The following is a 50220-nucleotide window of genomic DNA, read 5'->3' on the forward strand; positions in this document are numbered from 1 at the left end:
AGTCCATTTTTTGATTTATTAGTACAAATTGATCGATTCATATAATTGTTTGACGTACCACAGGGCATGCGGTTCGGGTGGCAATGAGCACCCCAGAAGCCTCCATACCAGTTCGAAATATTCTCACATTTATATTTATTACAATATCTTACTTTACACCCACACTAGTGCGCCAGGCAAATCCAAGGCCCGACGCCGGGCCACCCCTGTAGCCATTCAATCATTTATAACGATTGAAACAATCGCCCTAATCCGTTGGATCGATCGGACCCGCGCGTTTACGCCTCGCAGACACGAGGACAACGCCATGACATCTTTCGCCGCTCAGCCCCCCGCCGCCGCCATCACCCGGATCATTCCCGGCCTGGCGCTGTGCGTCGCCGTGACTGCCGCCGCCTTTGTGCTGCAACAGGGCGAACAGGCGCTGTTTGGCCGCGCCTGGCTCGAAGCGCTGGTGCTGGCAATCATGATCGGCACAACCGTGCGCACGCTGTGGACACCGTCCGCACGTTGGTTTCCCGGCATCGGCTTCAGCGCCAAGATCCTGCTCGAACTTGCAGTCGTCTTGCTGGGCGCCTCGATCAGCGCGGCCACGATCATGGCGGCGGGCCCGTGGTTGCTGATCGGCATTGCCGCAACCGTTGCGGCGGCGATCATCTGCAGCTTTGCCATCGGCAAGCTGTTGCGGCTGCCCACGCGCATGGCGCTGCTGATCGCCTGCGGCAATTCGATCTGCGGCAATTCGGCGATCGCGGCGGTCGCTCCGGTGATCGGTGCCGATGGCGACGATGTTGCCGCTTCGATCGGGTTTACCGCCGTGCTGGGCGTGGCGGTCGTGCTGGGCCTGCCGGTGCTGGGCGTCGCCCTGCACATGAGCGGCCTGCAATATGGCGCGTTGGCGGGATTGACCGTCTATGCCGTGCCGCAAGTGATCGCCGCCGCCGCCCCGCTTGGCGCGACGGCGGTGCAGATGGGCACGCTGGTCAAGCTGGTGCGCGTGCTGATGCTCGGCCCAGTCTGCGTGATCCTGTCGCTGACCACCGCCGGTCTGCGCGACGAAACTGGCGACACCACGACTGACCAACGCCCGGCGCGTGGCCATCCGCCGCTGCACCACCTGGTGCCGTGGTTCATCCTGGGATTTCTGGCCCTCGTCGCGCTGCGTTCATGCAACCTGATCCCCCATGCCGCGCTGGCGCCGATGGGCACGGCGGCCACGCTGCTGACCGTGGTGTCGATGGCCGCACTGGGGCTGGGTGTCGATGTGCGCACCGTCGCACAGGCCGGTGGCCGGGTAACCACGGCGGTGGTGCTGTCGCTGGCCGTGCTCGGCACGATCAGCCTGACGCTGATCCACATGCTGCACCTGGCCTGACCTCAGAGTCTGACCCGAAACGCGCGTTTCCGGTCAGACACTCAGCCAAACACCGCCTCGCGCACCCAATCGAGCGTCGATACGCCCGAACCCAGCCGCGCGGCGCCCAGCACGCCTGACCAATAGCCTTCGGACCCGTCGGCCAGCCGCCATTCGTGCAGGCGCCGGGTCAGCAATTGCACATCGCCCGCCGCGCTGATCCCGATTGCGCCGTGGACCGCGTGCGCGCTGTTGGCGACTCGCGCGGCGGCGATCGAGGTGGTTATTTTGGCGCTGGCGGCAGGCAACACCGGCACCGGCAATCCGTGTGAGGCGCCCAGCCGCGCCGCGATACGGCAGGCCACCATGTCTTCGGCCATCACCGCCAGCATCTGTTGCAGCGCCTGCTGGCGGCCGATCGGTTTGCCGAACTGGACGCGGGTCTGCGCATAATCCGTGCTGATGTGCGTCAACCGCGCCACCGCACCTGCGATCTGGCACGCGCGCAGCAGGGCCGCCGTGGCGCGCAATCCGCCCGCCGGTCGATCGAGCGCGGGCCCCTGCGCGGTGCCGGTCAGCCGCGCCGCCAGCGATCCATGCACCCCGGTCGGTTCCGCCCCCAGCGCGGCCAGCGGCGACAGCACCAGGTGATCGCCGGTATCGACCAGTGCATGATCGGCCAGCAAGGCGCCCTGTACCGGTTGGGCCAGCGACGATGCCAGCACGATCGGCCCGTCGGGCGGCACGATCCCGGCGCCGGCCAGCAAGGCGCGCGCGACCATCGTATCGGCCACCGGCAGCGGCAGCGCATGCGCGCCCAACGCCTCGATCAACTGCGCGACCTGGCCCAGCGTCAGCCCTGCCCCGCCCGCACTTTCGGCCACCAGCGCATCGAGATAGCCGGTTTCGACCAGGCTTTGCCACAGCGGATGGACCGGCCCACCCGCTTCGAGCGCGCGCACCGCGTCGAACGGCGCCACGGCATCGAGCGCGCGCACGAACGGATCGATCAGATCGCTGTCCATCCCGCTCACCGCAAACCCATCCCGCGTGCGATAATCCCGCGCAGGATCTCGCGCGTCCCGCCACGCAGCGAAAAGCTGGGCGCGACATGGGTGACATAGAGCAAGGTACGATAGAGTTCGGCACCGACCGGTTCATCGGGATGCGCAGCCAGATCATCGCCGATCGCCAGCGGCAGCTCCTGTTCGAACCCGGTGCCGCGGTCCTTGATAATGCTCGCCTCGACCACCGGGCTTTCCCCGACGGCCAGTCGCGCGGTGCAGGCGATCGACATCGCGCGCAAAGTGGCGAGTTCGGCCGTCAGCCGCCCGACCAGTGCGGCGCAATCGGTGCGTCCCGCCGCTTGCAGATGCGCGATCCACGCATCGAGCAGCACCACGCTCGAATAGATGCGTTCGGGCCCCGACCGCTCGAACGCCAGTTCGGCGCCAACTTGTTTCCACCCTTCGCCTTCCGCGCCGATCAGCGCGTCTTCGCCCAGCGCGACATTGTCGAAGAACACTTCGGCAAAATGTGCATCACCGGTCAGATCGACGATCGGGCGGATCGTCACCCCCGGCGCCTTGAGATCGATGATCAGTTGCGACAGCCCGGCCTGGCGATCGGCGGCGGTGCCCGATGTGCGCACCAGCGCGATCATGTAATCCGAATGCATCGCGTTGCTGGTCCACAGCTTCTGCCCGTTGACCAGCCATCCCGTGGCGGTCCGCTCTGCCCGCGTGCGCACGCTGGCCAGGTCCGATCCCGATCCGGGCTCGCTCATGCCGATGCAGAACAGCGATTCGCCCCGGCAGATGCGCGGGACATGCAACTGGCGCTGCGCTTCGGTGCCATAGGCGCAGATCAGCGGCGCCGATTGCCGATCGGCAATCCAGTGCGCCGCAACCGGGGCCCCGGCGGTCAGCAATTCCTCAACCACCACAAAGCGCGCGAACGGGCCGCGATCCTGCCCGCCATAGGCCCTGGGCAGGGTCAACCCGAGCAGCCCCGCCTGGCCCAGCGCGCGGCTGAAGGCGGGATCGAACCCCTGCCAGGACCGCGCGCGCCGGTCGGCCGGAATGCCCGCAACATGGCGCGCCACCAGATCACGCACCGTGGCGCGCAAGGCTTCGTCGGCATCGGGCAATCGTGCCAGCGTCAGTCCATCGAACACGCCCGTTCGCTCCCTCTCGTGCCCCGTTGCGAGCTTCACCTTTAACCGAACACTTAAATGACGCAAGCAGGTCCGATGGGGCAGTCGGCAAACAGGCCGCCATATCGCAGTGCCGCCCGCCCGCGTTGTCCACGCAAAAATCGCGCTGTGCCCAAATTTGCATTGCATCCCTGCGCGGCACCTGTGGCATGCAGACACAATGCGTGCGGCAATCAAAATTCCCGTGGGTGCGCTGATCACCGCCGGTGTGGCCCTGGCGGTGCCTGCGCGCGCAGACGTGATGGTGATCAACGATGGCGATGCGCATTGGGTCACTGGCGGCCCTGCCGCCCCGCGCGCGGTGCATCGCGCCATGCCGCGCCCGGCCACGATGCCGACCGCCTGGCACGATACGATCGCACAATTGGCCGAACGCTATGACTTGTCGCCTGCCGTGATCGAGGCGTTGATCTGGCAGGAAAGCCGCTGGCAGACGGGCGCGGTGTCGCCAAAAGGCGCGCGCGGACTGGCGCAACTGATGCCGCAGACCGCACGCGCGCTGGGCGCCGATGCCGACAACCCGGTGGAAAACGTCGCCGCCGGGGCGCGCTATCTGCACGCGCTGATGATCAGTTTTCACGGCAATCTGGAACAGGCGCTGGCCGCCTATAACGCCGGGCCGGCGCGGGTGGTGCGTGCCGGTGGTGTGCCGCATATCGCCGAAACGCGTGGCTATGTGACGGCGATCATCAACCGGCTGGCCGCGCAAACCCACGACAGGAGATGACCTGCATGCCCCGTATTACCCCCGCCCTGATCGTGGCACTGGCCTTCGCGCCAGGCCATGCGCTGGCGCAGGCCGCCGCCGATCCGCAAGGGTCGGGCCCGATCCTGGCCGCGCTGTTGTGGTTGCAGGGCACTTTGCTGGGCAATGTCGCGACCGCCGTGGCGGTGATGGCGGTGGCGGCCTGCGGGTTGATGATGCTGACCGGGCGGCTGAACTGGCGCATGGGGATCACCGTCATCCTGGGCTGTTTCATCCTGTTCGGCGCGGCGGCGATCGTGTCGGGCATCCGCCAGGCTGCCGGTTGACGCCGCCGGTTGACATGGAACTGGTGCGCCCCCGCCTGTGCAAGCCGCTGACCCGGCCACAGATGTTTGCCGGGGTCACCTACAGTTTCTTCATCATCAACCTGATGATCACCACCGAAGTGTTTCTGATCACGCGCACATTCTGGGCGTTGGGGGTGGCGCTGCTGGTGCATGGCGCGGGCTATCTGGCGTGTTTGCGCGAACCGCGCGTGTTCGATCTGTGGCTGACGAAAGTGCGCCATTGTCCGCGCGTACCCAACTGGCGCCGCTGGGGTTGCAATTCCTATGCCCCGTGAAGATGGCCCCATGGCGCGCTGGCGCAGGCGCGAGGCGCGCGCGGGCGACCGGCTGCCTTATGCCCGGCTGGAGGGCAGCCATGTCCTCGCCTTGCGCGACGGGTCGCTGCTGGTGGCCTTGCACGTGCCCGGCTGGCCCTCGGAAACGGCGCAGGCGAGCGAAATCAACGCCCATGCGGCGCAGCGCGATCTGTGGCTGCGCGCCGGGCTCGATGCGCGGTTCGTGCTGTATCACCATGTCGTGCGGCGACGCGTGGCGGTCGATTTTACCGGCACGTTCGACGATCCGCTGTCGGCGCATATCGACGCGCGCTGGCGCGAACGGCTGGCGGGCGGATCGATCTATGTCAACGACCAGTTCATTACGCTGGTGCGCCGCCCGGCGCGCGGCAAGACCGGCTGGATCGAACATCTGCGCCGTCGCCTGCGCGACCGCGAGGCGGGCATCGATGCGGGCGAGGTGCGCGCGCTGATGGCCGCCGCCGCCGGGCTGGCCACCACGCTGGCCCCGGCGGGCGCGCGCATCCTGGGCGATTACGCGGGCGCGGGCGGCACGTGCAACGAAGTGCTGGAACTGCTGTCGTGCCTCTACAATGGCGAAATGCGCCCCGTGCGGCGCCCCGCCGAAGGCACCGATGTGGGGCACATGCTGGCCTATGTGCGCGCCAGTTTCGGGCTCGATGCGATCGAATTGCGCGGGGCCACGGGCGCGCAGTTTGCCGCACTGGTCAGCCTGAAGGACTATCCCGAGGCGACCGCGCCGGGTCTGCTCGATCCGCTGCTGGCGGTCGATGCCGAAATGGTACTGACCGAAACCTGGGCGCCCGGCGATCGCCAGATCGCGCGCGAACGCATCGATCTGGCGCTGCGCCGGTTACGCGCCGCCGACGAAGACGCGCTGGCCGAACGCGCCGAATTGCACGCCGCACGCGATGCGCTGGGGATGGGCGCGGCGACCTATGGCGATCACCATCTGTCGGTCTTGGTGCGCGGCGCCACATTGCCCGCGCTCGATGCCGGGGTTACCGCTGTGGCGGGCGCGCTGGCCGATGCAGGCGCGATCGCGGTGCGCGAGGATGTCAATCTGGAGCCCGGTTTCTGGGCCCAGTTCCCCGGCAACGAGGATTGCATCGTGCGCCGCGCGCTGATTTCCAGCGCCAACATGGCCTGTTTCGCCGCGTGCCACGGCCCCGCGATGGGACGCGCCACCGGGCACCACTGGGGCGATGCGGTGACCGTGCTGGCAACCACGGCGGCGACGCCGTTTTTCCTCAGCCTGCACCAGGGCGATCTGGGCAATTTCACGCTTATCGGCCCGTCGGGCAGCGGCAAGACCGTGGTGCTGAACTTTCTCGCCGCGCAGGCGCAGCGATTTGCCCCGCGCACCGTGCTGTTCGACAAGGATCGCGGCGCGGAAATGTTCATCCGCGCGATCGGCGGCCGCTATGAACAGATCGTGCCCGGCGCGCCGACCGGGTTCAATCCGCTGGCCCTGCCCGACAGCGCCGACACGCGCGCATTCCTGCGCGACTGGCTGGCAGTGCTGCTCGATGCGCATGGGCCCGATGAAGCAGCGATCATCGCGGGCGCGATCGAGGCCGCCTATGCGCACGATCCCGGCCTGCGGCGGCTGACCCATTTTCGCGAATTGCTGGCGGGCACGCGGCGACCAGTGCCCGGCGATCTGGCCAGTCGGCTCGATCCGTGGATCGTGGGCGGCCCGCATGGCTGGCTGTTCGACAATCCCGCCGACCGGCTGGACCTGTCGCAGCGTGTGCTGGGGTTCGATATGACCGCGTTGCTCGATGCGCCGCGCCTGCGCACGGCGGCGATGATGTATCTGTTCCACCGCATCGAGGAACGGCTCGATGGGGCGCCGACGATGATCCTGATCGACGAGGGATGGAAGGCGCTGGATGATCCGGTGTTTGCCATGCGCATCCGCGACTGGTTGAAAACGCTGCGCAAACGCAATGCGCTGGTCGGTTTTGCCACCCAGTCGGCGCGCGATGCGCTCGACAGTTCGATCGCCGCCGCGCTGGTCGAACAGACCGCCACGATGATCTTTACCCCCAACCCGCGCGCCCGTGCCGAAGACTATTGCGGCGGGTTCGGCCTGTCCGAACACGAACTCGACGTGATCCGCACCCTGCCGCAGGCGGGGCGCTGTTTCCTGCTGCGCCAGGGCGAACAGTCGAGCGTGCTGCGGCTCGATCTGGGCGGGATGGACGATCTGATCACCGTGCTGTCGGGGCGCGAAAGCACGGTGCGGCGGCTCGATGGCCTGCGCGCCGATCTGGGCGACGATCCGGCGGCGTGGTATCCCGCGCTGACCGGCGAACCCTGGCCCGATCAGGCGACCGGCCTGACCGAGGCGGCGGAATGAGCGACTGCGCCGCCACCCTTGCCGAGGCGGGCAACGGGGTTGCAACGACCCTGCGCGCGGTCGATTGCATGACCGCGAGCGCCGGGGCGGGCAGTTTTGCGCATATGTTCGGCCCGCAAGGTGCGTTGGCCCCGGCACTGACCGCGGCGCTGACGATCTATGTCGCGCTCTATGGCCTGGCGCTGATCACCGGGCGCGCGCGGCTGGCGCTGGGCGGGCTGTCGGGGCGCATGCTGGCAGTGGGCGCGGTGCTGGCCTTTGCGACCAGTTGGCTAGTCTATGGCCCATTGGTCTATGGGCTGGCGACGCGTGGCCCCGATGCCGTTGCCGGGGCGATCCTGGGCGGTCAGGGTTCGGCCACCGCCACGTTTGCGCGGCGCATCGACACGGTGTTTTCCGCCGTGGGAGAGGCCACACACCAAGCCGCCGAACAGGATGCCGCGCGCGCCGCGCAGGCCGTTGCGCAACAACCGGGCCCCGGCGCCGCGCCCGCTGCGCAGCCGCATGCCAACACCAGCCAGACCGCGGGGTTTGCCCCCGCCACCGTGGCGCAGGCTGGCGCGATCGTGCTGTTGCTGTCGACCGTCGGCGTGCTGGTCACCGCGCGCATCGTGCTGGCCGCGCTGTTGCTGGTCGGGCCGCTGTTTGTGGTGATGGCGCTGTTCGGCCCGGCGCGTGGGCTGTTCGGCGGCTGGTTGCGCACGGTCGCGCTGGCCGCCTTTGCGCCACTGCTGGTGGTGCTGGGCGGGGCCTTTTCGCTTGAACTGGCCGTGCCCACAGTGGGCCGCCTGCTGGGCCCCGATGGCATCGACGAAAGCGCGGCGACCGGCTTTTTCCTGGTCGCGGTGGTCCATGCCGCGCTGATGACAATGGCCCTGCGCGCCGCATCGAGCATGGTGGCCGGCTGGCAACCCTGGACCCGCGAGCCTTTGCCCACACTTGCACCGGGGCAACGCGCCGATGTGGCCGCGATGGTGATCGCAGCGCCTGCAACCGCACGGCCACGCGCACTGGCGATGCTGACCGGCGAACGGGGCATGGACCGGTCGATCGGCATCGACCGCACCCAGACCAGCGCGACCTTTGCCACACGCGACATGCGCGCCACCGCCACCGGCTTCACCGCCGCCGCCGCCAGTCCCGGCCAGACCCCGCGCCGCGCCGCCGGGATCGGCAGCCGCTTTCGCCCCGCCCAGACCCGACCGGTGATGAAATGACAGTCGCGCTTGCCCTGATGCTGGCCCAGGCCACCCCCGGCGATCCGCGCCTGATCACGCTGCCCTGGCACGACAACGCGGTGGTGCGGCTGAACGGGCGCGCCGGGGTCGAAGCGACGGTGATGCTGGGCAGCGACGAACATATCGAAAATGTCGCGATCGGCGATGCCAATGCCTGGCAGGTCACCCCCAACCGCCGCGCCAACATGCTGTTTCTCAAACCGCTGAGCCCGCGCGCGCGCACCAATCTGACGGTGGTGACCGATCGGCACACCTATTTCTTCGATCTGGTCGCCGCGCCCGGCGCCCAGGCGGTCTATGGCCTGCGTCTGACGTATCCCGACACCCCCAAACCGGCCCCACCACCGCAACTTGCCCCGCCCCCAGCGCTGACCGGCGAAGAGGCTGCGCTGGCGCATGGCGCGGCGGTGGCGCCGGTCGATCCCGCCACGCTCGACACCGCCTTTGCGTTCGGCGGCGCAAAAGACCTGTTGCCCGCCAAAGTGTTTGCCGACGGGCAGGCGACCTATCTGGCCTGGCCCAAGGGCACACCGTTGCCCGCCATTCTGGGCCGCAACGATCGCGGGGTCGAAGGCCCGATCAACTATGCCATGCATGACGACATGATCGTCGTTGATGGGGTGCCCGATACGATCGTGTTGCGCATCGACAAACAGGTCGCCACCATCGAACATCAGCACCACCGCGCCCCGCAGGTCACCACGCCATGAATTCCAGCCCGCTGCGCCCGCCCCCGCGCCCCGATCCGGCCCGTGATGACGATCCGCGCCTGTCCGGCGCCGATCTCGATCTGGCGATGCGCCACGTACTGCCGGTGGTCGGGCGGCAACAGCGCGGGTCCGACACGCTGGCACTGCTGGTCGGCGTGGCGGTGATCGGCGGGCTCGGGCTGGTCACGTTCTGGTCGATGAGCCACACCCGCACCGACCATGTCGCGGCGCCCACCCCCACCCAGGCGCCGCCGCTGCGCCCGGCGCCCGCCGCCATGCCGGTGCTGCCCCCGGCGGCAATCACCCCGATTGGCGCCGGGTCGCCATTGCCCCCGCCCGTACTCGATACCGGACGCGCGACCGGTGGCGCCAATCCGCTGGCAACCCCGGCGCTGGTCTATAACGCCGCGCCGGTGATCGAGCCCGTCGCGCCGCCGGTCGCCGAGGTTCCGGCCGGTGCGAAATCGACCGGCCCGGCGCCTGCCGCCAATGGCGGCGATGATTTCGCATCGCGGCTGGGCGCCACCGGCAGCGGCGGCGCCAGCGCGACGCAGGCGTTGAACCCGCGCACCACCGTGGCCCAGGGCACGCTGATCCCGGCGGTGCTGGAAACCGCCATCGACACCGATGTGCCCGGCTATGCCCGCGCCATCGTCGCGGTCGATGTGCGCTCGTTCGATGGCACCCGCGTGCTCGTGCCGCGCAGTTCGCGGCTGGTGGGTCAGTACAAGAGCGGGCTGCAGGCGGGCCAGCGCCGTGTCTATGTGATCTGGACCCGGCTGATCAGGCCCGATGGCGTGGCGGTGGCGCTGGGATCGCCCGGCACCGACTATGCCGGGGAATCCGGGCTGGGCGGCAAAGTCGATACCCATTTCTTCGAACGCTTCGGTTCGGCCATGCTGTTGACGGTGTTGAGCGGGCTGAGCACGATCGGCAGCGGCACCACCAATGTGGTGATCGCCGGTGGCGGCCAGTCGGCCGCGGCGGCGGCGGTCGGCCAGACCGGGCAGATCGGTCCGACCATCCATGTCCATCCGGGCGAACCGATCCGCGTGTTCACCGCGCGCGATCTCGATTTCGCCAAAGTCGAAAGCCCCTGATCCTGGCCGGTCCCACGCCCTTTCCGGCCCCGGCGACGGCCGCCGGCAGCGTCTATCTCGATGCCTATCTGGCGCCGTTCCGCCCCTGGCTGGCGCGCGACGGGGTGACCGAAGTGCTGGTCAACCGCCCCGGCGAGATCTGGGTGGAAGACGCCGACTGGCCGACCATGCGGCGCTTTGCGGTGCCTGAAGTGACCGATGCGGCGATGGCCCGGCTGGCCGAACAGATCGCGCGGGTCACGCATCAGGCGATCAACCGCGAAAACCCGCTGCTGGCCGCCACGCTGCCCGCCGCGCTGGTGCCCGGCGGCGCGCGCATCCAGGTGTGCGGGCCGCCCGCCACTCGCGCGCACTGGGCCATCGCGATCCGGCGCCAGCGGCTGCTCGATCTGCCGCTCGATGCCTATGACCACGGGCCGCTGGTGCCGGTGCCCGCGCCCGATCTGCCCGATCCCGATGCCCGGCCGATTGCCGCGCTGCGCGCCGCCATCGCCGCGCGGCGCACGATCCTGATTTCAGGAGGCACGTCGACCGGCAAGACCACCTTTCTCAACGCCATGTTGCGCGAAATTCCCGAAACCCAGCGCATCGTGCTGGTCGAGGACACGCCCGAACTGACTTTGCCCGATCAGGCCGGACATCCGGGCAACGGGGTCGGGCTGATCGCGGTCAAAGGCGATCAGGGCGAGGCGCGCGTGACCACCGACGATCTGGTGCAGGCCGCGCTGCGGCTGCGCCCCGATCGCATCGTGGTGGGCGAATTGCGCGGGCGCGAGGCGGTCAGTTTCCTGCGCGCGATCAACACCGGGCATCCTGGTTCGTTTTCCACCGTGCACGCCAATTCGCCGATTGGCGCGCTCGAACAGATCGGCCTGATGGTGATGCAGGCGGGCCTTGGCCTGTCGCGGCGCGAAACGCTGGCCTATGCCGCCAGCGTGATCGATCTGGTGGTGCAATTGGACCGCAACGGTGGCCAGCGGCGGATTTCCGCAATTGCCGATACGCGCACGCTGGTGGCGCAGGCGCTGGCCTGACTCACAAAGTTACCCGCGCCCCTTGCGCCACGATCCGCGTGCGCCCGCCGATCCAGATCGCCTCGGCTTCGATGGTGACCGCAATCCGCCCGTCGGCGCCGATGCACTGGCCCTGCCCGGCGATATAGCCCGGTGCCCCGGCATGGCCCGCCGCCACCAGATATTGCGCGACCGAGGCGTTGAGGCTGCCGGTCACCGGATCTTCGACCAGCCGCCCGCCGGCATTGGTGAAAAAGGCGCGCAGTTCGAACTGGCGGTCGTGGTCGGCGCCCCATGCACCGACCAGCCCGATATCGCTTGGCACCGGCGCACTGGGCACGGGCCGCGCGTCGAGCACGGCCCGCGCACTGTCAAGGTGCAGAAGGCGCCAGCCGGGTCCGTTGTCGGCATGGACGGCGGCGATCACGCGCGCGGGATCGACCCCGGCGATGCGGATCGCCTCGGCCCGGTCGGCGGCATCGAGCGGGCCCGACCGGCGCAGTGACGGCGCGCGGAACGCCAGCACATCGCCATCGATCCGCACTTCGATCAGCCCCGCGCCGCATTGCTGCACCACCACGCCATCGCGTTGCGGCACACCGCCAGCGGCCAGCCAGGCCGCCGCGCTGCCGAGCGTGGGATGACCGGCAAACGGCAGTTCGCCCGCCGGATAAAAGATGCGCACGGCATAATCCGCCCCCGGTTCGTCGGGCGGTAACAAGAAGGTGGTTTCGGAAAAGCCCAGCCAGCGGGTCAGCGCCAGCATCTGCGCCGGATCGAGCGCGGCGCCCCCGCGCACCACCGCCAACGGGTTGCCTGACAGTGCACCAGTGGCAAACACGTCGATCAGATCCAGGTTCATCGCATAGTCATAGCAACGGGTGTCTCATCTTGCAAAGCTTCACCAAGTAACGCAACGTAATCGCTAGGATTCTACCACAAGGACCCGCCACAAAGATGTCGATGTTCCTGCTTGATACCGCGCTCAAACGTCTGATTCACCACGGCACGCTGACCTTGACCGAAGCCGGCGGGCGCCAGCGCATTTATGGCACGCCCACTCCCGGCTGGCCCGATCTGGGACTGGTGCTCCACGACAAGGGTGTGCCGGGCAAGATCGCGCGCAACCCCAGTCTGGGCTTTGCCGAGGCTTATATGGATTGCCGTCTGGATGTGACCGGCGGCGACATCATGGATTTCGTCAGCTTTGTGCGTCGCAACAACCCGTGGGACAGCGGGCGCGACCTCGACAATCCCGGTCTGTTCGGCAAATTGCGGCTGGCGGTGATCGGGCGGCTCAACCGCATCAACGCCCGCGCCGCCTCGTTGCGCAATGTGGCGCACCACTACGATATCGACGACCGGCTGTATGACTTGTTCCTCGATGCCAACCGGCAATATTCCTGCGCCTATTGGGCCGACGGGATCACCTCGCTCGAAGACGCGCAAATCGCCAAGATGAACCATATCGCCGCCAAGCTGGCGCTGCGGCCGGGTCAGAGCGTGCTCGATATCGGCTGCGGCTGGGGCGGCCTGGCGATACACCTGCACAAAGTGTCGGGCGCGCGGGTCCACGGCATTTCGCTCAGCAAGGAACAGATCGGCTATGCCAAAGCCTGGGCCGAACGCGAAGGCGTGGCCGACGCGGTAACCTTCAGCCTGACCGATTTTCGCGATGTTACGGGCAAATATAACCGGATCGTTTCGGTCGGCATGTTCGAACATGTCGGAACCCGCAATTTTCCGGCGTTTTTCCGTCAGGTGCACAACCGGCTCGAACCGCACGGGGTCATGCTGCTGCACACCATCGGTCGCGCTGCGCCGCCATCGGTGACCGACGATTTCACCCGTAAATATATCTTCCCCGGCGGCTATATCCCCTCGTTGTCGGAAACGGTGGCGGCGATCGAGCCGTGCAAGCTGATGCTGGCCGATTGCGAAGTGCTGCGCCGCCACTATGCGCCGACCTTGCGCGCCTGGTTCGATCGCTGCGTGGCCAACCATGAACGCATTGTCGAACTGTTCGACGAAAAGTTCTATCGCATGTGGCTGTTCTATCTGGCGGGCGCGGCAACCGGCTTCGAACATGCCAGCCTGGTCAATTTCCAGTTGCAACTGGTGCGCGATCGCGACGCCGTGCCGATCACCCGCGACTATATCCAGGCGACCGAAACCCGCCTCAACGCCGAACAGTTCAACGGCAATGTCGTGCCCCTGCACCGCGATTCGGCCCCCGGACACAGCTAGTCCCTGTTGCACCGCATCACAATTGCATCCGATTCCGAGGTGCGTTGGATGTAATGCAATAATCCATCGTTTTCAGGCCATTGCGATGTAACTTAGGCATTACACCTAGGCCCAATGTGAAAAGGTCAATCCGATCTCCAGCGTTCTGGAGATGCCCTTAGGCAAAGTCCCTGTTTCACTGTGTCCTGTCACCACGACGGGGCCGCACTTCACCATGGTTCCCGCCGGTGCACAGACAGGAATGCGACAGGCGGATTGGCCATAGCTCCGGAGGGTTGCACAGGGCTCGGGCGGTCCTGGCTTCTGCTATCCGTCGGGATGTACCCCGGTACGGTCCCGACCCGCCGACCCGAACAGGCAATGGCGCCACGCCGCAAGGAAGGTGGTTCCACTGTCGTCGCTGAGATTGCCGGTGCATCCATCGGGGGCGATGGAAGAGGAACGAAGATATCGACGCATACCCTCCCCGGGCCATTCGCGGTGGCCTGGGGAGTGCTACCGGTCCGGCAGAGCTATCTATCGAGCAGGATCGCGTGCAACCGGTCGGCGAGTGCCAGGTAATAGGCGGCGATCACCGCCAGCGTGCCATGGCCCAGCGTGAACGCCGCGCCTTCCGCCTGGTCCGCCGGATCGTGCCCCATTGTCGCCAGCGCCAGATCGGCCATCGGCCGACAGCCCGCCTCGGCAGGCGCATCGCCCAGCGACAACGCCCGGATGCGCCCGATCGCGCGCAGGCGCGGAATGTCGCGCGCAAAGGCATCGTGCAGCGCCCGGTTGCGGCGCAATCGCCCGGCCGCATCGCCCTCGCGCACATAGACCGCACGGCTGCCATGGGGGGCACTGTCTGCGGCGACACAGGCATCGATCATCACGATCAGGAACCGGTCGAGTTCCTTCAGGCAATTGCACGCCTGGCGGATGCCGATCACTGGCGGCGGCACAAAGGCGCGTCGGTCGGCCCCGCGCGCGATCAGAAACCGGCAACCGGCCTGCATCGCCGCACGGGCCTCGTCAAACGCCACCAGATCGGCCGCCGCAAAGGCATGCGCGCGGTCCCGGCGCTCAAGCGCCGCCAGCGCTGCGGCGCGATCAGGCAAGACGACCGTCCGCTGCACCGGGCAAATTCGTGGACTTCATGCAACATGCTCCGGCGTAACCAGGAGCATGCGATGTCTCCTGCCATGCGTGCCCGATCGGGCCGACCCATGGTTTGATCCCACTACACAGCCAATGCCGGGCCGTCCAACACCTTGTTGCGGTGCGGCATGGGGATCTGCCGCTTGCGTCGCAACCGGGGTTGCCTATCATGGACGGATGAACCGCACCTGCCTGTTGGCCCTTTCGCTGCTGGCGATCCCCGCACCCGCCCATGCGCGGCTGTCGCCGCCCGAACAGACCATCGCCGCCGTCGCCGATCGGGACATTCCCGCCGATATCGCGCTGCTGGAAAAGCTGGTTGCGCAAAACAGCGGCACCCGCAACGTCGAAGGCGTCAGGAAAGTGCGCGACATGGTCGCCCCCGAACTGGCCACGCTGGGTTTTGCGATCCGCTGGGTGCCGATGGATGCGGTGCATCGCGCCGGGCACCTGATCGCCACGCACACCGGGCGCCCGGGCACCACGCGCATGCTGCTGATCGGGCACCTCGACACGGTGTTCGAGCCGGAATCGCCGTTCCAGACCGCCACCCGCGAAGGCGACAAGCTGCACGGCCCCGGTGCGTCGGACGACAAGGGCGGGGTGGTGGTGATGATCGCCGCCCTGCGCGCGATGCAGGCCGCCGGAACGTTGAAGGACGCCAATGTCAGCGTGGTGCTGACCGGCGACGAGGAAGCGGCGGGCGAACCGGTGGAGATCGCGCGGGCCGATCTGGTCGAAGCGGCACGCCACGCCGATGTCGCGCTCGATTTCGAAAGCATGGTCGCGACCGGCGGGCAGGACTATGGATCGATCGCGCGGCGCTCGGCGGCCAGCTACACGATCACCGCGACGGGTGTATCGTCACATTCGGGGCAGATCTTTTCGCCCGAGGTGGGCGATGGCGCAGTGTTTGAACTGGCGCGGATCATCACCGCGTTTCGCGAACAGTTGCCCGAACCCGATCTGACCTTCAACATCGGGCTGATCGCGGGCGGCGCGACAGTCACGCTGTCGGCCGACGAGGCGCAGATGTCCGCCACCGGCAAGACCAATATCGTGCCCCCGCTGGCCATCGCGAATGGCGATTTCCGCGCGCTGACGCAGGGCCAGATCGACCGGGTAAAGGCCAGGATGACAGCGATCGTCGCGCGCCACCTGCCCCACACCGATGCGCAGATCGTGTTTCGCGAAGGCTATCCCCCGATGGCACCGACGCCGGGCAACCGCGCGCTGCTCGACCGGCTGAACGCTATCAACGCCGATCTTGGCCTGGCGCCGATGCCGGTGCTCGATCCGCTGAAACGCGGCGCGGGCGATATCAGCTTTGTCGCCAATCAGGTCGATGGACTGGTCGGCATGGGCCCCGCCAGCCGGGGCGAACACACCCCCGAAGAACGCGTCGATCTGTCCAGCTTTCCCCGCCAGATCAAGCGCGCGGCGATCCTGATGACACGGCTCTCCCGCGAAAAGGCGCGCGACTGACGATTTGGTCGCTTATCGACGATCTTCGTGCTAGGCGCCGCCCTGCGCCATCACCGGCCATACGGTGATCGATTGCAGAAGGGTATCAACGAACTAGCATGGCAGGATACAAGGAACCGGGTTTTCAGGATCGCGTCGCGGCGGCCGCCAAGGCGCGCGAGGCCGCGCTGGCCCGTCTGAAGGCAAAGCCGCCGATCGATCCCGAAGTGGTCGCGGCGCGCATCGAAAAGGAACGTGAACGCGAAGCGGCACTGGCCGAACGCGCTGCGCAACGCGCGGCAGAGCGCGCCGCGCGCGCCGAAGCGGCAGAGCAGGAAAAGGCCCGCAAACTGGCCGCGATCGTCGCCCCGCCGACCGAAGCCGAGAAAAAGGCCGCGCGTGACGCCCGCTATGCCGCACGCAAGGCGCGCAAGTCATCAAACTAGAAGCGGCACCCCCGCCCACCCCATCCGCCAGCACCGCGCCAGAACGCATCACGATCGACGGTCATGCCGAAATCGCCAGCGCGCGCGTGCCCGATGGGGCGCTGTTGCGGCTGGTCCAGCGGGGTGATGATTTCACCATCCTGCTCGACCGCACCGAACTGATGAGCACCCGCGCCAGCGCTTCGGAAGAGGCGCTGGCCACGCTGACCTATGAACGGCTGGTCGGGCGCGCCGCGCCCGATCTGCTGATCGGCGGTTATGGCATGGGCTATACCTTGCGCGCGGCGCTGGCCGTGCTGCCCGCCGATGCGCATGTCACGCTGGCCGAACTGGTGCCCGAAGTGATCGAGTGGGCACGCGGCCCGATGGGCAAGCTGACTGCCGGCTGCCTTGATGATCCGCGCGTGCTGCTGGTGGCCGACGATGTGGCGATGCTGATCGATGCGGCGCGTGATGGCTATGATGCGATCCTGCTCGATGTCGACAACGGGCCCGAAGGGATCACCCGGCGCATCAACGACCATCTCTATACCGATGACGGTGTGATGGCGGCCAAACTTGCGCTCAAACCCGGCGGCGTGCTGGCGGTGTGGTCGGCCTGGCCAGACCCCGACTTCACCACGCGGCTGGTCGAGGCGGGTTTCCACGTGACCGAAACGGTGGTGATGGAACAGGCCGATGGCGAGGGCGACAAGCATCTGATCTGGTTTGCCCAAAGGCCCTATCCCACCCGCACCTGATGGGGTCGGCACTAGGCGCCAGCCGCAGCACCGTGCTAGACGCGACGCGAACACCCTGATTGTGAAAGGATCTGCCATGCGCCTGTCTGGTCTTGCCTTGCTTGGCACGGTTGCCCTGTCGACCGCTGCTGTAGCAGCTCCCGCCGATCTGCCCGCAATCAGCGCAGCAGTCGCCGATGGACACCGCGCCAGCGCCGAGGTCCAGCGCGACAAATATCGTCACCCGGTTGAAACACTGGGATTTTTCGGGCTGCGCGGCGATCAGACGGTGGTCGAATACAACCCCGGCGGCGGCTGGTACACTGCAATCCTGGCCCCCATGCTGAGCGCCCATGGCCATTACATCGGGCTGGTCGTCCATGGCGAAAAGGCCGAGGCTTCGCTGGCCAAACTGATCGCATCGGGCGGCGATCGCTATCACGGGGCGACCGCGGCAACGCTCGATCTGGCCACCGCGACAGCCAGCGTGCCCGACAATTCGGTCGATGAAGTGCTGACATTTCGCAATGTGCACAATCTGATCATGGCCGGTGATGACAAGGCAAGCGGCGCGTTCAAGGCGTTTTATCGCATGCTCCGCCCCGGCGGCGTGCTCGGTGTGGTCGACCATCACTTGCCCGAAAGCTTTGACAGCGCGGCCGAACGCAAGAGCGGCTATCTGAAGCGTTCGACCGTGATCGCTCTGGCCGAAGCGGCGGGTTTCCGTCTGGCCGGGGAAAGCCCGGTCAACGCCAACCCCGCCGACACCCATGGCTGGCCCGAAGGGGTATGGACATTGCCGCCCACGCTGCAACTGGGCGACAAGGATCGCGACAAATATCTTGCCATCGGGGAAAGCGATCGCATGACACTGAAATTCATCAAACCGGACTAAGAAAGCACGTCTCCATGTTTACCAGCCAGCAAGTCCTGCGCGTCACCCACTGGACACCGGACCTGTTCAGCTTTGCGCTCGCCCGTCCCGACGGGTTCAAGTTCCATTCGGGCCAGTTCGTCATGCTCAACCTGCCCGAGCGTGACGGGTATCGGCCCAAACCGCGCGCCTATTCGATCACTTCGCCCGACTATGCCGAAGAGCTGGAATTCCTGTCGATCGTCGCGCCCGAGGGGCAGTTGACATCGCATTTGCAGCACATTCAGCCCGGCGACGACGTGCTGTTGGGCAGCAAGCCGACCGGCACGCTGGTGCACGCCGCGCTGACGCCGGGGCGCAACCTGTTCCTGTTCGGCACCGGCACGGGCATTGCGCCCTGGCTGAGCATTGCCCGCGACATCAACACTTATGGCGATGAAGAGCTTGGCATCGAACGCAAATTCGACCGCGTGTTCCTGTGCCACGGGGTGCGCCACGTGCGCGAACTGGTCTATCGCGACTATCTTGAACGCGGCATTTTCGAAGAGGAAATCCTGGGCGATTTCGTGCGCGACCGGTTCCACTATTACCCCTCGGTCACGCGCGAGCCATTCGTGCGCAACGGCCGCCTGACCGACCTGATCACCACCGGCCAGGTGTTCCGCGATCTGGGGTTCGACCGTGAACAGTTCGATCCGGAAGTCGACCGGGTGATGATCTGCGGCAATATCCCGGTCAACCACGCGCTGAAGGATATCTGCCTGGCGCAGGGCCTGATCGAAGGATCGACGCATCGGCCCGGCAGCTTTGTCGCCGAACGCGCCTTTGTCGAGGCCACAACCTGATTCAGGCCCCCTGATCAGGCCAGCGTCAGGTAGATTTCCCCCTCGATCACCCAGCGATCGCCGACCTGCCGCCATTTCGCCGAATAGAGGCCACTGGCCAGTAGCGCGCCGTCAGACGCGCGACTGCCCTGCCAGTGGCCCTGTTCCAGCGCGATCGGTTCGACTGGGGATAGCGTGATGCGGTCGGCGCTGCGCAGATAGACCGTGCGATCGGGCGCGGCGAATTCGCGCCGCCATGCCAGCAACTGCGCCTTGCGCCCGGCAATCACCGCGCTGTCGGTGCCGGTGATCAGCACCACGTCGGGTGCCAGCAACGGCCCGATCGCGGCGAGATCGGCCTGCGCCAGCGCGGTGTTGAAGGCGGCGCGGGCCAGCCGGATGGCCAGTTCCGCACTCATAACGGCGGGATATCGAACATGCCAAAGCCGCTGAGCCCCATCCACGCGATCATCACAGCCATGACGCCGATCGAAAGGATCAGCGACGCGAACACAATCGCAAACTGTTGTGGGCCCTTCAAAGCCGGTTCCGATCGCATAACCATGGACGCGTCGGCTTATGCGCAAAGGCCCCGCCATGCACAAGCAGGCGCGGCCTTGGCGGAACACCCCGACGGCGGGTCAGGGCTGCGGCGCCAGCACCAGCACGACAAAGCTGCCCGGAACCGGCTTGCCACGCCGTTGACCCGGTGCCGGTGCCTCGAATTTCGCGGCCGGCAGATAAATGCGCCCGTCACGCGGATCGAGGGCACCGGTGCGGGCGCCGACCTGGGTGGGAACGCGGCCCGTCACCCGGATCTGAGCGGGGTTGGCCGTGTCGATGGCCACCAGCGTACCCGACGCGCCGCAAGGGATGAACGCGGCGTGGCGTACGTCATCGGCCAACACCGCATCGGGCCCCTTGTCGATGGCCAGTGTCGCCACGACTTTGCCGCTGCGCGTGTCGGTGACGGGAGCCACGCCGTTGGCACAGGCGGAAATGACCCGCTGGCCGGCCGCCACAAGGGCCAGACCGGTCGGGCCTTCGCACCCGGGCAGCGCGATGGTGCGCAGCACTTTGCCAGCCACGGCATCGATTTCGGCAACCGCCCCGGCATCTTCCAGATTGACCCACACGTGGCCCTTGCCATCGGCATCCGCCGCTTCCAACCCACCTGCCAGCGTGAACTGGGCGACCACCTTGCGGGTGCGGGCGTCGATTTCGGTCACCGTGTTGCTGGCGGGGCTCATCACCACGACACGGCCCGAAACCGGCTCGAAAATCGCCGCGTCAGGCTTCTGCCCGGTGGCGATGGTGTCCTCGATGGCGCCGCTCGCCGCGTCGATAAATCGGGTCGTGCCGGAACGCCCGTCGGTTTCCACCACGGTGCGGCCGCCGTCGATGGCAAACGCGCTGTGCGCACCATTGGCCGGAGCCAGCGCATCGATCACTTTGTGCGAGGCAAGGTCAACCGCCATGATCGCGTTGGTGCGCGACACATAGAGCCGGTTGCCGGCGGTATCGAGCGAAGCATAGTCCCACCCCGCATCGGCACCCGCAATACGATCGACAACGGCATACGTGTGTACCGGCGCAGCGGTGTCGGCCAGCGCGACCGGGCAGGCTGCGACCACGGCCAGAACGGCGGTGGCGCAACGCAGAGATGTCAGCATGGAGGCTCTTTCTGTGAAGGATCGGCAATCGAACGTTGAAATCACGCAAGATCATATGACCGCAGGTATGTGACAATCGCGAGTATAGCGATCGCGCGGCGTTACCCAAGGGGCTTGCCTTGATGGCAACATGCCTTGATGGACAGGGACATGTCCAAGTCCCTCGCCGCTGCCGCCAGCCCGCTCACCCGCCGCGCGGTCATCGCCCAGGCCTGGCCGATCATGGTCGGGCAGGCGTCGGTGCCGCTGGTCGGCGTGGTCGATACCCTGGTGATCGGGCGCAGCGGCACGGCGTCGGCGCTGGCAGGCGTGGCGCTGGGCGCGGCGATCATCGATCTGGTGTTCTGGAGCTTCGGCTTTCTGCGCATGGGCATGTCGGGGCTGGTCGCGCAAGCGGCGGGCGCCGGGGATCGCGACGAAGTCGATGCGCTGTTGCTGCGCGGGATGGTGCTGGGGCTGGCGATCGGCGCGCTGTTGTGGGTGCTGACCGGGCCGATCATGGCGGCGGGCTTTTTCGCGCTGCCGCCCGGCGGCGCGGTGGCGGGGCCCGCGCGGGCGTTTGTCGCGGCGCGGTTCTATGGCGCTCCGGCGGCGCTCGGGGTGTTTGCGGTCAACGGCTGGCTGATCGGGCGGCGCCAGACGCGGCTGGCGCTGGTGCTGCAACTGATCATGAACGTTATCAACGTCGTGCTCGATGTCACGCTGGTGTGGCATTTCGGGCTGGGTGCGCGCGGCGTCGGGCTGGGCACGGCCATGGCCGAATGGGCCGCGCTGATCGTCGGCCTTGCGTTGGCGCTGGGGCCCGGCGGCGCGCAGCCGCTGGCGCTGATCCGGCGCGCGGGCTGGCACGTGCTGGTGGCGCGCGACAAACTGGCGCGGCTGGTGGCGGTCAACCGCGATGTGATGATCCGCACCGTCGCGCTGCTGATCCTGTTCACCTGGTTTGCCAATGCCGGGGCGCGGCTGGGCGCGGTGACGCTGGCGGCCAACCATGTGCTGATGCAATTTGTCGCGATTGCCGCGTTTGTGCTCGATGCCTTTGCGCTGACTGCCGAGGAACGCATCGGCCATGCCATTGGCGCGGGCGCGCGCGACCGGTTTGACCGGGCGCTGCGGCTGACCGGCGAATTTGCGCTGGGCGGCGGCGCGCTGCTGGCGGCGCTGTTCATCGCGGGCGGGGCCTGGGGCGTGGTGGCGATCACCACTGATCCGCATGTGCGCGCGACAGCGCTCGCCTATCTGCCGTTTGCCGCGGTGGTGCCGCTCGTCGGTGCGCCAAGCTGGCTGCTCGACGGGGTGTTCATCGGCGCCACCGATGGCCGCGCGTTGCGCAATGCGGCGGTCGTATCGACACTGGGCTATCTCGCCTGCGACTATGCGCTGCGTCCGCTGGGCGACACCGGTGTGTGGCTGGCGCTGCTGCTCAGCTATGGCTTTCGCGCGGGGACTTTGGCCTGGCGCCTGCCCGCATTGCGCGCTCGCCTTGCGTCGGCGGTCCACCCCTGATACCCGCGCGCCCTGAAATCCCTCGTTGCGCATAGCGGAGTCGTCCATGTCCGATATCAAGCGGGTCGTCCTTGCCTATTCCGGCGGGCTCGACACCTCTGTCATCCTCAAGTGGTTGCAGGTCACCTACAATTGCGAAGTGGTGACATTCACCGCCGATCTCGGCCAGGGCGAAGAGCTGGCACCTGCGCGCGCCAAGGCGGAACTGCTGGGGATCAAGCCCGAACACATCTATATCGACGACTTGCGCGAAGAATTCGTGCGCGATTTCGTGTTTCCGATGATGCGCGCCAATGCCCGTTATGAAGGCGATTACCTGCTCGGCACCTCGATCGCGCGGCCGCTGATTTCCAAGCGACTAATCGAGATCGCGCGCGAAACCGGCGCCGATGCGGTCGCCCACGGCGCCACCGGCAAGGGCAACGACCAGGTGCGGTTCGAACTGTCGGCCTATGCGCTCGATCCCGGCATCAAGGTGATCGCCCCCTGGCGCGAATGGGACCTGACCAGCCGCACCGCCCTCATCGCCTGGGCCGAGAAGCACCAGGTGCCGGTGCCCAAGGACAAGCGCGGCGAAAGCCCGTTTTCGACCGACGCCAACCTGCTGCACACCTCGTCCGAAGGCAAAGTGCTGGAAGACCCGTGGGCCGAAGTGCCCGACTATGTCTTTTCGCGCACGGTCAACCCCGAGGATGCGCCCGATCAGGCCGAATATATCACCATCGATTTCGCCCATGGCGACGGCGTGGCGATCAATGGCGAGCCGATGAGCCCGGCCACACTGCTGACCACGCTCAACGACTATGGCCGCAAGCACGGCATCGGGCGGCTCGATCTGGTGGAAAACCGCTTTGTCGGCATGAAGAGCCGGGGGATGTACGAAACGCCGGGCGGCACGATCTATGCGATCGCGCATCGCGGCATCGAATCGATCACGCTCGATCGCGGCGCAGCGCACCTCAAGGATGAGCTGATGCCCAAGTATGCCGAGCTGATCTACAACGGCTTCTGGTTTGCGCCCGAACGCGAAATGCTGCAGGCGGCGATCGACCACAGCCAGGCCAAAGTGAACGGCACGGTGCGGCTGAAGCTGTACAAGGGCCAGGCCTATGTGGTCGGCCGCAAGTCGCCCGACAGCCTGTATTCCGAACGCCACGTCACGTTTGAAGACGATGCCGGCGCCTATGACCAGAAGGACGCGGCCGGCTTCATCAAACTGAACGCGCTGCGCCTGCGCCTGCTCGCCCAACGCGACCGCTGAACCAAATCCTCCCCGGCACGGGGAGGATTTGCTGTCGTGGGAATTTCACACCACCGTCAAACACTTGCAAAGTTGTCCACTACCGAGATAACGGGCTGTGGATAACTTTGCAAAAATGGCCTTGAACGACTCGCCCATCGAGCGCAGTTTTTGTCCATCGAAGGGGCGAAATGACGCCGAGTAATCAGGCCAACTACCTGATTATAAAGCGAAAGATAAACCTTCGACCCGGTCATTCAACGCATGTTTGCAAACCAACCCGGCACGAGCGCTCGCGGCTGCTCGGGCATCAGGGAAGGCGCGCCTCTGCATCGAAAACCGGGAGGGTATCAACCGAATTGCAAAGGTCAGGGCTGCCTGCAGCATCTGTGCCGCGGGGGAGTGATTCCCGGCGAGTGGGATGATGCATCTTGATCGCGCCGTTCCGGGCGATGTCCGCCCCTTTACTCGCGTCGCGCGGGATTTCGTCTGGTCAGGCGTGCCTGAACAGGAGCGATGCCACGCGACAGTCCTGGCCCGGCACAACCGGGTCGGGGAAACGAGCAAAGGTTACATCTGTCGGCGCAGCGCCATGGCTCAACCTCTGTGCAAACAGACAAGACCCCGGCGAAACCCGGCGCCCGGTGTGGAAGGCCCGACCCTGCGGGGCGGATCGGCCAACCGGTTGCGCAACCCACCTGCCTTGCGCAGGCAGTTCGTTTCGGCGCGCTGAAACCGGCCGCAAGGCCGCGCCTGGGTGTCAACCGCAAGGGTGACGGACCGCAAAGATGGATGACAGTGGGGGTCGGCGGCAACGCCGACCCCCATTTTACGTTCACCCGAACTTGTTATCGCGCGGGAATCCGCTGGGCGGCAGGCGGCCTGCCGCGCCGCGCGCGACTTTCCATGGCAGCAGGTCCTTTTCGGTGCGCGTGCGGCCGCTGTCGCCGCCCATTGGCCAGGACATGCCGTCTTCGAGCCGCAGGGTTATCGCATCGGCCATGCCGCCGTCGCGATAGCGTTGCAGCGTGACGCCCTGCCCTTTGGCCAGCACCGGCACTTCGTTCAGCGCAAACACCACCAGCTTGCGGTTGTCGCCGATCACCGCGACATGATCGTGTTCGGGGGCGATTTCGCGCACGACGGTCAGTTTCACGCCGGGCTTGGTCGATACCACCGTGCGGCCTTTGCGCGTTTCGGCCAGCAATTCGTCCATCTCGGCGGCAAAGCCGCGCCCGGTGTTGGCCGCCAGCAGCAACTGGCCGCCTGCGCGGTGCGGCACCACCGCGATAATCTGCGCATCGGGATCGATATCGAGCATCGTGCGGATCGGTTCGCCAAACCCGCGCGCGCCCGGCAACTTGTCGGCGCCGATCGTGTAGAACCGGCCATTGTCGAGTGCGATCAACAGCTTGTCTGTGGTCTGCGCATGCAGGGCAAAGGCCGGGCCGTCGCCTTCCTTGAACTTGAAATCGCCATCGAGCGGCACGTGGCCCTTGGCAGCGCGAATCCAGCTGCGCTGCGACACGATCACCGTCACCGGCTCTTTCTCGATCATCGCATCCATGTTGAATTCGCGCGTCGGCGCGGCTTCGGCCAGGGTGGTGCGGCGGCGGCCGAGCGGCGTATCCGGGCCATAATCCTTGCGCAGCGCGACCAGATCGCGTTTCAGCCGGGTGCGCTGGCGCGCCGGGCTTTCCAGCAGCTTGTTCAGATCGTCCTGTTCGGCCAGCAACGCATCGCGTTCGCGCCGCAGTTCCATTTCCTCCAGCTTGCGCAACGAGCGCAGCCGCATGTTGAGGATCGCCTCGGCCTGGCGGTCGGTCAGCTCGAATTCGGCGATCATCACCGGCTTTGGCTCATCCTCGGTGCGGATGATCTCGATGATGCGGTCGAGATTGAGATAGGCGATGATATAGCCGCCCAGCAGTTCCAGCCGGTTGGCGATCTTGTCCAGCCGGTGCGTGGCGCGGCGCACCAGAATATCGATCTGCGCGATCACCCATTCCTGCAACAGCAGTTTCAGCCCCAGCACACCGGGGGTACGCCGCGCATCGAGCACGTTGAGATTGAGCGAAAAGCGCGATTCGAGCTCGGTCAGGCGATAGAGCGATTCTTTCAGCAAGTCGGGATCGACATTGCGGGACTTGGGCACCAGCACGATGCGGATCGCGGTGTCGGATTCATCGCGCACATCTTCGAGGATCGGCAGCTTCTTGTCCGCGATCAACGCGGCGATCTGTTCGATCAGCTTGCCCTTGGCCACCATGTAGGGGATTTCGGAAATGACCAGTTGCCATTGCCCGCCGCCCAGCCGTTCGATCCCGCTGTCTTCCCAGTTGCCCGCTTCGTCGCGCCCGGTGGAAAAGCGCCCGCGCACGCGGATCGCACCTTTTCCTGTTGCATAGGCCTGGCTGAGCGCGGCCGCGCTGTCGACCACCACGCCGCCGGTGGCGAAATCGGGGCCGTGGAACACCTCCATCAACTGGTGATGTTCGACATGCGGATTGTCGATCAGCATCAGCGTCGCATCGACGATTTCGGCGACATTGTGGCTGGGGATCGAGGTCGCCATGCCCACCGCAATGCCGGTGGAACCGTTGGCCAGCAGATTGGGGAACATGCCGGGGAAAATTTCCGGCTCTTCCTCTTCACCGTTGTACGTCGGGTGGAAATCGACCGTACCTTCTTCGAGCCCGGCCATCAGCCGTGCCGCCGTCGCGGTCAGTCGCGCCTCGGTATAGCGGTAGGCCGCCGCGTTATCGCCATCGATATTGCCGAAATTGCCCTGCCCCTCGACCAGCGGGTAACGCAGCGCGAAATCCTGCGCGAGCCGGACCATCGCGTCATAGACCGAGGCATCGCCGTGCGGGTGGTATTTGCCGATCACGTCGCCAACCACGCGCGCCGATTTCTTGAACGCGTCGGTAGGGTTCAGCTTCAACTGGCGCATCGCCCACAACAGGCGGCGATGCACCGGTTTCAGCCCGTCGCGCAGATCGGGCAGACTGCGCGCGGTGATTGTCGACAGCGCATAGACGAGATAGCGTTCCGACAGAGCCGCATCGAACGGCGCATCGACGATTGAATCGAAGGGATCGGGCTCATCCCGGGTCGGGGTATCATTGGCCATGGTGGCTGGACCCTATCACCCGCCCCGGCGATGACAACCGGCGCAACCGCGTAGAACGCGGCTTATCCTGCAAAAAAAGATCATCGTCCCTGCATGTCGCGCGCTTCTTCGGGGACACGCACTTCCAGACCGTCGAGTGCCTCGCTCAGCACGATCTGGCACGACAGGCGGCTGGTGCGGGTGACCCCGGCGGCCAGGTCGAGCATGTCTTCTTCATCGTCGCTTGCCGCAGCCAGGCGATCAAACCACTCGGCGGTCACGATCACATGGCAGGTGGAACAGGCCATCTGGCCCTCGCAGGTGCCTTCCAGCGGCAAGCCTGCCGCCTGCCCCACTTCGAGCAGACTCCGGCCGGGCTGCCCCTCGGCCTCGACCTTGCGGCCGTCAGATGTAACGAAGCTGACTTTGACCATCCGTCGCTGTTCTCCCCCGTGGACGCATGCCTGTCACACCGACAGACCTTGCGCCCGCGCAGCGGCTGAAATTGCCGCGATCGCCTCGTCCAGCTCCTCTTCCCCCGTATAGCGCCCGAACCCTATCCGCAGCGCGGTTTTTGCATCCCTGTCCGAAAGTCCCAGCGCACGCAAGACATGGCTGGGTCGGCCCGATCCACTGGCGCAGGCAGAACCGGCAGAAATGGCCACAGTGCGACATTCCGACAACACTCGCGCGGCATCGAGCCCATCGAGCCGCACATTGAGATTGCCGTGCCAGCGCGCCGAGGCACTGCCGTTCAGATGCCAGCGCGCCAATCCGGCACGCGCCTTTTTCCACAGCGTGTCCACATGCGCCGCATCGCTTTTCCACAAGGTTGTGCACAGGCGCGCCGCTTCGCCAAACCCGGCTATCAGCGCGGGGCTCAGCGTGCCCGGGCGCAAGCCGCCTTCCTGCCCGCCCCCGTGGAACAATGGATCGATCGCCACCCCGTCGCGCACCCACAGCGCGCCGATCCCCTTGGGCCCGTACAATTTGTGCGCCGACACTGCGATCAGGTCGGCGCCATCGGGTGCGGCCAGCTTGCCCGCGCCCTGCACCGCATCGCACAGCATCAGCGCGCCAATGGCATGCGCGCGTTCGGCGATCGTGGCCACCGGCTGCACCGTGCCGATCTCGTTGTTCACCTGCATCACCGCGACCAGCCCGGTGCCCGGCGGCAGTGGCACATCCGGATCGACCAGCCCCTCGCCATCGACCGGCAGGATGGTCAGCGCCGGATCGTGCGCCCGCGCGGTGTCAAGCACGGCCGCATGTTCGATCGCCGAAACCGCCAGCCGCGCCGCACCGGTGCCGCGCAAGGCCATGTTGAGCGCCTCGGTCGCGCCAGAGGTAAAGATCACCCGACCCCCCGGCGGCAACAGCGCGGCGACATGCCCGCGCGCCACCTCGATCGCCGCCGCCGCCGCGCGCCCGGCACGGTTCGGGCTGTGCGGATTGGCAAACCCCTCGCTATCCGGCCCGCCCAGCCAGGGCAGCATCGCCGCACGCGCCTCGGGCGCCAGCGGGGTGGTGGCCTGATAATCGAGGTAGATCACGCCCGCACCGCCATCGCCGACCAGGCGGCGGCAAAGCGGTCGATCTGGTCCACGCCGGTTTCGCGCCCGATCGACACGCGGATCACGTCCTGCGCCCCGTCCAGGCCCATCGCGGTCAGCACATGACTGGTGCGCAGCGATCCCGACGAGCAGGCACTGCCCGCCGAAACCGCGATGCCCTGCGCATCGAGCCGGATCAGTTGCGCATTGGCCGACAGGCCCGGCAGGCGATAGGCACCGATCGTCGCCAGCCGCGGTGCCGTTGCCGCCACCACTTCGCCGCCGCCCGCAACAATCGCCGCATCGAGCCGCGCGCGCAGCACGTGCGCCTGCGCCATCCAGTCGCGCCCCGCCTCCAGCGCGGCGGCCATCGCCAGCGCGCCGGGCAGGTTTTCGGTGCCCCCGCGATAGCCGCGTTCCTGCCCGCCGGTGGGCCGCAGCAAGCCCCAGTCGCGCACCAGCAAGGCGCCGATCCCGACCGGCCCGCCGAACTTGTGCGCCGAAATAGCGATCAGATCGGCCTCGGGCAGCGGCAACTTGCCCGCGCTTTGCGCGCAATCGGCCAGCAACATGCCGCCGCGATCGCGCACCTGCGCGGTCAGATCGGCAATCGGCTGGATCACCCCGGTCTCGTTGTTGACATGCTGGATGGCGACCAGACCGCCCGGCGGCACGTCATCGCCCGACACCAGCCCGGCACGATCGACCGGCAGGCGCAGCGCATCGCCCGCATGGCGCAAGACCGCCTCGTGCTCGACCGCCGACACTGCCACCAGCGGCGCATGGGCGCGCGTCAGCGCGATCGTCAGCGCCTCGCTTGCCCCGCTGGTCAGGATCACTTCGCCGGTCCACCCCAGCGCCGCCGCGATCCGCGCGCGCGCATCCTCCAGCGCGGCGCGCGCCGCACGGCCGGCGCGATGCGGGCTCGACGGGTTGGCCCAGATCGCAAAACCGTGCGCCATCGCCTCAGCAGCGACCGGCAGCAAGGGGGTCGTCGCGGCATGGTCGAGATAGATCCGGGGCTCGGGCAAGGCGTGTCCTGCTAGAAAGATTGCTTTCGCGTAAGTGCTTTCTATATAGCCTTGGCTCCAATTCCAGCGCGTTCAATTTTTTGGACCGCAACGGCCCCCCCGTTTCGCGGGTGCGGTGCCGCAACCCGCCGCGTCAGGAACAGCAATGCCCGCAGTCATTTTTCCCGGTCCCGAAGGTCGCCTCGAAGGCCGGTTTCAGCCCGCCACGCGCAGCCGCGCGCCGATCGCCATGATCCTGCATCCGCATCCCCAGGCGGGCGGCACGATGAACGACCGCATCACCCAGGCGCTCTATCGCGCGTTCGTGGCGCGCGGGTTTGCCACCTTGCGCTTCAACTTTCGCGGCGTGGGGCGCAGCCAGGGCAGCTTTGACAACGGCATCGGCGAACTGTCCGACGCGGCCGCCGCGCTCGACTGGGTGCAGCAGATCCATCCCGAAGCATCGAGCACGTGGATCGCGGGCTATTCGTTCGGCGCGCTGATCGGCATGCAATTGCTGATGCGCCGCCCCGAAGTGCGCGGGTTCATTTCGGTTTCGCCGCCCGCCAACATGTACGATTTCAGCTTTCTGGCGCCCTGCCCCGCGTCGGGCATCATCATCCAGGGTGTCGCCGACACCGTGGTCACGCCCAACGCCGTGCAAAAGCTGGTGGACAAGCTTCGCACGCAAAAGCACATCACCATCCACCACGATGAAATCCCGCGCGCCAACCATTTCTATGAAAACGAACTGGATGATCTGATGCGCGCGGTCGACACGTATCTCGACATGCGCCTCTCGCCCGACTGCCCGATCAAATAGGCACGGCCCAGATCGCCACATTGCCCGCGATCACCAGCGCGGCGATCGCCATCAGCACCGCCCGCTGACGATCGCCGCGCCGCCACACGACCCGCGCCCCCAGCAACAGCGCAAAGATCGCCAGCACCACCAGCGACATGACCACCGGGAGCACGCGCTCAGCCCTGGCGCAGCGCGCGCAACCGCGCCGCGCCGCGTTCGCCCAGCAACGCGGGGATATCCCGCCCGCTGTAGAACCCCTCGAACGTGGGGATGGCTGGATCGAGCACGACCCACGGCATCTTGCTGCGGGTCCAGATCTGCGCGGTCGGCGGGCACTGCGCAGGATCGTCGAGCGTGCCCGCGCGCACGAACGCCGCCTTGTCGCCCAGCGCGCCATAGTGGCTCCACAGCGCGGTCAGGCATTGCGGACAGCGGAACACGGCCTGCCCCGCCCCGCTCGCGCTGGCCAGATGGACGACTTGCGGCGTGGGGCCTTCGACATGCAGCAGGGTGGTTTCGATCGCCGCGTTGACGGCAAAGGCGCTGCCGACTTCGCGCTGGCAATCGGTGCAGTGGCAGCAATTCACCGCATAAGGCGAATCATCGAGCCGGTAACGGATCGCGCCGCAAGCGCAGCCACCCGTGGCGAAAGGTGTGGGGCCGGTATCCATGCGCAAAGCATGCGCGCGCCGCCCGGCAGCGTCAACCGCGCTGCGTCACTGCTGTTGCTGTCCGCCCTGGTCGCGGCGCGCGGGGGCGGCGGGGCGCCCCGGCATCTCTTCGCGTGGCGGCAGTTCGCGGCGTACGGGTCTGGGTTCGTCGGTCATCACCCGCCACAATGACCCTGCCGAACCCGCCCGACAAGCCCCCACTTGCCTATTTGGGCGGCGATTTGGCAACGAAGAGCATTGCAGCCGGGCGCGGGCGCGTATAGTCGAACTTGTGATGACTGACACGACCACTTCCGCCGGCACGGTGCTTGCCGCCCCCGACATCCAGATCGACGTGCGTACGACGTTCGGGATCGATATCGACCTGAAAGTCCCCGCGTTCAGCGCGGCCGACGAACGCGTGCCCGATCTCGACACCAACTATGTGTTCGATCCGGACACCACGCTGGCGATTCTGGCAGGCTTTGCCTACAATCGTCGGGTGATGGTGCAGGGCTATCACGGCACCGGCAAATCGACCCACATCGAACAAGTCGCCGCGCGGCTGAACTGGCCTTGCGTGCGAATCAACCTCGACGCGCATATCAGCCGGATCGACCTGATCGGGCGCGACGCGATCGTGCTGCGCGATGGGTTGCAGGTGACCGAATTTCGCGAAGGGCTGTTGCCCTGGGCCCTGCAGACGCCGACCGCGCTGGTGTTCGACGAATATGACGCGGGCCGCCCCGACGTGATGTTCGTGATCCAGCGCGTGCTGGAAACCGAGGGCAAGCTGACGCTGCTCGACCAGAACCGGGTGATCCGGCCCAACCCGTGGTTCCGCCTGTTCGCCACCGCCAACACGGTCGGCCTGGGCGACACTTCGGGGCTCTATCACGGCACGCAGGCGATCAACCAGGGCCAGATGGACCGCTGGAACATGGTCGTTGCGCTCAACTATCTGCCGCCCGCCACCGAAATCCAGATCGTCACCAGCAAAGTGCCCGGGCTCGACGAAAAGACCGCAGGGGACATGGTGCGGGTCGCCGATCTGACGCGCAAGGGCTTTATCGGTGGCGATATCTCCACCGTGATGAGCCCGCGCACGGTGATCGGCTGGGCACAGAACACAGCGATCTTCAAGGATGTCGGCTTTGCCTTCCGCCTGACGTTCCTCAACAAGTGCGACGAGACCGAGCGCGTGCTGGTGGCTGAATATTACCAGCGTGTGTTCGGCAAGGACTTGCCCGAAAGCATCGCCCACAAGGCATGACGGTCGGGCGCGGGGGACTTCCCCCCGCGCCCCGCCGCTCAGCCGTGCGGCACGATCAGGTATTTCTCGCCCGTCGCACGCGCGTTGTAGGCCAATGCCACGTCGCGGGTCAGCGCCTGTTCCAGCGAAATGCGCGCCTTGTAATGGCTGGCAAATGTGGTGGTCAGTTCGTCCCGCACCCGCTGACGCAGTTTTTCGGCGGCTTCGGCGCCAATCTGCACCAGAAACGGGGTGAGCAAAAAGCCCGAGACGCCCCACGAAAAGCCGAAACTGCGGTTGATCACGATCGGCCCCAGATCGAGCGCGCCGTAGACATAGACTTTCTTGAACGTGTCCGATCCATAGCGGCTGAACGCGGCGCCCTTGCTGGCGACCTGTTCCATCGCGCCCAGGATCTGCGAGGCCTGCTTGCCACCGCCGATCGCGTCAAAACCCAGCGTTGCGCCGGTCGCCTCGATCGCGGCGACCAGATCTTCGTGGTAGGTCGCGCTCGACGAATTGACCACATGTTCGGCGCCGATCCCCTTCAACAGCGCAACTTGCGCTTCGGAGCGGACAATGTTGACAAGCGGCACGCCGTCGGCCTGGCAGATCTTCACCAGCATCTGGCCCAGGTTCGACGCGGCGGCGGTGTGCACCAGCGCCTTGTGCCCTTCGCGCCGCATCGCCTCGACAAAGCTGAGCGCGGTCAGCGGGTTGACGAACGCGCTGGCGCCTTGCTCGGCAGTCGTGCCATCGGGCAGGACCAGCGCGCTGCGCGCATCGACCAGCCGGTATTGCGCGTACATCGCGCCGGGAATCACCGCGACCACTTTGCCCAGCAACGCCTGCGCCTCGGGCGCATCACCCGCCGCGATTACCGTGCCTGCGCCTTCGTTGCCGACCGGCAGCGCCTGCCCCAGCCGCGCCTGCATCGCGCGCACCGCGCCTTCCGGCATGGTCGCAACGATGCGTCCCGGGGCATATTCGGCATGATCGAGATCGGCCGGGCCGAACAGCAGGCCAAGGTCCGACGGGTTGATTGGCGAGGCCTCGATGCGCACCAGCACCTGATGCCCGGTGGGTTCGGGCAGGACTTCATCGCGCAACGCAACGATCAGCCGACCGTCTGCTTCAAGCGTCGATACGAGCTGCGTGTTCGAAACCATGATCGTGTTCTCCCGGATAAGTCGCACTTATGAAGTAGAGCCCTTCGGGTGGCGCATTAAGTCCCAGTTTGCAACGGTCTTTGGCATCGAGCGCGGCGACCAGATCGTCATGCGTCCATTGGCCGTGCCCGACCAGGCTCAGACAACCGACCATCGAGCGCACCTGATGGTGCAGGAAACTGCGCGCGGCGGCGGCAATCCGCACTTCATCGCCCACCCGCCACACATCGAGCCGGTCGAGCGTCTTGACCGGGCTGACCGACTGGCAATGCACCGACCGGAACGTGGTGAAATCGTGCAGGCCGACCAGACTCTGCGCCGCCACATGCATTGCCTCGGCATCGAGCGGCCGCACGATCCGCCAGGCGCGCCCAACTTCAAGCGTCAGCGGCGCGCGCCGGTTGATGATGCGATATTCATAAGCGCGACCAATACACGAAAAGCGCGCGTGCCAGTCATCCGCCACCACTCGCGCATCGAGCACCGCAATCGGCTGCGGCTTTAACCGGGCGTTGATCGCCTGCCCCAGCCGGAACGGATCGAACGGACGAACCAGATCGAAATGCGCGCGCATCGCGCGGGCATGAACCCCGGTGTCGGTGCGCCCGGCGGCATGCAGCGACACCGTCTCGCCGGTGATCGCAAAGATCGCCGCCTCGATCGCGGCCTGTACCGAGGGACCATGGGGCTGGCGCTGAAACCCCATATAGGGGGTGCCATCCCATTCGAGCGTAAGGGCAAAGCGCGCCATCAGCCGACCCGCGTGCCCACGGCGATCGCCCGCCCGCGCAACAGCGCCGCACTGTCCATCGCCGGACGCCCGGCGCGCTGCACCAGCGTGGGGCGCAAGGCCTGGCTGCCACAGGCGATCGTCAGCGCATCGTCGATCACCGTGCCGGGCAAGCCCGTGCCCGCCACCACGTGCGCCGCCAGCACGCGATACCGTTCGCCATCCAGTTCGAAAAACGCGCCCGGTGCCGGGGCAAACGCCCGCACGCAGCGTTCGCAGGCATCGGCGGACAAGGCAAAATCGAGCCGGCTTTCCGCCTTGTCGATCTTGGCCGCATACGTCACGCCCGCGTCCGGTTGCGCGACGGGCGGATGGCCGGGCAGATCGGCCAGCACCGCAACCATTGCCGCCGCGCCCAGTTCGGCCAGTTCGGCGGTCAGTACGCCCGCCGTCTTGCCCGCCACCGGGGTGCGCACCATGGCCAGCATCGGCCCGGTGTCGAGCCCGCGCTCCATCTGCATGATGGTCACCCCGGTTTCATCGTCGCCCGCCAGGATCGCACGCTGCACCGGCGCCGCACCGCGCCAGCGCGGCAGCAGCGAGCCATGGACATTGAGGCACCCGTGCACCGGCGCGGCCAGCACCGGCGGTGGCAGGATCAGGCCATAGGCGGCGACCACCGCGACATCGGCGCGATGCGCGGCAAATGCCGCCTGGTCTTCCGCACCTTTCAGACTGATGGGGGTATGAACCGCTATGCCCGCCGCCTGTGCGGCCAGATGCACCGGGGACGGCTGCAACCGCTTGCCTCGCCCTGCGGGACGCGGCGGCTGGCTGTAGACCGCCACGACCTCGTGCCCAGCCGCGATCAGCGCGCGCAGGCTTGGCACGGCGAAATCCGGTGTGCCCATGAAGACAATGCGCATTGGCGCCAGTGATCCCTTTTTACACTTTCGTTTTGAGCGTTCCGCCCTATCTGTGCGGCCATGGCATCGCAAGAGATCGAGGCATTGGCCAATGCGCTGGCCCGCCTGCCCGGACTGGGCCCGCGTTCGGCGCGGCGCGCGGTGCTGTGGCTGATCAAGCGGCGCGAAACCGCATTTGCCGGGCTGGTCGACGCGCTGGCCACGGTGCGCGAAAATCTGGTCGAATGTCCGATCTGCGGCAATGTCGATACCACCAGCCCCTGCGGCATCTGCGCCGACCCGCGCCGCGATGCGCGCGCGCTGTGCGTGGTCGAGGATGTGGCCGATTTGTGGGCGCTCGATCGCGCGCGGCTGTTCACCGGGCGCTATCACGTGCTGGGCGGGCGGCTGTCGGCGCTCGACGGTGTGCGGCCCGAAGATCTCAACATCGCCGGTCTGCTGACGCGGGTGGCGGCAGGCGGCATCGATGAAGTGGTGCTGGCAATGAACGCCACGCTCGAAGGCCAGACCACCGCGCACTATCTGGCCGAACGGCTGGAGGCCTATCCGCTGCGCCTGACCCAACTGGCGCATGGCCTGCCGGTGGGGGGCGAACTCGATTACCTGGACGAAGGCACTTTGGCACAGGCGCTGCGCGCCCGTCGCCCCGTAAGCTAATTCCTCCCCGGCACGGGGAGGATCGAAGGCATCCGCGAAACGGCGTTTGTCTCAAAGTACGGCACCGGCCCGCTCCCCGCCTCTTGCGAGTCGGGCCCGGGCTGACTATCTTACCGCGATGGCTATCCGCGAAATCATCGAAGTCCCCGATCCCCGGCTCAAGCAGGTATCGAAACCCGTCGAAGTGTTCGACGATGCGCTGCGTACGCTCGTCGCCGACATGTTCGACACCATGTACGATGCCCCCGGCATCGGCCTTGCGGCGATCCAGATCGGCGTGCCGCTGCGCGTGCTGGTGATCGATCTGCAACCCGATGACCCGGATGCCGAACCCGAAGTGTGCACATCGCACGGCGACCATCACCACACCCACCAGCCGACCAAAAAAGAACCGCGCGTGTTCATCAACCCGGTGCTCAGCCCGGTCACCGAAGAACTGGCAGTCTATAACGAAGGCTGCCTGTCGGTGCCCGACATCTATGCCGAAGTGACCCGCCCGGCCCGGATCCACGCCCGTTGGCAGGATCTGGACGGCACCGTGCACGAAGAGGACATCGACGATCTGCTGGCCACGTGCCTGCAGCACGAGATGGATCACCTCGAAGGCATCCTGTTCATCGACCACCTTTCGCGGCTGAAGCGGTCGATGGTGCTCAAGAAACTAGAAAAGATCCGCCGCGCGGCTTGATCGCGCGCGTCACGCCCTGTAAGTTCACGGTTCGTTCCGTACTGCAAGGGGTGCCCGCATGGATTCGCTGATCGTCGCCGGGGCGGCGTTGCTGGTTGGGCTTGGCCTGGGCTGGTTTTTCGGCTCGCGCCCGGTGGCCGACTGGCGCCGCCGCGCCGATGCCGGCGAGGCGGCGTTGAAGGCGATGACCGTCGATCTGGCAGGCCTGACCGAACGCGTGCGGCAGATCGATGCGCTGGCCGCCGAACTGGCCGATGTGCGGCGCGATCGCGATGCGCTGGCCCCGCGTCTGGCCAGTGCCGAAGCGCGCGCTGCGGAGGCCGAACGCCTGCGTGCCGAATTGGCCGACGCCCGCGCCAGGGGCGAGGCGCAGGCCGCCGACCTGGCGCGGATGAAGGCCGATGCGGTCCATTTCGACGAACAGAAACGCCTGCTGATCGCCGCGCAGGCCGAATTGCGCAAGGAATTCGAAAACGCCGGCAGCAAAGTCCTGGCGCAAGCGCAGGAAGCCTTTCTGACCCGCGCACATGCCCGGTTTGAAGAAAGCGAAAAGGCGCAATCCGAACGGCTGAAAACACTGCTCGCCCCGGTCGGTGAACGGCTCAAGGCCTATGAGGATCAGGTCGGCAAACTGGAAAAAGACCGCGTCGATGCCTTTGGCAATCTGACCGGGCTGATCCATGCCATGCGTGACGGGCAGGAAGCGGTGCGCGCCGCTGCGGCGCAATTGGGCAATTCGCTGCGCAACGGGCCCAAGACCCGCGGTCGGTGGGGCGAATTGCAATTGCGCAACGTGCTCGAACAATGCGGCCTATCCGAACACACCGATTTCGTCACCGAACACTCGATCGAAACCGACGAAGGCCGCCTGCGCCCCGATGCGATCGTCCGCATTCCCGGCAACAAACTGCTGGTGATCGACGCCAAAGTGTCGCTGAACGCCTATCAGGACGCATTCGAGGCCGACAATGACGAGGCGCGCGCGGCCTCGCTGTCGCTCCACGTGCAATCGATGCGCAACCATATCCAGACTTTGGGCAGCAAGGCCTATCAAAGCCAGTTTGAGGACGCGCCCGACTATGTGCTGATGTTCGTGCCGGGCGAACATTTCATTGCCGCCGCGCTGGAACACGATCCCAACTTGTGGGATTTCGCGTTCGAACGCCGCGTGCTGCTGGCCAGCCCGACCAATCTGGTGGCCATCGCGCGCACCATCGCGCAAGTCTGGCGCCAGGATGGCCTGGCCCGCGAAGCGCGCGAAATCGGCCGGATGGGCGGCGAACTCTACGACCGCCTGTCGGTCGCCGCCGACCACCTGAAACGCGTGGGCAGCGGGCTGGAAACCGCCGTCACCAACTACAACAAGTTCGTCGGCAGCTTTGAACGCAACGTGCTGTCCGCCGGCCGCCGCCTGCGCGACAAGCATATCGAGATCGGCAAGCGCGAAATCGAGGACGTGCCGCTGATCGAAAGCGCCCCGCGCTATGGCGCCGCCGATACCGCGCCCGATACGCCTGCGCTGGCGGATGAGCCCGCCCTTGCCGCTCAGCCAATCGTTGCCAGCACTTCGTAGGCCAGCACCGCCGCCGCGACCGCCGCGTTCAGGCTGTCGGCGCGGCCCTTCATCGGCATGGTGACGCGCAAGTCACAGGCCATTTCATAGTCTTCGGGCAGGCCGCGCGATTCGTTGCCGACCATCACGAAGCAGGGCGCGGCATAGGCCGCGCCGCGATAGGGTACCGCTTCGCGTAGCGATGCGGCGACAAGTTGCCCCTCGCCCGCGCGCAGCCAGGCGAGAAAGTCGGCCCAGCGTGCCTGCGCCAGTTTCTGGGTAAAGACCGCGCCCATGCTGGCGCGTACCGCTTCGACACTGAACGGATCGACGCAATCGTCGATCAGGATCACCCCGCCGGCGCCCACCGCGTCGGCAGTGCGCAGCATCGTGCCCAGATTGCCCGGATCGCGCATCGCCTGCGCCACCAGCCAGATCGGCGCGGCGGCGCGATCGATTGTGGCCAGAGCGGTGTCCCATTCGGCATAGACCCCGCACACCGCCTGCGGATTGTCCTTGCCGGTCACTTTGGCCAGGATGTCGATCGGTACCTCGATCACCTCGCCCCCGGCGGAAATCGTTGCCGCCTCCAGGTCATCGAGCAGCGGGTGCGGATCACGCACGGTGGCCATCAGCAACAGTTCGGGCAAGCGCCCGCTTTCGCGCGCATCGGTCAGCAGGCGCAAGCCCTCGGCCAGAAAACGCCCTTCGCGCCGCCGGTGCTTCTTGTCGCGCAGACTGCGCACGAACTTGATCGTGGGGTTGGAAAAACCGGTAATGCTCTTGCGCGTCATGCAAAAATCCAAAAGCCCTCCCCCTGCAGGGGGAGGGTTGGGTGGGGGTGTGCCACGTCCATGGGGCGCGCGCCATTCGTGCCGCAGCAGGCCCCTCCCCAACCCCTCCCCGCACGGGGAGGGGCCTTCAGGTCAGTCTTCGCCAAAGCCGTCCTTGATCAGCCCGACTAGCTTCATCAGGATCGCGTCGGCTTCGCCCGGTTCGCCCGCCACCGCAATATCCACGCTGTCGCCCATCGCCGCGCCCAGCATCATCAGCCCCAGGATCGATCCGCCATTGGCATCGGTGCCGTCCTTGGTCACGGTCACGTCGAACCCGGCGGGCAGCTTGGCCACGGCATTGACAAACTTGGCACTGGCCCGCGCGTGCAGTCCGCGCTGGTTGACAATGGTTACCCGTTCACGCGCAACGTACACTTGTTCGCTCATCAATCACGCATCCTGCCCGAGAAATTCGGAAGCGATCGTTATATAGTTGCGCCCGGCATCGCGGGCAGCGGCGGTCGCTTCGCGCACCCCCATGCAATTGCGCGCTTTTGCCAGGCGGATCAGCATGGGCAGATTGATGCCCGCGATCACTTCGACTTTGCCCGCCTGCATCAGCGATATGGCCAGATTCGAGGGCGTGCCGCCGAACAGGTCGGTCAGCACGATCACGCCTTCACCGCTGTCGACGCGTTTGATTGCGTCGGCAATTTCGCGGCGGCGTTTTTCCATGTCGTCATTGGGCCCGATACAGACCCCGATGACATCCGACTGACGCCCGACGACGTGTTCCATCGCGTGGATGAATTCGTCGGCAAGTGCCCCGTGCGTGACGATAATAAGACCGATCATGAACTGCTTTGGCTCCGAAGGGCTGGTCTCCCAGCGCGGCGCAACGATCGTCGGTGCCCAAGGCCAGGCGTTTTGCACGTCCTGCCCTTCCCCCGGGTACCGGCACCACGCGCGACAACGCCGGCCAGCGAATCTCTATGCTTCAGGATCGATCCTTCCCCGATCGGCATGTTATCTTCATTTTCGACCAAAACGTTTAAAAAACAATCTGCAACTCGTTATCTCGGGCCCCACGCCCCGCTGCGTTCGACCAGGTCGGCGGCACGCGATCCCAGGTTGCGATGCAACAATGTGGGAGAAAAACCCGCTTCGCGCAAGGCAGAAGCGATTTGTTCGGCCATGAACACCGACCGATGCTTCCCCCCGGTACATCCGAATGCGATGTTCACATAGGCCTTGCCCTGCTGCTCGAACCGGCCAAGCAGCAGCAACAGCAGATCGCGAATGCGTTCAAACGCTTCGGCATAGGCGGGGTCGCGGCGGATATAGTCCCCCACCGGGGCATCGCGCCCGGTCATCGGGCGCAAGTTCTCGACCCAATAGGGATTGGCCAGAAAGCGCATGTCGAACACCATGTCCGACAACGGCGGCGTGCCCCGCGAAAATCCGAAACTGCTGATCGTCAGCAGCGAACGCGGCGGCGGCCCCTGGAGAAATTGCGCGCGGATCGCCTGTTGCAGATCCTGCGTGGTGAAATCGGTGGTGGTGATCACGACGTCGGCCCAGCGCCGCAGGGGTTCCAGCAATTCGCGTTCGGCGGCAATCCCGCCCTCGGCCGGTTTGTCATCGGCCATCGGGTGCGGGCGGCGCGTTTCGTTGTAACGCCGCTGCAATTCGGCGCCCCCGCAATCGAGAAACAGCGTGGTGATCGACAAGTCCGCGCGCAGCGACAGGCTTTTCACGCGTTCGATGATGGCACCGGGATCAAACCCGCGCGTGCGCGTATCGAACCCGATCGCCACCGGCGCCCCGGCATCGATCCGCGCCGTGCCCGGCCCGGTTTCCAGCAGACGGTCGAGCAGGCGGATGGGAAAATTGTCGATCGCCTCCCACCCCAAATCCTCCAGCGCGCGCATCGCCGTGGTCTTGCCGGCGCCCAGCATGCCGGTCACCAGCAGAATTCGTTGCGCGGCCGTGGCGCCCCCGTCGGTCACAGACGATTCGTCAATCATGGCACAGGTTTGCGCCACCCATCGGACGAAGGGAAGGCCCTAGCCCCAATGCCTGTTGCGAATTGGGTGAAATGCGGCAGTGTTGCATGATGTCGCATTGGCGCCCCCAGTTTGAAGCCGCATTGGCAAAGCTAGCACGGATCAGTTCTGCACTCGACGAGCGCGGGATCAGGCCGCCGATCCTCGTCGGCGGTGGCGCGGTCGAACTCTATACGCAAGGCGCCGTGAACACCGGCGATTTTGATCTGGTCACGGCACGTCAGGAAGATCTGGAAGTGATGCTCGTTGCGCATGGCTTCGTTCGCCCATCGGGCCCGGGCACGGCGTTGCGCGGATGGATACATCCTGATCTGATGCTCGGGTTTGAGGTCGTAGGCAGCCGCCTGCTCGATGGCCTCGGCAATCCAGACCTTATCCGCATCGTGGATATCGCAGACCATGGCTCGATTGCGGTTATCGCGGTCGAAGACCTGATCGCCGACCGCATGGGGCAATATGCGTCGGGCTCTGCGCCAGAGATGCTTGGTCAGGCGCGCGCACTGTTCAAGCTTTCGAAAGGTCTGGATGTCGATTATATGGACCAACGCATACGCACGGAAACGGCGCTGACTTATGGCATTCAAGACCTTGAAGACCCGGCATGATGCCATAAGCCTCGACGCTCTGGGCAAAGACATCGCCGCGCGCCGCGCAGTGGCAGGCACGATCGATGTGCCCCGCAACGCCGGTACGCGCCGCACGCCCGCAAAGCGGGCGCTCCTCGCGCAGATCTCCAAAACGGGCGGTTCCTGGTAGCGTTCAGCGGGAACCTGCGCCGCCGCAACCGGCCATTGATCCGGATGGGAAGCCCCCAGCCCCATGGTGATCGAGCGCGATCCGTGCGCGCAGGGCCAGCACGGGGCTGTCGGGCCACAGGCGCACCATCGGCAGCGCCACGCCTGCGCGCACCACGATGTCCGCCGCCTCGATATGGCGCGGTGCCTGGGGGTCGAGCACCAGCACCAGCGCCACCGGCACGGCGTGCGTAACGGGCATCGTCACCAACCCGACATTGCGCACCTCGATCAGGCCGGTGACATTGGGGTGCGGATGCGCCAGCACATGCTCGCCCATCGGTTCCAGCAGCACCGCATCATCACCGATCAGCACCGCGCCGCGATCGATCAGCGCCAGCGCCAGGCTCGATTTGCCGCTGCCCGGCGCGCCTTCGATCAGCACCGCGCGGCCATCGATGGCCACCGCGCTGGCCTGGTGCGCCACGGTCATTCCTCGTCCTCGTCGTTGATCGAGGGCAGCGACAGCATCAGGCAGGCGCCGGGCGTGCCGTCGGGCTTGTCGACAATCGCCAGCGTGCCGTCGTGCGCCAGGGCAATCGTGCGGGCGATCGCCAGGCCCAGCCCGCTGTGCGCGCCGAACGCTTCTTCATCGGGGCGCACCGAGTGGAACCGGTCGAACACCTTTTCGCGCTCGGCCAGCGCAATGCCCGGCCCATCATCGCTGACCGACAGATGCACGCGGCCCGCGTCGGCCCAGATACGCACTTCGACTTCGCCGCCCGCCGGGGAAAACGACACCGCGTTGTCGAGCAGGTTGTCGAGCACGCGTTCCAGTTGCAGGGCATCGCCGGCGACTTGTGTATCGCCCTCACCCCGGCGGAAACGGATCGGGCATCCGGCCAGACCCGGCCGCACCCCGCGCGCACCCACCACATTGGCCGCCAGCAGCGCCAGATCGATCGGCGCAAAGGTGGCCCGGCTGAGCGCGGCATCGATCCGGCTGGCCTCGGCAATTTCGCTGATCAGCCGGTCGAGCCGTTGCACATCGTGCGTCGCGATCGCGGCCAGTTGCCGCCGCAGATCGGCATCATCGACTTTGTCCATCGCCTCGACCGCGCTGGCGAGCGAGGCCAGCGGGTTCTTCAATTCGTGCGCGACATCGGCGGCAAAGCTTTCCACCGCGTCGATCTGTTGGCGCAGGGCATGGGTCATGTCGGAAAAGGCACGCGCCAACAGGCCGATTTCATCGCCCCGGTCGGGCAGGCGCGGCACCACCACCGCGCGGTCGCGCCCCAGCCGCACGCGCACCGCGGCGCGCACCAGCGCGCGCAACGGCTGCACGATCGTGCGCGCCAGAAACAGCGACAATTGCACCGACAGCAACAGCGCCAGCCCGATGATGATCACCAGCGTCTGGCGCGCATCGCGCACCGCCTGCGTCACATCCAGCGCATTGCGCATCGACAGCAGCATTTCGCCCCGATCGCCCACCGGCGTGGCGGCGGTGATCACCGGGGTGCGATCGGGGGCATAGCGCAGGAACACTTCGGTCCGCCCCGACTGGCGCGCGCGGCCGATCTCTGGCCAGCTTGCCGCCCGCGCCAGTGCCGGTTCGCGATAGCGTTCGATCGCCGGCGCGCCGACAATCGCATCGACCCCGCGATCGAGCGCGCGCGCTGCGCTTTGAAACCATGGCTCGTTGGCCGGATCGACAAATGCGAACGACGGCTGGGCCAGCCGAAAGCTGTCGGCCTCCAGCGCGCCACGGCTATCGAACAGCCGCAGTTGCAGCACTTGCGACTGGCCGATTTCGACCATCAGCCGTCGGCGTTCGCCAGGCGGCGCATGCGCCAGCGCGGTCGCGGCGATTTCCACTTCGGCACGGGCCAGGCGAAACCGTTCGTTGATCAACTGCGTGCGATAGGAATCGAGATAGAAGAACCCGCCCGCCAGCAGCGCCAGCGCGATCACGTTGACCGCCAGAATGCGCGAGGTCAGCGACAGGCCGCGCGTGCGCCACAGCCGCCGCCGCGTCGGGCGCAGCCGCTCTTCCGCCCGCACACCGGGCGCGCGGTCAGGGGTCGGCAAAGCTGTAGCCTGCGCCATAGAGCGTTTCGATCGCGCCGAAATGCGGATCGACCAACCGGAACTTGCGCCGCAAGCGCTTGATATGGCTGTCGATCGTGCGATCATCGATAAACACGTCATCCTGATAGGCGGCATCCATCAGGCTGCTGCGCGAACGCACCACACCGGGGCGCAGCGCCAGCGCCTCCAGAATCAGGAATTCGGTCACGGTCAGCGATACCGGTTGCCCGGCCCATTCGACCATGTGCCGCGCCGGGTCCATCGCCAGCCGCCCGCGCCGGATCAGATCGGGCAGCGGCGCGTCCTCTTCGCCCTGCGGCCGCGCCGCCGCGCGCCGCGCCAGTTCGCCCCGGCGCAGGATCGCCCGGATGCGCGCGATCAGCAGCCGCTGGCTGAACGGTTTGGCGATGTAATCGTCGGCCCCCATCGCCAGGCCAGTCGCCTCGTCGGCTTCGTCATCCTTGCTCGTCAGGAAAATCACCGGCAAGTCGCTCTTTTCGCGCAAGCGGCGCAGCAGATCGAACCCGTCCATGCGCGGCATCTTGATGTCGCAGACCAGCAGATCGGGCGCATTGTCGAGCAGTGCGGGCAAAGCGGCGGCGCCGTCGTAATAGACCCGGGTGGCGAACCCTTCGGCCTGCAACGCGATCGATACGGTGGTCAGAATATTGCGATCGTCATCGACCAGCGCGATGACTTGGCGGCCCTGCGACGCGGGCTCTTGGTGTGGCCCGCCGGCTTCGGGCCTGCCGGCTTCGGGCTTGGTCGTCATGATCGCCTTGTTTGAGCCTGTGTGGGCAGGGATTACCCGCTATCGGCGGGGCTGGCAACCATGCCGGATGCGCCGTGCCCCGGCGCGCGCGGGCGCAGTTGCAGATTTTGCAATTCATCGCGCAAATTTCTTGTTTGCCGTCGCCCGACGATTTGTGCATTCGTATTCGAAAGATTGACACAATCCGTGCGGTCGCAACGCGGCCGCCCTTCGAGAGGACTGCCCCGTGCCTGTCAACCAGCCAGCTTCCAGCCTGAACGTATCGCTTGCCGCGCAGGGTTTTCCCGAGCCTGCGGCGATCCATGCGAACCTGGGCACCGCCCCGCTGATCGAACACGCGGTGCGCAATGGCGAAGGCCTGCTGGCCAAGGACGGCCCCTTTGTGGTCGCCACCGGCAAGCACACCGGCCGTTCGGCCAAGGACAAGTTCTTCGTACGCGATGCGCAGACCGAAGACACCATCTGGTGGGGCAAGACCAATGTCCCGATGACCCCGGCACAGTTTGCCACGCTGAAGGCCGATTTTCTGCAGGCGCTGGCCGATCAGGACCAGATCTATGTGGCCGACCTGTTCGGCGGCAGCCAGAGCGATTACCGTGTCAACGTGCGCGTGATCACGCAATTCGCCTGGCACAGCCTGTTTGTACGCACGCTGCTGGTGCGCCCGACCGAGGACCAACTGGCCAATTTCGCGCCCGAATACACCATTATCGATTTGCCCGGTTTTCGCGCCGATCCGGAACGCCACGGCTGCCGCAGCGAAACCGTGATCGCAGTCAATTTCACCGAAAAACTGATCCTGATCGGCGGCACATCCTATGCCGGTGAAATGAAGAAATCGGTGTTCGGCATCCTCAACTATCTGCTGCCCGCGCAAGGCGTGATGCCGATGCACTGTTCGGCCAACATCGGCCCCGATGGCGACACGGCGGTGTTTTTCGGCCTGTCGGGCACCGGCAAGACCACTCTGTCGGCCGATGCCAGCCGCACGCTGATCGGCGATGACGAACATGGCTGGTCCGACACCGCGGTGTTCAATTTCGAAGGCGGCTGCTATGCCAAGATGATCCGCCTGTCGGCCGAGGCGGAACCGGAAATCTATGCCACCACCAAACGGTTCGGCACGATCCTGGAAAACGTGGTGATCGATCCGGTCACCCGCGAGATCTATCTCGACGATGCCACCCTCGCCGAAAACAGCCGTGGTTCCTATCCGATCGATTTCATTCCCAATGCCAGCGCCGAAAACCTTGGCCCGGTGCCGCAGAACATCATCTTTCTGACTGCCGATGCCTATGGCGTCCTGCCCCCGATCGCGCGGCTGACCCCCGAACAGGCGATGTACCATTTCCTGTCGGGCTATACCGCGCGCGTGGCCGGCACCGAAATCGGCGTGACCGAGCCCGAAGCGACCTTTTCCACCTGTTTCGGCGCGCCGTTCATGCCGCGTCACCCGTCGGTCTATGGCAACCTGCTGAAAGAACGCATCAACAAGGGTGGGGTGAAGTGCTGGCTGGTCAACACCGGCTGGTCGGGCGGCAAGGCCACCGATCCGGGCATCAAGCGCATGCCGATCAAGGCGACCCGCGCGCTGCTCAACGCCGCGCTCGACGGCAGCCTGAACAATGCCGAATTCCGCGAAGACCCCAATTTCGGGTTTGACGTGCCGGTGGCGGTGCCGGGGGTAGACAGCAAGCTGCTGGACCCGCGCGGCGCCTGGGCCGATGCGCAGGCCTATGACAAGACCGCGCAAGACCTGGTGCGCAAGTTCATCGACAATTTCGAACAATTCGTCGACCATGTCGATGAAAGCGTGCGCAAATCGGCCCCTGTCGCCGCCTGAACGCCCGCCCCTGCCGATCCTGCAACGCCGTCCGGCTGGTTCGGGCGGCGTTTTGCATGGGGCAGCGCCGACTGCGCCTATTGATCCGAAGTGAAGCCAACAGGCGTTGCCCGTTACGCGACTATCGCGTCAAACCCGGGTGGGATCATCGCGCAAACGGGTTGGAACATGGCAAAGACAGTCGATCTGGGCAGTCTGGATGCACTCGTCGGGGTGGTGTTCGGCCCCAATGCCATGGTCAACGCCACGGCCTCGCTGATCAACGGATCGATCACCAACAGCTCCGCCTCGACCAGCGAGGTGCTGACCTATGGTGGGTTGACCGGCACGATCGGCAGCGACTTCATCGCGGTAAAGGGCATCACGTTCGTGGTGAACAGCGTCAACGACACCGACAACACCCTGACGATGAATGCCTATGTCGGCTCCACGCTGGTCGCCGAACTCGATTTTTCGGTGGCCGGGTTCAGCGGCGCGGGAATCGTGCTGGCGGCCATGCCGCTCGCCTCGCTGGTGACGCAGGCGAACAATCTGTCGGGATTGGCGGGATCGCTGTTCGTGCTGGGGCTCGGTGCCGAAGGGGCCAAGGGACAGTCGCTCAATTTCGGCATCAGCAACGACTACTCGTTCTTCCCCCATGCATCGGTGCACTATGCCACGGCGGCCAATCCTGTGTTGCAAGGCAGCACCGGGGCCCAGATGCTGATCGCGTTGACAGGCAACGACACCGTCACCGCCGGGCCGGGCGAGACGATCATCTATGGCGGAACGGGCACCGACGTGCTGCGCGCCGGTGCGGGCGCCGACACCATCTATGGCGGATCGGGCACCGATACGATCATCGGCGGATCGGGCGCCGACACGCTGGAGGCCGGATCGGGTATCGACACGATCTATGCGGGAACCGGCCGATCGGTGCTGATCGGCGGCCTGGGCACCGATACGTTTGTGTTTGCCCCCGGCCATACCGGCGGCCTGACCACGGCCACCGCCGATGTGATCCGCCATTTTCACCCGCATCTGGGCGATGTGATCAACCTGACGGCGTTTGATGCCCTGTTGCCACCGGGCGGGACCGGCCATCTCAGCTTTATCGGCACGGCGGCGTTCGACGGACGGGCGGGCGAAGTGCGCTATGACGTGACCAGCAGCGGCGTCACGGTCGAATGCGACATGACCGGCGCAGGCACCGCCGATATGATGTTCATGATCCGAAGCGTGACCACCCTTGCCGCCGGCGACTTTGTCTTGTGATGGCTCGCGCACTGGCCGTGGCATAATTGTAACAGTTTGTCGCTCGTACACAGGATTTCGAAAAATCAGCGTGCGTTCACTTTTGTTGCGCTAATCCGTTTGGCAGATGTCGTTGCGGGGGCTTTTTTCCACTGCACCGACCGGTTGCTGAAAAGGGATTCACGAAACATGGTAAAGATGGCTCGCATCCGCCACCACACCGGGCTTGCCGCACTGGCCGCCCTGTCGATGGTCGTGGGATCGGTCGCGGCAAGCGCGCAATCCGCGCCGCCGCCCGGATATGACCCCAACCAGCCCCCGCCTCCGGGCTATGACCAGAACCAGCCACCGCCTCCTGGCTATGACCAGAGCCAGCCGCCGCCCGAGCCGACGGCGCCTCCGGGCTATGCCCCCGGCCAACAGCCGCCGCCGCCGCCGGGCTATGCGCCGCCGCCCGATTACAGCGCGCAGGCCGCGATCGACGCGCGCTATGCCGCCGATGCGCAACGCTGGGCCGCAGACTATTGCGTCAAATCGCACGGCGATGTTGCCGCTGGCGCGGTGATCGGCGGCGTGCTGGGCGCGATCGTCGGCGGTGCGGCGGGTGGCCGCCACGCCGGTGGCTCGGCCGCGTTTGGCGCGGTGGTTGGCGCCGGCACGGGCGCGGCGATCGCCTCGTCCGAAAACAACGCCACCAGCCCCGGCTGCCCCCCCGGCTATGTCGTCCGCGCAGGCGCCCCGGCCTATCCCTACACCTATCCCGGCTATGCCTATGCCGCGCCGGGCTGGTATCAACCCTGGGTGTTCGTCGGCGGCGTCTGGGCCTATCGCCCCTACCCGTACCACGCGTGGTATTACCACACCTATCGCGGCCCCTATCACGGCGGCTATTACCGCGGCCACCCCGGCTATCGCGGCGGCTATCACCACCCCTGATCAGGGCGCAAAACCCACTTGGAACAGGCCCCTGCAGCACCCGCTGCGGGGGCCTTTTCTTTGGTGGTTTGGTGTGTAGGGAGGGGGGATTTGAGAGGGGCCGGGATTGCGGACTGAGCGGTTAGTCTCCTATCAGGAACGCCAATCGGGATCGCCGACCTTCCGGGCAGCGTGCCGGCATGTCAGCTATGCGCCCCAATTTCGGTCGTAGAAGCGCCTAAGCGCTTATCCTGGAAGCTGTCATTCACGCCAAGCAATGTGCGATTTCACCCGACACTGGTGGGTAAATGTCAGCCATTGACGATTCTTCGTTATCTCCATATTTCGATAATCATCGAATCGTGGAGATCGAGATGGATGCACCGGCAGTCATTCGCGCGCTGGGCGCGCTCGCCCAGGAACATCGCCTGGCGGCGTTCCGCCTCCTGGTACAGGCAGGCGACGAAGGCATGCACGCTGGAGCGATTGCCGAGAGGCTGGGCATAGTATCATCCTCAATGAGCTTTCACCTTGCTGCGCTGGCCCATGCCGGGCTGGTGAGCCAGCGGCGCCAAAGCCGCTTGATCATCTACACCGTCAACTATCCCGCAATGAACGGGCTGATGGGCTATCTCACCGAGAACTGTTGCGGCGGCGTTCCCTGCCTGGATGACGCAGTGTGTTGCCCACCACAGACCAACATTGCCAATCCCCACCCAGCGGAGAACGTCGCATGACCGCGCGCACCTATAATGTCCTGTTCCTGTGTACTGGCAATTCCGCGCGATCAATCATCGGCGAGGTGCTGATGAACTACTACGGCGCTGGCCGGTTTCGTGCCTTCAGTGCCGGCAGCCATCCCAAAGGTGAAGTTCATCCGATGGCACTTGAAGCGTTGCACGGCCTGGGTTTCGATACTTCGGGGTTGCGGTCAAAGAGCTGGAGCGAGTTCTCCGGGGCGGGCGCGCCGGAGTTCGACTTCATCTTTACGGTCTGCGACAATGCCGCAGGCGAAGTCTGCCCGGTGTGGATCGGCCATCCGATGACTGCGCACTGGGGCATTGAAGATCCTGCTGCATTTGAAGGCGAAGGCCAGCGCCAGGCCTTTATCGACGCGATCCGGTATCTGCGTCGGCGCATCGAACTGTTTCTGGAGCTGCCACTGGCCAACCTTGATGCCTTGGCGACCGCGCGCAAACTCAAGGATATCGGCCAGATCGAAGGCACGACCAACAAAGCCGAGGCGGAACAATGATCACCGACATCGTGATCTATCATAACCCGGAGTGCGGCACCTCTCGCAACGCTCTTGCCATGATCCGCAACGCCGGGATTGAACCGCATGTGGTGGAATATCTCAAAACGCCGCCATCGCGCGCCTTGCTGGAAAGCCTCATCGCGCGTGCCGGCATATCGCCCCGCGCACTGCTGCGCGAGAAGTGTACGCCGTTTGCCGAACTCGGGCTGGACAATCCCAACCTGACCGATGCCCAATTGATCGATGCGATGATGGCGCATCCCATCCTGATCAACCGCCCGCTCGTGGTCTCACCGCTGGGCGTGAAGCTGTGCCGCCCGTCCGAAGCGGTACTCGATCTGATCCCGGCAGACCAGCGCGGAGCCTTCGTCAAGGAAGATGGCGAGCAGGTCGTCGATGCTGACGGCAACCGGGTTGCGGCGGGCTGATTTGTGCCTGAGGTGACAATCCGGACGGCAGTTGAAGGCGACGCCGACGCTATCGCGGCGATCTATGCTCACCACGTGCGCCACGGCACCGCGACGTTCGACACGATCGCGCGCACCCCTGCCGAGACAGCAGCCAAGATCGTCGATTGTGCCAACCGGGGCTGGCCGTTTCTGGTGGTGGCGCGCGCTGACGTGGTCATCGGCTACGCTTACGCCACACAGTTTCGCGACCGTCCGGCCTATGTCGCTACGTGTGAGAACTCGATCTACCTGCACCCGGACCATCTGGGGCAAGGTGTAGGCAAGGCTTTGCTCGCGGCGCTGCTGGTGGCGGCAGAGCAGGCGGGTTTTCGGCAGATGATTGCGGTGGCCGGCGGCGGCGAGCCCGCGTCGGTCGCGCTGCACGCCAGTCTTGGCTTTACCCATGCCGGCACGATGCGCTCGGTCGGACGCAAGTTCGGCCGATGGCTCGACACCATCTACCTGCAAATAGCGCTGGGCGATGGCGACGCCACGCCGCCGGCCA

The 50220-nt window shown here is 66.0% G+C and carries 53 protein-coding genes; 31 read left to right on the forward strand and 22 right to left on the reverse strand.

The window, feature by feature from the left end; all coding sequences use genetic code 11:
• Positions 1-307: 307 nt before the first annotated feature.
• The gene (locus AQZ49_RS20230; protein ID WP_067620326.1) at positions 308-1375 is read left to right on the forward strand and encodes a YeiH family protein; all 1068 of its coding nucleotides are present in this window, start codon (positions 308-310) and stop codon (positions 1373-1375) included.
• 41 nt (positions 1376-1416) lie between these two features.
• Here the strand turns inward: AQZ49_RS20230 and AQZ49_RS20235 are convergent, their stop codons facing one another.
• Both AQZ49_RS20235 and AQZ49_RS20240 read right to left on the reverse strand, forming a co-directional pair.
• Complete coding sequence (locus AQZ49_RS20235; RefSeq protein ID WP_067620329.1) at positions 1417-2379, reverse strand: acyl-CoA dehydrogenase family protein; 963 nt, start codon at positions 2377-2379, stop codon at positions 1417-1419.
• A 5-nt stretch (positions 2380-2384) separates the two neighbouring features.
• Positions 2385-3530, reverse strand: a complete 1146-nt coding sequence (locus AQZ49_RS20240) for an acyl-CoA dehydrogenase family protein (RefSeq protein WP_067620332.1) — start codon at positions 3528-3530, stop codon at positions 2385-2387.
• A gap of 199 nt (positions 3531-3729) precedes the next feature.
• On the opposite strand from AQZ49_RS20240, the gene AQZ49_RS20245 reads away from it, so the two are divergent.
• From AQZ49_RS20245 to virB11, 8 genes are read left to right on the forward strand one after another with little or no spacing between them, the layout of a single operon-like run.
• On the forward strand, positions 3730-4296 hold the full coding sequence (locus tag AQZ49_RS20245) for a lytic transglycosylase domain-containing protein (protein WP_067620335.1): 567 nt from the start codon (positions 3730-3732) through the stop codon (positions 4294-4296).
• Positions 4297-4301: 5 nt separating this feature from the next.
• Positions 4302-4601 (forward strand): TrbC/VirB2 family type IV secretion system protein, encoded by a 300-nt coding sequence (locus tag AQZ49_RS20250; protein WP_197411150.1) that lies wholly within the window; start codon positions 4302-4304, stop codon positions 4599-4601.
• 14 nt (positions 4602-4615) lie between these two features.
• Positions 4616-4897 (forward strand): VirB3 family type IV secretion system protein, encoded by a 282-nt coding sequence (locus AQZ49_RS20255; protein WP_067620341.1) that lies wholly within the window; start codon positions 4616-4618, stop codon positions 4895-4897.
• On the forward strand, positions 4887-7283 hold the full coding sequence (locus AQZ49_RS20260) for a VirB4 family type IV secretion/conjugal transfer ATPase (RefSeq protein ID WP_067620344.1): 2397 nt from the start codon (positions 4887-4889) through the stop codon (positions 7281-7283). The genes AQZ49_RS20255 and AQZ49_RS20260 overlap by 11 nt, the downstream gene beginning before the upstream one ends.
• Positions 7280-8500, forward strand: a complete 1221-nt coding sequence (locus AQZ49_RS20265; RefSeq protein WP_067620347.1) for a TrbL/VirB6 family protein — start codon at positions 7280-7282, stop codon at positions 8498-8500. Before AQZ49_RS20260 ends, AQZ49_RS20265 begins: the two co-directional genes overlap by 4 nt.
• Positions 8497-9231 carry a TrbG/VirB9 family P-type conjugative transfer protein gene (locus tag AQZ49_RS20270; RefSeq protein ID WP_067620349.1) on the forward strand — a complete coding sequence of 245 codons (735 nt, stop codon included), beginning with the start codon at positions 8497-8499 and terminating at the stop codon, positions 9229-9231. Before AQZ49_RS20265 ends, AQZ49_RS20270 begins: the two co-directional genes overlap by 4 nt.
• Positions 9228-10331 carry a TrbI/VirB10 family protein gene (locus AQZ49_RS20275; protein WP_067620352.1) on the forward strand — a complete coding sequence of 368 codons (1104 nt, stop codon included), beginning with the start codon at positions 9228-9230 and terminating at the stop codon, positions 10329-10331. The genes AQZ49_RS20270 and AQZ49_RS20275 overlap by 4 nt, the downstream gene beginning before the upstream one ends.
• Complete coding sequence (gene virB11, locus AQZ49_RS20280; protein WP_067620355.1) at positions 10328-11365, forward strand: P-type DNA transfer ATPase VirB11; 1038 nt, start codon at positions 10328-10330, stop codon at positions 11363-11365. The genes AQZ49_RS20275 and virB11 overlap by 4 nt, the downstream gene beginning before the upstream one ends.
• A 1-nt stretch (position 11366) precedes the next feature.
• Here the strand turns inward: virB11 and AQZ49_RS20285 are convergent, their stop codons facing one another.
• A complete protein-coding gene (locus tag AQZ49_RS20285; RefSeq protein WP_067620358.1) occupies positions 11367-12206 on the reverse strand; it encodes a PhzF family phenazine biosynthesis protein in 840 nt (279 codons plus the stop codon).
• A gap of 95 nt (positions 12207-12301) precedes the next feature.
• Between AQZ49_RS20285 and AQZ49_RS20290 the strand changes: the two genes are divergently transcribed.
• Positions 12302-13591 carry a class I SAM-dependent methyltransferase gene (locus tag AQZ49_RS20290; protein WP_369819162.1) on the forward strand — a complete coding sequence of 430 codons (1290 nt, stop codon included), beginning with the start codon at positions 12302-12304 and terminating at the stop codon, positions 13589-13591.
• A 512-nt stretch (positions 13592-14103) separates the two neighbouring features.
• On the opposite strand, the gene AQZ49_RS20295 is transcribed toward AQZ49_RS20290, so the two are convergent.
• Positions 14104-14688 carry a hypothetical protein gene (locus AQZ49_RS20295; RefSeq protein WP_156428417.1) on the reverse strand — a complete coding sequence of 195 codons (585 nt, stop codon included), beginning with the start codon at positions 14686-14688 and terminating at the stop codon, positions 14104-14106.
• A gap of 217 nt (positions 14689-14905) precedes the next feature.
• Here AQZ49_RS20295 and AQZ49_RS20300 point away from each other — a divergent pair, with 217 nt between their 5' ends.
• The 5 genes from AQZ49_RS20300 (at position 14906) to AQZ49_RS20320 (ending at position 19076) form a co-directional block, all read left to right on the forward strand.
• On the forward strand, positions 14906-16213 hold the full coding sequence (locus tag AQZ49_RS20300) for a M20/M25/M40 family metallo-hydrolase (RefSeq protein WP_067620363.1): 1308 nt from the start codon (positions 14906-14908) through the stop codon (positions 16211-16213).
• Positions 16214-16311: 98 nt separating this feature from the next.
• Positions 16312-16638, forward strand: a complete 327-nt coding sequence (locus AQZ49_RS20305) for a DUF6481 family protein (protein ID WP_067620366.1) — start codon at positions 16312-16314, stop codon at positions 16636-16638.
• Positions 16639-16691: 53 nt separating this feature from the next.
• Positions 16692-17378 carry a spermidine synthase gene (locus AQZ49_RS20310; RefSeq protein ID WP_067620369.1) on the forward strand — a complete coding sequence of 229 codons (687 nt, stop codon included), beginning with the start codon at positions 16692-16694 and terminating at the stop codon, positions 17376-17378.
• Between the two features lie 76 nt (positions 17379-17454).
• Positions 17455-18252 carry a class I SAM-dependent methyltransferase gene (locus AQZ49_RS20315; protein WP_067620372.1) on the forward strand — a complete coding sequence of 266 codons (798 nt, stop codon included), beginning with the start codon at positions 17455-17457 and terminating at the stop codon, positions 18250-18252.
• A gap of 14 nt (positions 18253-18266) precedes the next feature.
• Positions 18267-19076, forward strand: a complete 810-nt coding sequence (locus tag AQZ49_RS20320; protein WP_067620376.1) for a ferredoxin--NADP reductase — start codon at positions 18267-18269, stop codon at positions 19074-19076.
• A 14-nt stretch (positions 19077-19090) separates the two neighbouring features.
• Here AQZ49_RS20320 and AQZ49_RS20325 read toward each other — a convergent pair whose 3' ends face one another.
• Together AQZ49_RS20325 and AQZ49_RS20330 are read right to left on the reverse strand one after the other, a co-directional pair.
• Positions 19091-19474, reverse strand: coding sequence for a nuclear transport factor 2 family protein (locus AQZ49_RS20325; RefSeq protein ID WP_067620379.1), 384 nt, complete (start codon positions 19472-19474; stop codon positions 19091-19093).
• Between the two features lie 222 nt (positions 19475-19696).
• Positions 19697-20728, reverse strand: a complete 1032-nt coding sequence (locus AQZ49_RS20330) for a YncE family protein (protein WP_067620382.1) — start codon at positions 20726-20728, stop codon at positions 19697-19699.
• A 150-nt stretch (positions 20729-20878) separates the two neighbouring features.
• On the opposite strand from AQZ49_RS20330, the gene AQZ49_RS20335 reads away from it, so the two are divergent.
• Positions 20879-22234 (forward strand): MATE family efflux transporter, encoded by a 1356-nt coding sequence (locus AQZ49_RS20335; RefSeq protein WP_231739344.1) that lies wholly within the window; start codon positions 20879-20881, stop codon positions 22232-22234.
• Positions 22235-22280: 46 nt separating this feature from the next.
• Entirely contained in the window at positions 22281-23495 is a 1215-nt protein-coding gene (locus AQZ49_RS20340; protein ID WP_067620389.1) for an argininosuccinate synthase, read from the forward strand.
• A gap of 814 nt (positions 23496-24309) precedes the next feature.
• On the opposite strand, the gene parC is transcribed toward AQZ49_RS20340, so the two are convergent.
• The 4 genes from parC to AQZ49_RS20360 form a co-directional block, all read right to left on the reverse strand.
• Positions 24310-26607: a DNA topoisomerase IV subunit A gene (gene parC / locus AQZ49_RS20345; RefSeq protein WP_067620392.1), complete on the reverse strand. Its 2298-nt coding sequence runs from the start codon at positions 26605-26607 to the stop codon at positions 24310-24312.
• A gap of 80 nt (positions 26608-26687) precedes the next feature.
• On the reverse strand, positions 26688-27020 hold the full coding sequence (locus tag AQZ49_RS20350) for a 2Fe-2S iron-sulfur cluster-binding protein (protein WP_067620395.1): 333 nt from the start codon (positions 27018-27020) through the stop codon (positions 26688-26690).
• A 33-nt stretch (positions 27021-27053) separates the two neighbouring features.
• The gene (locus AQZ49_RS20355; RefSeq protein ID WP_067620398.1) at positions 27054-28139 is read right to left on the reverse strand and encodes a cysteine desulfurase family protein; all 1086 of its coding nucleotides are present in this window, start codon (positions 28137-28139) and stop codon (positions 27054-27056) included.
• Complete coding sequence (locus AQZ49_RS20360) at positions 28136-29170, reverse strand: cysteine desulfurase family protein (RefSeq protein ID WP_067620401.1); 1035 nt, start codon at positions 29168-29170, stop codon at positions 28136-28138. Before AQZ49_RS20360 ends, AQZ49_RS20355 begins: the two co-directional genes overlap by 4 nt.
• A 145-nt stretch (positions 29171-29315) precedes the next feature.
• Here AQZ49_RS20360 and AQZ49_RS20365 point away from each other — a divergent pair, with 145 nt between their 5' ends.
• Positions 29316-29972 (forward strand): alpha/beta hydrolase, encoded by a 657-nt coding sequence (locus tag AQZ49_RS20365; protein ID WP_067620404.1) that lies wholly within the window; start codon positions 29316-29318, stop codon positions 29970-29972.
• Here the strand turns inward: AQZ49_RS20365 and AQZ49_RS22435 are convergent.
• A complete protein-coding gene (locus AQZ49_RS22435) occupies positions 29965-30126 on the reverse strand; it encodes a hypothetical protein (protein WP_231739345.1) in 162 nt (53 codons plus the stop codon). The genes AQZ49_RS20365 and AQZ49_RS22435 overlap by 8 nt on opposite strands.
• A gap of 4 nt (positions 30127-30130) precedes the next feature.
• On the reverse strand, positions 30131-30625 hold the full coding sequence (locus AQZ49_RS20370) for a GFA family protein (RefSeq protein WP_067620407.1): 495 nt from the start codon (positions 30623-30625) through the stop codon (positions 30131-30133).
• A 274-nt stretch (positions 30626-30899) separates the two neighbouring features.
• On the opposite strand from AQZ49_RS20370, the gene cobS reads away from it, so the two are divergent.
• Positions 30900-31877 (forward strand): cobaltochelatase subunit CobS, encoded by a 978-nt coding sequence (cobS, locus tag AQZ49_RS20375; RefSeq protein ID WP_067620410.1) that lies wholly within the window; start codon positions 30900-30902, stop codon positions 31875-31877.
• A 38-nt stretch (positions 31878-31915) separates the two neighbouring features.
• On the opposite strand, the gene AQZ49_RS20380 is transcribed toward cobS, so the two are convergent.
• From AQZ49_RS20380 to fmt, 3 genes are read right to left on the reverse strand one after another with little or no spacing between them, the layout of a single operon-like run.
• Positions 31916-33025, reverse strand: coding sequence for a zinc-binding dehydrogenase (locus tag AQZ49_RS20380; protein WP_067620413.1), 1110 nt, complete (start codon positions 33023-33025; stop codon positions 31916-31918).
• Entirely contained in the window at positions 32991-33776 is a 786-nt protein-coding gene (gene truA / locus AQZ49_RS20385; RefSeq protein ID WP_067620416.1) for a tRNA pseudouridine(38-40) synthase TruA, read from the reverse strand. The genes AQZ49_RS20380 and truA overlap by 35 nt, the downstream gene beginning before the upstream one ends.
• Entirely contained in the window at positions 33776-34681 is a 906-nt protein-coding gene (gene fmt / locus AQZ49_RS20390; protein ID WP_067620419.1) for a methionyl-tRNA formyltransferase, read from the reverse strand. The genes truA and fmt overlap by 1 nt, the downstream gene beginning before the upstream one ends.
• A 60-nt stretch (positions 34682-34741) precedes the next feature.
• Here fmt and recR point away from each other — a divergent pair, with 60 nt between their 5' ends.
• The 3 genes from recR to AQZ49_RS20405 all read left to right on the forward strand — a co-directional run bounded on the left by recR (position 34742) and on the right by AQZ49_RS20405 (position 37599).
• Positions 34742-35338, forward strand: a complete 597-nt coding sequence (recR, locus tag AQZ49_RS20395; protein WP_067620422.1) for a recombination mediator RecR — start codon at positions 34742-34744, stop codon at positions 35336-35338.
• Between the two features lie 118 nt (positions 35339-35456).
• Positions 35457-36026 (forward strand): peptide deformylase, encoded by a 570-nt coding sequence (locus AQZ49_RS20400; RefSeq protein WP_067620424.1) that lies wholly within the window; start codon positions 35457-35459, stop codon positions 36024-36026.
• A gap of 58 nt (positions 36027-36084) precedes the next feature.
• Complete coding sequence (locus AQZ49_RS20405; protein ID WP_067620427.1) at positions 36085-37599, forward strand: DNA recombination protein RmuC; 1515 nt, start codon at positions 36085-36087, stop codon at positions 37597-37599.
• Here the strand turns inward: AQZ49_RS20405 and AQZ49_RS20410 are convergent.
• The 4 genes from AQZ49_RS20410 to rapZ form a co-directional block, all read right to left on the reverse strand.
• Positions 37572-38372 (reverse strand): TrmH family RNA methyltransferase, encoded by an 801-nt coding sequence (locus AQZ49_RS20410; RefSeq protein WP_067620430.1) that lies wholly within the window; start codon positions 38370-38372, stop codon positions 37572-37574. The genes AQZ49_RS20405 and AQZ49_RS20410 overlap by 28 nt on opposite strands.
• Before the next feature lie 132 nt (positions 38373-38504).
• Positions 38505-38789 (reverse strand): HPr family phosphocarrier protein, encoded by a 285-nt coding sequence (locus AQZ49_RS20415; RefSeq protein WP_082701947.1) that lies wholly within the window; start codon positions 38787-38789, stop codon positions 38505-38507.
• Positions 38790-38804: 15 nt separating this feature from the next.
• Positions 38805-39209, reverse strand: coding sequence for a PTS sugar transporter subunit IIA (locus tag AQZ49_RS20420; protein WP_067620436.1), 405 nt, complete (start codon positions 39207-39209; stop codon positions 38805-38807).
• A 218-nt stretch (positions 39210-39427) separates the two neighbouring features.
• Positions 39428-40381, reverse strand: coding sequence for an RNase adapter RapZ (gene rapZ, locus AQZ49_RS20425; RefSeq protein WP_067620465.1), 954 nt, complete (start codon positions 40379-40381; stop codon positions 39428-39430).
• A gap of 224 nt (positions 40382-40605) precedes the next feature.
• Here rapZ and AQZ49_RS20430 point away from each other — a divergent pair, with 224 nt between their 5' ends.
• Together AQZ49_RS20430 and AQZ49_RS22440 are read left to right on the forward strand one after the other, a co-directional pair.
• Positions 40606-41025 (forward strand): hypothetical protein, encoded by a 420-nt coding sequence (locus AQZ49_RS20430; protein ID WP_369819163.1) that lies wholly within the window; start codon positions 40606-40608, stop codon positions 41023-41025.
• Positions 40994-41176: a hypothetical protein gene (locus tag AQZ49_RS22440; RefSeq protein WP_156428419.1), complete on the forward strand. Its 183-nt coding sequence runs from the start codon at positions 40994-40996 to the stop codon at positions 41174-41176. Before AQZ49_RS20430 ends, AQZ49_RS22440 begins: the two co-directional genes overlap by 32 nt.
• Before the next feature lie 3 nt (positions 41177-41179).
• On the opposite strand, the gene AQZ49_RS20435 is transcribed toward AQZ49_RS22440, so the two are convergent.
• The 3 genes from AQZ49_RS20435 to AQZ49_RS20445 are packed head-to-tail and all read right to left on the reverse strand — an operon-like array spanning position 41180 to position 44017.
• The gene (locus AQZ49_RS20435) at positions 41180-41647 is read right to left on the reverse strand and encodes an HPr kinase/phosphorylase (protein WP_067620439.1); all 468 of its coding nucleotides are present in this window, start codon (positions 41645-41647) and stop codon (positions 41180-41182) included.
• A complete protein-coding gene (locus AQZ49_RS20440) occupies positions 41644-43263 on the reverse strand; it encodes an ATP-binding protein (RefSeq protein WP_067620442.1) in 1620 nt (539 codons plus the stop codon). The genes AQZ49_RS20435 and AQZ49_RS20440 overlap by 4 nt, the downstream gene beginning before the upstream one ends.
• Positions 43232-44017 (reverse strand): response regulator transcription factor, encoded by a 786-nt coding sequence (locus AQZ49_RS20445; RefSeq protein ID WP_067620444.1) that lies wholly within the window; start codon positions 44015-44017, stop codon positions 43232-43234. Before AQZ49_RS20445 ends, AQZ49_RS20440 begins: the two co-directional genes overlap by 32 nt.
• A 253-nt stretch (positions 44018-44270) precedes the next feature.
• On the opposite strand from AQZ49_RS20445, the gene AQZ49_RS20450 reads away from it, so the two are divergent.
• The 7 genes from AQZ49_RS20450 to AQZ49_RS20480 all read left to right on the forward strand — a co-directional run.
• Complete coding sequence (locus AQZ49_RS20450; RefSeq protein WP_231739347.1) at positions 44271-45860, forward strand: phosphoenolpyruvate carboxykinase; 1590 nt, start codon at positions 44271-44273, stop codon at positions 45858-45860.
• 168 nt (positions 45861-46028) lie between these two features.
• The gene (locus tag AQZ49_RS20455) at positions 46029-47114 is read left to right on the forward strand and encodes a calcium-binding protein (protein WP_067620450.1); all 1086 of its coding nucleotides are present in this window, start codon (positions 46029-46031) and stop codon (positions 47112-47114) included.
• A gap of 168 nt (positions 47115-47282) precedes the next feature.
• A complete protein-coding gene (locus AQZ49_RS20460) occupies positions 47283-48029 on the forward strand; it encodes a hypothetical protein (protein ID WP_067620453.1) in 747 nt (248 codons plus the stop codon).
• 353 nt (positions 48030-48382) lie between these two features.
• Complete coding sequence (locus tag AQZ49_RS20465; RefSeq protein ID WP_067620471.1) at positions 48383-48745, forward strand: ArsR/SmtB family transcription factor; 363 nt, start codon at positions 48383-48385, stop codon at positions 48743-48745.
• A complete protein-coding gene (locus AQZ49_RS20470) occupies positions 48742-49263 on the forward strand; it encodes an arsenate reductase ArsC (RefSeq protein WP_067620456.1) in 522 nt (173 codons plus the stop codon). Before AQZ49_RS20465 ends, AQZ49_RS20470 begins: the two co-directional genes overlap by 4 nt.
• Positions 49260-49694 carry an arsenate reductase (glutaredoxin) gene (gene arsC, locus AQZ49_RS20475; protein ID WP_067620459.1) on the forward strand — a complete coding sequence of 145 codons (435 nt, stop codon included), beginning with the start codon at positions 49260-49262 and terminating at the stop codon, positions 49692-49694. The genes AQZ49_RS20470 and arsC overlap by 4 nt, the downstream gene beginning before the upstream one ends.
• A gap of 3 nt (positions 49695-49697) precedes the next feature.
• The coding region (locus AQZ49_RS20480) for a GNAT family N-acetyltransferase (RefSeq protein WP_067620474.1) at positions 49698-50220 on the forward strand (523 nt) is incomplete at its 3' end.

The organism is Novosphingobium sp. FSW06-99 (assembly GCF_001519065.1).
Lineage (GTDB): Bacteria > Pseudomonadota > Alphaproteobacteria > Sphingomonadales > Sphingomonadaceae > Novosphingobium.

Excerpts from the sequence above, each read along its gene's own strand:
- AQZ49_RS20230 (WP_067620326.1), top strand. The coding sequence starts at position 308 with ATGACATCTTTCGCCGCTCAGCCCCCCGCCGCCGCCATCACCCGGATC.
- AQZ49_RS20235 (WP_067620329.1), bottom strand. The coding sequence starts at position 2,379 with ATGGACAGCGATCTGATCGATCCGTTCGTGCGCGCGCTCGATGCCGTG.
- AQZ49_RS20245 (WP_067620335.1), top strand. The coding sequence starts at position 3,730 with ATGCGTGCGGCAATCAAAATTCCCGTGGGTGCGCTGATCACCGCCGGT.
- AQZ49_RS20250 (WP_197411150.1), top strand. The coding sequence starts at position 4,302 with ATGCCCCGTATTACCCCCGCCCTGATCGTGGCACTGGCCTTCGCGCCA.
- AQZ49_RS20255 (WP_067620341.1), top strand. The coding sequence starts at position 4,616 with ATGGAACTGGTGCGCCCCCGCCTGTGCAAGCCGCTGACCCGGCCACAG.
- AQZ49_RS20260 (WP_067620344.1), top strand. The coding sequence starts at position 4,887 with ATGCCCCGTGAAGATGGCCCCATGGCGCGCTGGCGCAGGCGCGAGGCG.
- AQZ49_RS20265 (WP_067620347.1), top strand. The coding sequence starts at position 7,280 with ATGAGCGACTGCGCCGCCACCCTTGCCGAGGCGGGCAACGGGGTTGCA.
- AQZ49_RS20270 (WP_067620349.1), top strand. The coding sequence starts at position 8,497 with ATGACAGTCGCGCTTGCCCTGATGCTGGCCCAGGCCACCCCCGGCGAT.
- AQZ49_RS20275 (WP_067620352.1), top strand. The coding sequence starts at position 9,228 with ATGAATTCCAGCCCGCTGCGCCCGCCCCCGCGCCCCGATCCGGCCCGT.
- AQZ49_RS20285 (WP_067620358.1), bottom strand. The coding sequence starts at position 12,206 with ATGAACCTGGATCTGATCGACGTGTTTGCCACTGGTGCACTGTCAGGC.
- AQZ49_RS20290 (WP_369819162.1), top strand. The coding sequence starts at position 12,302 with ATGTCGATGTTCCTGCTTGATACCGCGCTCAAACGTCTGATTCACCAC.
- AQZ49_RS20300 (WP_067620363.1), top strand. The coding sequence starts at position 14,906 with ATGAACCGCACCTGCCTGTTGGCCCTTTCGCTGCTGGCGATCCCCGCA.
- AQZ49_RS20305 (WP_067620366.1), top strand. The coding sequence starts at position 16,312 with ATGGCAGGATACAAGGAACCGGGTTTTCAGGATCGCGTCGCGGCGGCC.
- AQZ49_RS20315 (WP_067620372.1), top strand. The coding sequence starts at position 17,455 with ATGCGCCTGTCTGGTCTTGCCTTGCTTGGCACGGTTGCCCTGTCGACC.
- AQZ49_RS20320 (WP_067620376.1), top strand. The coding sequence starts at position 18,267 with ATGTTTACCAGCCAGCAAGTCCTGCGCGTCACCCACTGGACACCGGAC.
- AQZ49_RS20325 (WP_067620379.1), bottom strand. The coding sequence starts at position 19,474 with ATGAGTGCGGAACTGGCCATCCGGCTGGCCCGCGCCGCCTTCAACACC.
- AQZ49_RS20330 (WP_067620382.1), bottom strand. The coding sequence starts at position 20,728 with ATGCTGACATCTCTGCGTTGCGCCACCGCCGTTCTGGCCGTGGTCGCA.
- AQZ49_RS20335 (WP_231739344.1), top strand. The coding sequence starts at position 20,879 with ATGTCCAAGTCCCTCGCCGCTGCCGCCAGCCCGCTCACCCGCCGCGCG.
- AQZ49_RS20340 (WP_067620389.1), top strand. The coding sequence starts at position 22,281 with ATGTCCGATATCAAGCGGGTCGTCCTTGCCTATTCCGGCGGGCTCGAC.
- parC (WP_067620392.1), bottom strand. The coding sequence starts at position 26,607 with ATGGCCAATGATACCCCGACCCGGGATGAGCCCGATCCCTTCGATTCA.
- AQZ49_RS20350 (WP_067620395.1), bottom strand. The coding sequence starts at position 27,020 with ATGGTCAAAGTCAGCTTCGTTACATCTGACGGCCGCAAGGTCGAGGCC.
- AQZ49_RS20365 (WP_067620404.1), top strand. The coding sequence starts at position 29,316 with ATGCCCGCAGTCATTTTTCCCGGTCCCGAAGGTCGCCTCGAAGGCCGG.
- AQZ49_RS20370 (WP_067620407.1), bottom strand. The coding sequence starts at position 30,625 with ATGGATACCGGCCCCACACCTTTCGCCACGGGTGGCTGCGCTTGCGGC.
- cobS (WP_067620410.1), top strand. The coding sequence starts at position 30,900 with ATGACTGACACGACCACTTCCGCCGGCACGGTGCTTGCCGCCCCCGAC.
- AQZ49_RS20380 (WP_067620413.1), bottom strand. The coding sequence starts at position 33,025 with ATGGTTTCGAACACGCAGCTCGTATCGACGCTTGAAGCAGACGGTCGG.
- truA (WP_067620416.1), bottom strand. The coding sequence starts at position 33,776 with ATGGCGCGCTTTGCCCTTACGCTCGAATGGGATGGCACCCCCTATATG.
- fmt (WP_067620419.1), bottom strand. The coding sequence starts at position 34,681 with ATGCGCATTGTCTTCATGGGCACACCGGATTTCGCCGTGCCAAGCCTG.
- recR (WP_067620422.1), top strand. The coding sequence starts at position 34,742 with ATGGCATCGCAAGAGATCGAGGCATTGGCCAATGCGCTGGCCCGCCTG.
- AQZ49_RS20400 (WP_067620424.1), top strand. The coding sequence starts at position 35,457 with ATGGCTATCCGCGAAATCATCGAAGTCCCCGATCCCCGGCTCAAGCAG.
- AQZ49_RS20405 (WP_067620427.1), top strand. The coding sequence starts at position 36,085 with ATGGATTCGCTGATCGTCGCCGGGGCGGCGTTGCTGGTTGGGCTTGGC.
- AQZ49_RS20410 (WP_067620430.1), bottom strand. The coding sequence starts at position 38,372 with ATGACGCGCAAGAGCATTACCGGTTTTTCCAACCCCACGATCAAGTTC.
- AQZ49_RS20420 (WP_067620436.1), bottom strand. The coding sequence starts at position 39,209 with ATGATCGGTCTTATTATCGTCACGCACGGGGCACTTGCCGACGAATTC.
- rapZ (WP_067620465.1), bottom strand. The coding sequence starts at position 40,381 with ATGATTGACGAATCGTCTGTGACCGACGGGGGCGCCACGGCCGCGCAA.
- AQZ49_RS22440 (WP_156428419.1), top strand. The coding sequence starts at position 40,994 with ATGGCATTCAAGACCTTGAAGACCCGGCATGATGCCATAAGCCTCGAC.
- AQZ49_RS20435 (WP_067620439.1), bottom strand. The coding sequence starts at position 41,647 with ATGACCGTGGCGCACCAGGCCAGCGCGGTGGCCATCGATGGCCGCGCG.
- AQZ49_RS20440 (WP_067620442.1), bottom strand. The coding sequence starts at position 43,263 with ATGGCGCAGGCTACAGCTTTGCCGACCCCTGACCGCGCGCCCGGTGTG.
- AQZ49_RS20445 (WP_067620444.1), bottom strand. The coding sequence starts at position 44,017 with ATGACGACCAAGCCCGAAGCCGGCAGGCCCGAAGCCGGCGGGCCACAC.
- AQZ49_RS20455 (WP_067620450.1), top strand. The coding sequence starts at position 46,029 with ATGGCAAAGACAGTCGATCTGGGCAGTCTGGATGCACTCGTCGGGGTG.
- AQZ49_RS20460 (WP_067620453.1), top strand. The coding sequence starts at position 47,283 with ATGGTAAAGATGGCTCGCATCCGCCACCACACCGGGCTTGCCGCACTG.
- AQZ49_RS20465 (WP_067620471.1), top strand. The coding sequence starts at position 48,383 with ATGGATGCACCGGCAGTCATTCGCGCGCTGGGCGCGCTCGCCCAGGAA.
- AQZ49_RS20470 (WP_067620456.1), top strand. The coding sequence starts at position 48,742 with ATGACCGCGCGCACCTATAATGTCCTGTTCCTGTGTACTGGCAATTCC.
- arsC (WP_067620459.1), top strand. The coding sequence starts at position 49,260 with ATGATCACCGACATCGTGATCTATCATAACCCGGAGTGCGGCACCTCT.